The 56,205-nt window shown below is 68.1% G+C and carries 55 protein-coding genes, 3 pseudogenes and 1 riboswitch (2 of these 59 running past the window's edge); of the genes and pseudogenes, 31 read left to right on the top strand and 27 right to left on the bottom strand.

Annotated elements, in window-relative coordinates; all coding sequences use genetic code 11:
• Together AB0E63_RS21475 and AB0E63_RS21470 are read right to left on the bottom strand one after the other, a co-directional pair.
• Positions 1-638: the 5' portion of an ABC transporter substrate-binding protein gene (locus AB0E63_RS21475; RefSeq protein ID WP_360368760.1), read on the bottom strand. It extends 418 nt beyond the left edge of the window; only the first 638 of its 1,056 coding nucleotides appear in the window; its start codon is at positions 636-638; its stop codon lies beyond the left edge, outside the window.
• The gene (locus tag AB0E63_RS21470) at positions 631-1,200 is read right to left on the bottom strand and encodes a flavin reductase family protein (RefSeq protein ID WP_360368758.1); all 570 of its coding nucleotides are present in this window, start codon (positions 1,198-1,200) and stop codon (positions 631-633) included. Before AB0E63_RS21470 ends, AB0E63_RS21475 begins: the two co-directional genes overlap by 8 nt.
• 315 nt (positions 1,201-1,515) lie before the next feature.
• Here AB0E63_RS21470 and AB0E63_RS21465 point away from each other — a divergent pair, with 315 nt between their 5' ends.
• Together AB0E63_RS21465 and AB0E63_RS21460 are read left to right on the top strand one after the other, a co-directional pair.
• Positions 1,516-2,007 (top strand): sigma-70 family RNA polymerase sigma factor, encoded by a 492-nt coding sequence (locus tag AB0E63_RS21465; RefSeq protein ID WP_360368756.1) that lies wholly within the window; start codon positions 1,516-1,518, stop codon positions 2,005-2,007.
• Entirely contained in the window at positions 2,004-2,570 is a 567-nt protein-coding gene (locus tag AB0E63_RS21460) for a methylated-DNA--[protein]-cysteine S-methyltransferase (protein WP_360368753.1), read from the top strand. Before AB0E63_RS21465 ends, AB0E63_RS21460 begins: the two co-directional genes overlap by 4 nt.
• Before the next feature lie 157 nt (positions 2,571-2,727).
• On the opposite strand, the gene AB0E63_RS21455 is transcribed toward AB0E63_RS21460, so the two are convergent.
• The 5 genes from AB0E63_RS21455 to AB0E63_RS21435 form a co-directional block, all read right to left on the bottom strand.
• The gene (locus AB0E63_RS21455) at positions 2,728-3,408 is read right to left on the bottom strand and encodes a class I SAM-dependent methyltransferase (RefSeq protein ID WP_360368751.1); all 681 of its coding nucleotides are present in this window, start codon (positions 3,406-3,408) and stop codon (positions 2,728-2,730) included.
• Positions 3,409-3,435: 27 nt separating this feature from the next.
• A complete protein-coding gene (locus AB0E63_RS21450) occupies positions 3,436-4,764 on the bottom strand; it encodes a cytosine permease (RefSeq protein ID WP_360368748.1) in 1,329 nt (442 codons plus the stop codon).
• Positions 4,758-4,873, bottom strand: a riboswitch (TPP riboswitch). It overlaps the preceding gene by 7 nt.
• Positions 4,874-4,893: 20 nt before the next feature.
• A complete protein-coding gene (locus tag AB0E63_RS21445; protein ID WP_360368745.1) occupies positions 4,894-5,556 on the bottom strand; it encodes an alpha/beta hydrolase in 663 nt (220 codons plus the stop codon).
• Positions 5,553-6,416 (bottom strand): hypothetical protein, encoded by an 864-nt coding sequence (locus AB0E63_RS21440; RefSeq protein ID WP_360368742.1) that lies wholly within the window; start codon positions 6,414-6,416, stop codon positions 5,553-5,555. Before AB0E63_RS21440 ends, AB0E63_RS21445 begins: the two co-directional genes overlap by 4 nt.
• 45 nt (positions 6,417-6,461) lie before the next feature.
• Positions 6,462-7,217 carry a DUF3152 domain-containing protein gene (locus tag AB0E63_RS21435; RefSeq protein WP_360368739.1) on the bottom strand — a complete coding sequence of 252 codons (756 nt, stop codon included), beginning with the start codon at positions 7,215-7,217 and terminating at the stop codon, positions 6,462-6,464.
• 269 nt (positions 7,218-7,486) lie between these two features.
• Here AB0E63_RS21435 and AB0E63_RS21430 point away from each other — a divergent pair, with 269 nt between their 5' ends.
• From AB0E63_RS21430 to AB0E63_RS21420, 3 genes and pseudogenes are all read left to right on the top strand, one after another.
• On the top strand, positions 7,487-8,125 hold the full coding sequence (locus AB0E63_RS21430; protein WP_360368736.1) for a DUF4433 domain-containing protein: 639 nt from the start codon (positions 7,487-7,489) through the stop codon (positions 8,123-8,125).
• A 49-nt stretch (positions 8,126-8,174) separates the two neighbouring features.
• Positions 8,175-9,221: a macro domain-containing protein gene (locus AB0E63_RS21425; RefSeq protein WP_360368733.1), complete on the top strand. Its 1,047-nt coding sequence runs from the start codon at positions 8,175-8,177 to the stop codon at positions 9,219-9,221.
• A gap of 75 nt (positions 9,222-9,296) precedes the next feature.
• Positions 9,297-9,812, top strand: a pseudogene (locus tag AB0E63_RS21420) (1-aminocyclopropane-1-carboxylate deaminase/D-cysteine desulfhydrase); the annotation flags it as partial.
• On the opposite strand, the gene AB0E63_RS21415 reads toward AB0E63_RS21420, so the two are convergent.
• The 3 genes from AB0E63_RS21415 to AB0E63_RS21405 all read right to left on the bottom strand — a co-directional run bounded on the left by AB0E63_RS21415 (position 9,729) and on the right by AB0E63_RS21405 (position 11,736).
• A complete protein-coding gene (locus tag AB0E63_RS21415) occupies positions 9,729-10,058 on the bottom strand; it encodes a hypothetical protein (protein WP_360368730.1) in 330 nt (109 codons plus the stop codon). The pseudogene AB0E63_RS21420 and the gene AB0E63_RS21415 sit on opposite strands and share 84 nt — an antisense overlap.
• A gap of 132 nt (positions 10,059-10,190) precedes the next feature.
• Positions 10,191-11,384 carry an ATP-binding protein gene (locus AB0E63_RS21410; protein WP_360368727.1) on the bottom strand — a complete coding sequence of 398 codons (1,194 nt, stop codon included), beginning with the start codon at positions 11,382-11,384 and terminating at the stop codon, positions 10,191-10,193.
• Between the two features lie 100 nt (positions 11,385-11,484).
• A complete protein-coding gene (locus tag AB0E63_RS21405) occupies positions 11,485-11,736 on the bottom strand; it encodes a hypothetical protein (protein ID WP_360368724.1) in 252 nt (83 codons plus the stop codon).
• 84 nt (positions 11,737-11,820) lie between these two features.
• On the opposite strand from AB0E63_RS21405, the gene AB0E63_RS21400 reads away from it, so the two are divergent.
• Entirely contained in the window at positions 11,821-12,837 is a 1,017-nt protein-coding gene (locus AB0E63_RS21400) for a (p)ppGpp synthetase (RefSeq protein ID WP_360368721.1), read from the top strand.
• Here the strand turns inward: AB0E63_RS21400 and AB0E63_RS21395 are convergent.
• Entirely contained in the window at positions 12,824-14,245 is a 1,422-nt protein-coding gene (locus tag AB0E63_RS21395) for an MFS transporter (RefSeq protein ID WP_360368718.1), read from the bottom strand. The genes AB0E63_RS21400 and AB0E63_RS21395 overlap by 14 nt on opposite strands.
• A 177-nt stretch (positions 14,246-14,422) precedes the next feature.
• Between AB0E63_RS21395 and AB0E63_RS21390 the strand changes: the two genes are divergently transcribed.
• The 3 genes from AB0E63_RS21390 to AB0E63_RS21380 all read left to right on the top strand — a co-directional run bounded on the left by AB0E63_RS21390 (position 14,423) and on the right by AB0E63_RS21380 (position 19,822).
• The gene (locus AB0E63_RS21390) at positions 14,423-16,186 is read left to right on the top strand and encodes an ABC transporter ATP-binding protein (RefSeq protein WP_360368716.1); all 1,764 of its coding nucleotides are present in this window, start codon (positions 14,423-14,425) and stop codon (positions 16,184-16,186) included.
• The gene (locus AB0E63_RS21385) at positions 16,183-17,961 is read left to right on the top strand and encodes an ABC transporter ATP-binding protein (protein ID WP_360368714.1); all 1,779 of its coding nucleotides are present in this window, start codon (positions 16,183-16,185) and stop codon (positions 17,959-17,961) included. Before AB0E63_RS21390 ends, AB0E63_RS21385 begins: the two co-directional genes overlap by 4 nt.
• A 64-nt stretch (positions 17,962-18,025) precedes the next feature.
• Complete coding sequence (locus AB0E63_RS21380; RefSeq protein WP_360368711.1) at positions 18,026-19,822, top strand: S9 family peptidase; 1,797 nt, start codon at positions 18,026-18,028, stop codon at positions 19,820-19,822.
• Here AB0E63_RS21380 and AB0E63_RS21375 read toward each other — a convergent pair.
• The 4 genes and pseudogenes from AB0E63_RS21375 to AB0E63_RS21360 form a co-directional block, all read right to left on the bottom strand.
• Complete coding sequence (locus AB0E63_RS21375) at positions 19,785-20,705, bottom strand: LD-carboxypeptidase (protein ID WP_360368708.1); 921 nt, start codon at positions 20,703-20,705, stop codon at positions 19,785-19,787. The two genes, AB0E63_RS21380 and AB0E63_RS21375, sit on opposite strands and share 38 nt — an antisense overlap.
• 10 nt (positions 20,706-20,715) lie before the next feature.
• A complete protein-coding gene (locus tag AB0E63_RS21370) occupies positions 20,716-24,135 on the bottom strand; it encodes a phosphodiester glycosidase family protein (protein ID WP_360368705.1) in 3,420 nt (1,139 codons plus the stop codon).
• Between the two features lie 135 nt (positions 24,136-24,270).
• Positions 24,271-24,414 (bottom strand): annotated as a pseudogene (locus AB0E63_RS21365) (LuxR C-terminal-related transcriptional regulator); the annotation flags it as partial.
• A gap of 123 nt (positions 24,415-24,537) precedes the next feature.
• Positions 24,538-24,861, bottom strand: a complete 324-nt coding sequence (locus AB0E63_RS21360; protein WP_360368702.1) for a rhodanese-like domain-containing protein — start codon at positions 24,859-24,861, stop codon at positions 24,538-24,540.
• 141 nt (positions 24,862-25,002) lie between these two features.
• Here AB0E63_RS21360 and AB0E63_RS21355 point away from each other — a divergent pair, with 141 nt between their 5' ends.
• A complete protein-coding gene (locus tag AB0E63_RS21355) occupies positions 25,003-25,842 on the top strand; it encodes a hypothetical protein (protein ID WP_360368699.1) in 840 nt (279 codons plus the stop codon).
• Positions 25,843-25,849: 7 nt separating this feature from the next.
• On the opposite strand, the gene AB0E63_RS21350 is transcribed toward AB0E63_RS21355, so the two are convergent.
• Positions 25,850-26,707: a DNA-formamidopyrimidine glycosylase family protein gene (locus tag AB0E63_RS21350; RefSeq protein ID WP_360368696.1), complete on the bottom strand. Its 858-nt coding sequence runs from the start codon at positions 26,705-26,707 to the stop codon at positions 25,850-25,852.
• A 76-nt stretch (positions 26,708-26,783) separates the two neighbouring features.
• On the opposite strand from AB0E63_RS21350, the gene AB0E63_RS21345 reads away from it, so the two are divergent.
• On the top strand, positions 26,784-27,320 hold the full coding sequence (locus AB0E63_RS21345) for a CbrC family protein (RefSeq protein WP_360368693.1): 537 nt from the start codon (positions 26,784-26,786) through the stop codon (positions 27,318-27,320).
• A gap of 97 nt (positions 27,321-27,417) precedes the next feature.
• A complete protein-coding gene (locus AB0E63_RS21340) occupies positions 27,418-27,558 on the top strand; it encodes a hypothetical protein (protein ID WP_360368690.1) in 141 nt (46 codons plus the stop codon).
• Between the two features lie 19 nt (positions 27,559-27,577).
• On the opposite strand, the gene AB0E63_RS21335 is transcribed toward AB0E63_RS21340, so the two are convergent.
• Together AB0E63_RS21335 and AB0E63_RS21330 are read right to left on the bottom strand one after the other, a co-directional pair.
• Positions 27,578-28,402 (bottom strand): class I SAM-dependent methyltransferase, encoded by an 825-nt coding sequence (locus AB0E63_RS21335; protein WP_360368688.1) that lies wholly within the window; start codon positions 28,400-28,402, stop codon positions 27,578-27,580.
• Positions 28,403-28,495: 93 nt separating this feature from the next.
• Complete coding sequence (locus tag AB0E63_RS21330) at positions 28,496-29,452, bottom strand: DUF6528 family protein (RefSeq protein ID WP_360368685.1); 957 nt, start codon at positions 29,450-29,452, stop codon at positions 28,496-28,498.
• A 148-nt stretch (positions 29,453-29,600) separates the two neighbouring features.
• Here AB0E63_RS21330 and AB0E63_RS21325 point away from each other — a divergent pair, with 148 nt between their 5' ends.
• Positions 29,601-30,776, top strand: coding sequence for a DUF418 domain-containing protein (locus tag AB0E63_RS21325; protein ID WP_360368682.1), 1,176 nt, complete (start codon positions 29,601-29,603; stop codon positions 30,774-30,776).
• On the opposite strand, the gene AB0E63_RS21320 is transcribed toward AB0E63_RS21325, so the two are convergent.
• Entirely contained in the window at positions 30,764-31,033 is a 270-nt protein-coding gene (locus AB0E63_RS21320) for a hypothetical protein (protein ID WP_360368680.1), read from the bottom strand. The two genes, AB0E63_RS21325 and AB0E63_RS21320, sit on opposite strands and share 13 nt — an antisense overlap.
• Positions 31,034-31,115: 82 nt before the next feature.
• On the opposite strand from AB0E63_RS21320, the gene AB0E63_RS21315 reads away from it, so the two are divergent.
• From AB0E63_RS21315 to AB0E63_RS21295, 5 genes are all read left to right on the top strand, one after another.
• Positions 31,116-32,069: a helix-turn-helix domain-containing protein gene (locus tag AB0E63_RS21315; RefSeq protein WP_360368677.1), complete on the top strand. Its 954-nt coding sequence runs from the start codon at positions 31,116-31,118 to the stop codon at positions 32,067-32,069.
• 145 nt (positions 32,070-32,214) lie between these two features.
• Positions 32,215-33,294, top strand: coding sequence for an acyltransferase (locus AB0E63_RS21310; RefSeq protein WP_360368674.1), 1,080 nt, complete (start codon positions 32,215-32,217; stop codon positions 33,292-33,294).
• Between the two features lie 57 nt (positions 33,295-33,351).
• On the top strand, positions 33,352-34,041 hold the full coding sequence (locus AB0E63_RS21305) for a PadR family transcriptional regulator (protein WP_360368671.1): 690 nt from the start codon (positions 33,352-33,354) through the stop codon (positions 34,039-34,041).
• 146 nt (positions 34,042-34,187) lie between these two features.
• A complete protein-coding gene (locus AB0E63_RS21300; protein ID WP_360368668.1) occupies positions 34,188-35,168 on the top strand; it encodes an ATP-binding cassette domain-containing protein in 981 nt (326 codons plus the stop codon).
• Entirely contained in the window at positions 35,168-35,986 is an 819-nt protein-coding gene (locus AB0E63_RS21295) for an ABC transporter permease (RefSeq protein WP_360368665.1), read from the top strand. Before AB0E63_RS21300 ends, AB0E63_RS21295 begins: the two co-directional genes overlap by 1 nt.
• 85 nt (positions 35,987-36,071) lie before the next feature.
• Here AB0E63_RS21295 and AB0E63_RS21290 read toward each other — a convergent pair whose 3' ends face one another.
• Positions 36,072-37,145: an adenosine deaminase gene (locus AB0E63_RS21290; RefSeq protein ID WP_360368663.1), complete on the bottom strand. Its 1,074-nt coding sequence runs from the start codon at positions 37,143-37,145 to the stop codon at positions 36,072-36,074.
• Here AB0E63_RS21290 and AB0E63_RS21285 point away from each other — a divergent pair.
• The 3 genes and pseudogenes from AB0E63_RS21285 to AB0E63_RS21275 all read left to right on the top strand — a co-directional run bounded on the left by AB0E63_RS21285 (position 37,098) and on the right by AB0E63_RS21275 (position 39,405).
• Positions 37,098-37,781, top strand: a complete 684-nt coding sequence (locus tag AB0E63_RS21285; RefSeq protein WP_360368660.1) for a DUF1016 N-terminal domain-containing protein — start codon at positions 37,098-37,100, stop codon at positions 37,779-37,781. The two genes, AB0E63_RS21290 and AB0E63_RS21285, sit on opposite strands and share 48 nt — an antisense overlap.
• 27 nt (positions 37,782-37,808) lie before the next feature.
• Positions 37,809-38,318, top strand: a pseudogene (locus AB0E63_RS21280) (PDDEXK nuclease domain-containing protein); the annotation flags it as partial.
• Between the two features lie 82 nt (positions 38,319-38,400).
• Complete coding sequence (locus tag AB0E63_RS21275) at positions 38,401-39,405, top strand: NAD(P)-dependent alcohol dehydrogenase (RefSeq protein WP_360368768.1); 1,005 nt, start codon at positions 38,401-38,403, stop codon at positions 39,403-39,405.
• A gap of 111 nt (positions 39,406-39,516) precedes the next feature.
• On the opposite strand, the gene AB0E63_RS21270 is transcribed toward AB0E63_RS21275, so the two are convergent.
• Positions 39,517-39,990 carry a nitroreductase family deazaflavin-dependent oxidoreductase gene (locus tag AB0E63_RS21270; protein ID WP_360368657.1) on the bottom strand — a complete coding sequence of 158 codons (474 nt, stop codon included), beginning with the start codon at positions 39,988-39,990 and terminating at the stop codon, positions 39,517-39,519.
• A 112-nt stretch (positions 39,991-40,102) separates the two neighbouring features.
• On the opposite strand from AB0E63_RS21270, the gene AB0E63_RS21265 reads away from it, so the two are divergent.
• Positions 40,103-41,044, top strand: a complete 942-nt coding sequence (locus tag AB0E63_RS21265; RefSeq protein ID WP_360368654.1) for a TetR/AcrR family transcriptional regulator — start codon at positions 40,103-40,105, stop codon at positions 41,042-41,044.
• Here the strand turns inward: AB0E63_RS21265 and aat are convergent.
• On the bottom strand, positions 41,037-41,702 hold the full coding sequence (gene aat, locus AB0E63_RS21260) for a leucyl/phenylalanyl-tRNA--protein transferase (RefSeq protein WP_360368651.1): 666 nt from the start codon (positions 41,700-41,702) through the stop codon (positions 41,037-41,039). The genes AB0E63_RS21265 and aat overlap by 8 nt on opposite strands.
• A gap of 170 nt (positions 41,703-41,872) precedes the next feature.
• On the opposite strand from aat, the gene AB0E63_RS21255 reads away from it, so the two are divergent.
• A complete protein-coding gene (locus tag AB0E63_RS21255) occupies positions 41,873-42,568 on the top strand; it encodes an EcsC family protein (RefSeq protein ID WP_360368649.1) in 696 nt (231 codons plus the stop codon).
• 30 nt (positions 42,569-42,598) lie between these two features.
• Complete coding sequence (locus AB0E63_RS21250; protein ID WP_360368646.1) at positions 42,599-42,985, top strand: VOC family protein; 387 nt, start codon at positions 42,599-42,601, stop codon at positions 42,983-42,985.
• Positions 42,986-42,988: 3 nt separating this feature from the next.
• On the opposite strand, the gene AB0E63_RS21245 is transcribed toward AB0E63_RS21250, so the two are convergent.
• Entirely contained in the window at positions 42,989-43,828 is an 840-nt protein-coding gene (locus AB0E63_RS21245) for a helix-turn-helix transcriptional regulator (RefSeq protein ID WP_360368643.1), read from the bottom strand.
• Between the two features lie 31 nt (positions 43,829-43,859).
• A complete protein-coding gene (locus AB0E63_RS21240) occupies positions 43,860-44,786 on the bottom strand; it encodes a hydroxymethylglutaryl-CoA lyase (protein ID WP_360368640.1) in 927 nt (308 codons plus the stop codon).
• 53 nt (positions 44,787-44,839) lie between these two features.
• Between AB0E63_RS21240 and AB0E63_RS21235 the strand changes: the two genes are divergently transcribed.
• Positions 44,840-45,487, top strand: a complete 648-nt coding sequence (locus AB0E63_RS21235) for a GNAT family N-acetyltransferase (RefSeq protein WP_360368638.1) — start codon at positions 44,840-44,842, stop codon at positions 45,485-45,487.
• Between the two features lie 78 nt (positions 45,488-45,565).
• Here AB0E63_RS21235 and AB0E63_RS21230 read toward each other — a convergent pair whose 3' ends face one another.
• Positions 45,566-46,357 (bottom strand): metallophosphoesterase family protein, encoded by a 792-nt coding sequence (locus AB0E63_RS21230; RefSeq protein WP_360368635.1) that lies wholly within the window; start codon positions 46,355-46,357, stop codon positions 45,566-45,568.
• Positions 46,358-46,491: 134 nt separating this feature from the next.
• Between AB0E63_RS21230 and AB0E63_RS21225 the strand changes: the two genes are divergently transcribed.
• From AB0E63_RS21225 to AB0E63_RS21210, 4 genes are all read left to right on the top strand, one after another.
• On the top strand, positions 46,492-47,346 hold the full coding sequence (locus AB0E63_RS21225) for a hypothetical protein (RefSeq protein WP_360368633.1): 855 nt from the start codon (positions 46,492-46,494) through the stop codon (positions 47,344-47,346).
• A gap of 17 nt (positions 47,347-47,363) precedes the next feature.
• Positions 47,364-48,719 carry a hypothetical protein gene (locus AB0E63_RS21220; RefSeq protein ID WP_360368630.1) on the top strand — a complete coding sequence of 452 codons (1,356 nt, stop codon included), beginning with the start codon at positions 47,364-47,366 and terminating at the stop codon, positions 48,717-48,719.
• A 216-nt stretch (positions 48,720-48,935) separates the two neighbouring features.
• Positions 48,936-49,487 carry a MarR family transcriptional regulator gene (locus AB0E63_RS21215; RefSeq protein ID WP_360368627.1) on the top strand — a complete coding sequence of 184 codons (552 nt, stop codon included), beginning with the start codon at positions 48,936-48,938 and terminating at the stop codon, positions 49,485-49,487.
• Between the two features lie 92 nt (positions 49,488-49,579).
• A complete protein-coding gene (locus tag AB0E63_RS21210) occupies positions 49,580-51,175 on the top strand; it encodes a molybdopterin-dependent oxidoreductase (protein WP_360368624.1) in 1,596 nt (531 codons plus the stop codon).
• On the opposite strand, the gene AB0E63_RS21205 is transcribed toward AB0E63_RS21210, so the two are convergent.
• The gene (locus AB0E63_RS21205) at positions 51,156-51,767 is read right to left on the bottom strand and encodes a TetR/AcrR family transcriptional regulator (protein ID WP_360368622.1); all 612 of its coding nucleotides are present in this window, start codon (positions 51,765-51,767) and stop codon (positions 51,156-51,158) included. The two genes, AB0E63_RS21210 and AB0E63_RS21205, sit on opposite strands and share 20 nt — an antisense overlap.
• 56 nt (positions 51,768-51,823) lie before the next feature.
• Between AB0E63_RS21205 and AB0E63_RS21200 the strand changes: the two genes are divergently transcribed.
• On the top strand, positions 51,824-52,537 hold the full coding sequence (locus AB0E63_RS21200) for a hypothetical protein (protein WP_360368619.1): 714 nt from the start codon (positions 51,824-51,826) through the stop codon (positions 52,535-52,537).
• Positions 52,534-54,597, top strand: coding sequence for a YhgE/Pip domain-containing protein (locus AB0E63_RS21195; RefSeq protein ID WP_360368617.1), 2,064 nt, complete (start codon positions 52,534-52,536; stop codon positions 54,595-54,597). The genes AB0E63_RS21200 and AB0E63_RS21195 overlap by 4 nt, the downstream gene beginning before the upstream one ends.
• A 477-nt stretch (positions 54,598-55,074) precedes the next feature.
• On the opposite strand, the gene AB0E63_RS21190 is transcribed toward AB0E63_RS21195, so the two are convergent.
• A protein-coding gene (locus tag AB0E63_RS21190) for a hypothetical protein (protein ID WP_360368614.1) crosses the window boundary here: on the bottom strand, positions 55,075-56,205 show its 3' portion. It continues 111 nt past the right edge of the window; only the last 1,131 of its 1,242 coding nucleotides appear in the window; its start codon lies beyond the right edge, outside the window; its stop codon occupies positions 55,075-55,077.

The raw sequence follows: 56,205 nt of genomic DNA, 5'->3' as shown, positions 1-56,205 counted from the left end.
TAGCGCTTGATCTGTACGCCGCCGATCGGAGCGACGTCGACCTGCTTGGCGGCCAGCGCGTTGGAGTACACGTCGCCGGTGCTCGGCAGCTCGACCAGCTTCACGTCCTCCTTGGTCAGGCCGGCCTTCTGCAGCACCTTGAGGACGAGGGCGCCCTGCGCCTGACCGGGGCTGTAGGCGATCTTCTTGCCGCGCAGGTCACCCAGCGTCTTCACGCTCACGCCGGGCGCGATACCGAGCTTGTAGATCGGGTGCTCGAGCGGGTCCTTGCGGAACTTCGACGCGACGATCTTCACGTGCAGACCGGTCCAGGTCGCGTGGATCGGCGGGATCTCCGCGACCGAGCCGAGGTCGAGTGCGTGGGCCCGGAACGCCTCGGTGGTCTGCGGACCGCCGCTCAGGTTGGCGAACTGGACGAACTTCGACACCTTGTCGATCTGGCCGGACAGCTTCAGCGCCACCTCGGTGGCCGGGTCGCCGACGACGATCTTGGTGCCGTCCGGGACGGTGGCCGGCAGGGCGGCGTCGAGCGAGAGCTTGGCGGAGCCGCTGCCGGCGTCCGCGGCACCTCCGCAGCCCGCCACCAGGGCGACTGTCGCGAGGGCTGCGGCGATAACGGCGTACTTGGTCCTAGACATGGTGTGCTTTCGGGTCAGAGGTGGCGGTGACGTAGCGGCCGTCGTGGTACAGCAACGGGTCGTGCTCACGTCGTTCGGTATGGGTGGCGAGGCGGGCGACGACCAGGTAGTGGTCGCCCACGGCGAAGCGGTGCTCGACCTGCGCGCGCAGGTAGCTCGGCGCCTCGTCGAGGGCCGGCTCACCGGTGTTCAGGCGGGACCAGCGGGTCGGCTGGGCGAACCGGTCGATGCCACTGGTGGCGAAGCGCCCGGCGATGGCCTGCTGGTCGGCGGACAGGAAGTTGATCACCAGGCTGTTCGCGATGCTGACGGTCGGCCAGCTGGACGCACTGGTGGCGATCGCGAACGAGACCAGCGGTGGCAGCAGGCTGACCGAGACCAGTGAGGTCGCGGTGAACCCGACCGGACCGTGCCCGGCGTCCGCGGTGATCACCACGACACCGGCGGCGTGGCGACGGAACACGGACCGGAACACGTCGGCGTCGACGGTCCGCTCCTCGTGGCGGTCCGGGACGACGGACAACGGCGGACGATCGGACGGGTTGATCGCATGGACTGACATGTCTCTCCCTCGGGTACGGGGGCAGGGACGACCGGCGCAGGGCAGCAGGAAGCACCACAGCCGGGCGGGGTGTGGGAGGCGGTGGTCAGACAGGCCTCGTACGGCGGAATTCCGCCGGGGCAACGCGATACGGCGCAGGTGTCACCGACAGGTGGCGCTCGCCGTCCGCAGCAGATCGATGACGCGACGGCGGGTGAGCAAGGTCGTCGTCATGTCAGCAATCTTCTCATCAATGTCCACTGAGTAACTAGACAATCTCGGAATCCGGACCGGGCACCCTCACATCGGCCGAACCTGATGCGTTCTACTGTCGTGATGGCTCGGGAGAAGGTCGAACTGCCACCGTTCCAGGCGCTCGTCGACGCGCACTGGCGGGACGTGGCGCGGCTGGCGCGCGCCCTGGCCGGGCCGGTGGACGGGGATGACGTGGCCCAGCGCGCCTGGGAGAAGGCGTTCGCGGCCTACCCCGGCCTGACTTCGGCGAAGAACCTGCGCAGCTGGCTGCTGACCATCACGTCCCGGTGCGCGACCGACCTGCACCGCGCCCGCAAACCACAACGCCCGCTCGACGAAGCCCCGCCGATCGCGGTCGACGGCCCGGACGTCGCCGACTGGCCGGACCCCGACCTCTGGCAGGCGGTCAACGCACTGCCCGAACGCCAGCGCTTCGCGATCACGCTGAAATACATCGGCGACCTGGACCACCACGGCGTGGCCGCCGCATTGGATACCACGCCTGCCGCGTCGCGCCGGCTCGTCAGCGACGCCCTCGCGACCTTGCGCACCAAACTCGGAGTAGACGCATGAATGACCTCGAGAGCCGGCTCACCCGGTTCACCACCACAGACCTGAAACCACCGATCCTGCCGGATGCCGACGTCGCCTACACCCTGCACGACACCCCGATCGGCACCATGCTGCTCGCGGTCGCGAACGGCCGGGTCGTCGCCAGCTCCTTCGGCGACGAGGAGTCCATCACCAACCGGCTCGCCCGGGCCGTGTCACCGCGCGTACTGCGGCAACCCGGCGCGCTGGACGACGTACGACGGCAACTGGACGAGTACCTCGCCGGTCGACGGCACGCGTTCGACCTGGAGGTGGATCTCGCCCTGGCGACGCCGTTCCAGCGACTCGTGCTCAACGATCTGCCGCTGCACACCAGCTACGGCCGGACCACGACGTACGGCGCGCTCGCCGGGGAGATCCACAAGCCGAAGGCCGCCCGGGCCGTCGGTACGGCGCTCGGCGCGAACCCGGTCTGCGTCGTCCTGCCGTGCCACCGGGTGATCGGCTCGACCGGCGCGCTCACCGGGTACGCCGGCGGCCTGGAGGCGAAGCGATTCCTGCTGAATCTTGAAGCAAAAAGCTGAGTTTTCCCGGCACCTGGGGAATTGATTTACACTCGCAGAACAAAGGAGCAGATCCCCAATGTGGAGTGGGGATCTGCTTCTTGTTTTCCCTTGCCTGCAAGGGATACGGGGAAGTGAAATGGTTCCGGAAAAGAATTCAGGTCGAGAAACTGACACGTCAGTCAGTGGCCGGCTGGTGGATCTCCAGGATGAGCCGGCGACGCCCGCCCCACTCCCGCTTGTAGACCTTGTAGTCCTCGATCCCCGCGGCCGCGCAGAGCCGGCCGTAGCTGATCTCGTCGTGGATGAAGTGCACGCTGCTGGTGCCGAAGTGCTCGGTGGTGACGATCCGGTGCTCCGGGCCCTGCCGCATCCCGTTGGCGATCTCGGCCGCCGTTGCCGGACCCCAGGCCGGGCCCTCGATGATCGCCACGCCACCCGGCTTCAGCACCCGGGAGATCTCGCAGATCGTGGAGATCTGCTCGTCCTCGGCGAACAGTTCGTGGAACGCGGTCCACAGGCAGATGACCGCGTCGAAGGAGTCCCACTTGTACGGCAGGTCGGTCATCGAGCCGATCGCCCAGTCGATCGACAACTCCTCCTTGGCCGCCATCGCCTGACCGGCCTCGACCAGGTTCGGCGAGATGTCCAGGGCGCGGACGACCTTGCCGGCCTTCCGCAGCGGCAGCGCGATCCGGCCGTAGCCGCAGCACAGGTCGAGCACCGACTCACGCCCGGCCAGCAACTCCTCGACGGCCTTGACGACCGCCGCGTCCCGCTCGGGCGTCGTACGCGCGGCCAACCCGTCCGGGCCGAGTTCCGCGTACTCGGCCCGGCTGCGCAGTGCGGAATTCAGCATGACCGCAAGTATCCCGGTTACTCCGGGTCATTTGTCCAGCGGTCGGCGCCCGATCCGGCCGAGTACGATCGCGGCCAGCATCGAGACGATGATCGAGGTGTACGTCGCGCCGAGCCAGCCAGGCACCGGTTGGTTGTTGAAGAGCCGCTGCTGCAGGTCCAGCCAGAACGGCGACCAGCCGGAGACCGTGCCCGGGTTGACGAGCTGGTAGGCGACGAAGCCGATCACCCAGGCGACCGTGGGCTGCCAGCGGAAGCGCGCCGTACCGGAGACGTCCCAGTTCATCTTGCTGACCACGAAGAAGTCGGCGATCGCGACCGCGAACAGCGGGATGAAGACCGAGCCGATCAGGTAGAGGAACTGCGTGTAGTTGCCCAGGTCAACCATCAGGGCGAGACCGGTGGCGAGCACGCCGATCGCGACCGAGATCCACCGGCGGTCGACGTGGCCGATCAGGTTGTGCGCGGCCATCGTGGTCGAGTACACGTTCGCGTACGCCTCGTCGACCTCGTCGACCAGCAGCACGAACAGCGCGATCGCACCGGCCGGCAGCGTGACGAGCGCGGTGATCACGTCCTCGCTGTTGGTCTGCAGCGTCGCGACCGCGAACACGCCGAGTGCGTAGTACAGGATCGCCGCGATCCCGTAGCCGAGTGACGATCCGGCGAAGGCGGCCTTGTTGGTGCGCGAGTGCCGCGTGTAGTCGGCGGCCAGCGGCGCGAACGACACCACGCCCGCGGCAGCCAGGTCGACGGCCGGCCAGAAGCCGAACACGCTGTCCTGCGGCATAGCCTGCACCGGCTTGCTGAGCACCTGCACGAACAGGTACACCGACGCGATCAGCACCAGCCAGACCATGAACTTCCGCAGCAGTTTCACACTGCCGAGCGGCCGGACCGCCATCGCCGTCGCGATCACCCCGGCCAGTACGACGAACAGCCAGCGCCACCGCTCACTCGTCACCGCGACCGCGGCCTGCGAGATGACGATGATCTCCATCGTGGCCCAACCGACGTTCTGCGCGATGTTCAGCACGGTCGGCGCCATCGAACCCCGCCGGCCGAACAGTCCGCGCAAGCACGCCATCGCCGGCGCACCGGTCTGCGAACCGAACACAGCGGCGCCGCCGAGCACCAGCGCGCCGATTCCGCAGCCGACGACAACCGCGAGCAGCCCTTGCCACAGCGAGCCGGTGTACGCCGCAACCAGCGCACCCGTGACCGGTCCGAACAGAGAGATGCCGAAGTTCCCCCACAGGGTGAACTGGTCCAGGAATCCGAGGGTCCGCGGGGCATCCGTGGTCAGGACCAGCGGTGCCTCGGTCTGGCTGGCAGGACGAACAACAGTACTGGTCATGATGACCCGCTCCCTACGCCGGCATTACCCGGTCAGGTTCAGGCGGTCGGCGACCCAGCTGTCGCCCTCTCAGCCCGCGCAATCGGTGCGAGCTCCCGCAGAGGTTGTTAGCGCCTCAACGATAGCGCCTCAGGTCGTCGGCGGCACCGCGGCAGCTCGCTCTATGAGAGCGGCCATCTCCGGGCCGTTGGTCAGCACCGGCATGTGTGAGCCGGTATCCAGGGTTCGGGCCTCACCATGGCTCAGCTCCGCGAGCTTCTGCACCCAGTCGGCCGGCGAGAGCAGATCGTGTTTGCAGCGCACGATGACCACGGGTGCCTTCACCCGGGTGATGACGGCGGCCAGGTCGTGGTGCCTGGCGGCCTCTCCGGCCCGGGCGATCGTGGAGAGCGTCGTCCGCGCGTACTGCGGGGTGACGACCCGGATGAGCCGGGGTGACTCCGGTACGGCGGATCCGAGCAGGCGGACCGCCCGGTCCAGCCAGCTCGACATGCGGATGTCTCCGGTGGGAGCCGCGAGTACGAGCGCGTGGACCAGCTCGGGGTTGATGACCGCGGTCTCGACCACGATCTGACAGCTGGCCGAGTGCCCGACCAGGACCGACCGCTCCCGGATCTTGTCCGCGAGTGCCACGCCGAGGGCACGCGGATGCAGGTCCTCCCGCGCGCCGGCCGGTTCGCCGTACCCGGGCAGTGTGACCACGTGGTGCGGCGTGATCAGGTGCTCGACCGTCTTGGCGTACGACTCCGGCCCGAGGCCGAGGCCCGGGACCAGGACGACGGGTGCGTTCACTCCCAGGGCGCTTTGGGTGGCGGACCCTGGACGACCGGGTTGCGCACCTCGGGCTTCAGCTCGCGGTACCCGAGGGCCAGGCCGGCGGCGAGGACCAGCAGACCGATGCCGCCCCAGCCGTACGCCGTGGGCAGCCGGTCGACCGAGTCGTCGATGGCGCCCAGTCCGGTGGACAGGACCATGATCAGCCAGACCAGAATCGGGATCGCGGAGACCGCGACCAGCAGCAGACCACCCAGCTCGACCGGGTCGGGCTGGCGCCCGGCCTTGCGACGGGCGAGCACGTCCCGGATCCACATCACGAGCGCGGCCGCGCCGACCACGATCAGCACCAGCTGGCCGATCGTGTCGATCACGTCGGTTCGGAGGGGGTGGTTGAGCGGTGAGCCCGGGGCCTGGGAGATCTCCCGGAGGGCGACCCGCTGGACGGAGACCACGAGCAGGCCGTAGATCGCCGCGACGATCGTGGCGAGCCCGACCACCCGGGCAGCGCGCGGGTCACGGGGTGCGACGGGTTGATCCCGGCCGTACGTCGGGAGCTCGTGCTGCTGTGGATGCGCCGGCGGGCCGTAAGGGGTCCCGGGGCGGTAGGTGGGCGGCTGGGCGTACATGGGTCCTTGGGGCTGAGCGGCGTACTGCGGCTGTCCTTGGGGCAGGCCTTGTTGGGGCGGTGGGGTGCCGTTGTCCGGCTGGGAGCCGTAGGGCTGGGGCTGGGCGTAGGGGCCCGGCTGCGGGTCGGCGTGCGGGCCCGAGCCGTAGGTGCCGCCGCCGTACGGCGTGGGCGGGGCGTAGTGGTGCTCCTCGCCGCTCCGCTCGGGCTCATCGCCCCGGCCGTACGTCGGGAAATCCTGTGACGACATCGCTACCTCCCCTCGGACTCAGCTTCTCACGAACGCGGGGTTGGATCAGGTCGCTTTGATCGTCGGCCAGGCGTTCGGGAGGCAGCCGGCCAGGCCTTTGGTCTGCTGCATCATCACCGGCGCGGGGGTCTTCGCCTTGGTGCAGGTCGAGTGACCATGGCCGAGTGCGTGCCCGACCTCGTGGTTGACCAGGTAGCTCCGGTACAGCGAGACGTCGCCGTTGTACGCCGGGATCGCGTACATCCACCGCTTGGCGTTCAGCACGACGCGGTCCTCGACCCGGCAGGACACCTCACCGCCGGTGTCGAGCGGCAGGCAGAGCTTGTCGGTCAGAGTCGGCGTGGCCAGGATGATCCGCAGGTCCGCGTCCACCTTGTCGGTCCGCTCGAAGTTGACCGGGTGCACCGCCTGCCAACCCCGCGGGTCGGTCAGCGTCTTGTGGATGATCGCCGCAACCGCGGCACCGTTGACCGAGAGCCCTTGCTCGATCTCGACCCGGTACGTCAGCTTGTCCCGTACGCCGCTGGCCTTGTTGAACCCGGGCACCACGGCGAGCTTGCCGGTGGACACGGTGACGTTCGGCTTCGAGCCCTTCGGCTGCCGCGTCAAACTCGGTGCCGGTCGCAACGGAGTCGTGAACCGCTGCGTCGGCGTGACAACCGGAGTCGGTGTACTCACCGGAATCTCGGTCACCGGAGCACTCACCGGCGTATCAGCCACCACGTCAGCCGCCAGACTCCGCCGATGGGTCACATCCGGATGCATCACCACCACGGTGCCCAGCACAGCCAACGCAGTCACCGAGAACCACTGCGCCTTATAAGACTTCCGCCGACTGTGCCGACCACCCCGCCGCTTCCGCCCAGGCACGTCCGCCTGCTGGCCGCTCCGCCGGGTGGTCATGACGATTCACCCTACAGAGCCACACCTACTGGACGAAAGGGCAGTTTCAGCCCCAACCCGACCAACGGACCGAAGGTCGGGCCGACCGGTAGAGTCTGCCAGGATGAAGTCGAGTCGTACAGGCGCTGGGATCGTGGTCCATCACCTGCCGATGGGCAGGGCCTGACGTGCCCCGGCCAGTTCCCACGAAGATCTTCCACTTCACCCGGATCGAGCATCTCCCGACGATCGTGACCAGTGGTCTGCTCTCGGACACACGATCGCAGGAAGCCGGCCTGATGCAGATCGAGATAGGCCAGCAATCGATCAAACGCAGAAGAGCAGAGACCCCGGTGACCGAGCCTCCCGGCGGAATGGTCGCCGACTACGCGCCCTTCTACTACGCGACACGTAGCCCGATGATGCACAACATCCACAGCGGAAAGGTTCCGTCCTACCAGGACGGCTGCGACCGGCTGATCTACCTCGCGACGCACACCCAGCGGCTCATCGAGTCAGGGCTGAAATGGGTAGCGAGCGACCGGAACGCCGTGCTCAGTCACGCGGAGTTCTCGACCAGCGACCGTCGGCTGACAGAGATGATCGACTGGGATGTCATGGAACTCGAGTCCTGCTACCCGGTTCCCGAGCACCCCGACCGTATCGAGCGACGGATGGCGGAGTTCCTGGTCCACGAACATGTTCCCTTCGACGACTTCATCGCCATCGGAGTGAAGACAGATGCACTGAAGGCCGAAGTTGACGACACACTCTCCGCTCACGGATCCTCGCTACGCGCAATTGTCAGACCTGCCTGGTACTTCTAGTGGTGTGGGATGCTGACGCACAGGAGGTGCGGACACGATGATCAGGAATATGACCGGCGATCTACTTCGCCAAGATGCCGATGCCCTGGTCAACACTGTCAACACAGCGGGGATCATGGGCAAGGGCATCGCACTGCAGTTCAAGCGTGCGTGGCCTGAGATGTTCCGGGAATACGAAGCAGCATGTGCCCGCGGCGAGGTCCGCCTAGGACACATGCATGTCTGGAACACCGGCTCATTGACCCCACCTCGCTTCATCGTCAACTTTCCGACGAAGAAGCATTGGCGTTCGCGCTCACGGCTTGCAGACGTCCAGTCCGGACTGGACGACCTCGTCCGGGTGATCGGCGATCTCGGTCTGACCTCGATCGCGCTTCCCCCACTTGGTTGCGGAAACGGCGGACTGGCCTGGGTCGATGTGGAGCCCTTGATCCATCGGGGCCTCGCATCGGTGGCGGATCACGTGGACATCCGAGTGTTTGCACCCGACGGAGCTCCTGATGCGAAGTCGATGGTGAATCGAGAGAAGCCTCCACCGCTGAATCCCACCCGATCCGCGATGCTCGCCTTGATGCACGCCTACGTGCAGTTCACCTTTGCTCCACCGACTCTCGTAGAGGTGCAGAAACTCGCCTACTTCCTCCAACTGAGTGGCCAGGATCTCAACATGGAGTTCACGCCACACATCTACGGCCCGTACGCCGATGCGCTTCGTAGGGCACTGTCGGCGATGGAGGGTCACTACATCACCGGCTTCGGCGACGGCTCGGCGCGGGTAGCCGATGCGGTCGGCATCGACGTGTTGCCAGAGGCGGTCCAGCAAGTGGAAGACTACGTGGCCGATCACCCAGAGACCGCTGCCCGGATATCGGCAGTGATGGAAGAGATCGCTGGATTCGAGAGCGCCTACGGCCTAGAACTTCTAGCTTCGGTGCACTGGGTCATGGCCCATGACGATGCCGCGCGCAACGACCTCACTGCGGCGCACACCGCGGTCCGGCAATGGAGCAAACGGAAGTCCACCTTGTTTACCCGCCAGCACGTCGAGCGCGCATGGCACACTCTCCGCGACCGCGGCCTGGTAGCGGCATCCTGACCATGTCAGTTCGTGTGATGTGTTGCGGGTGTTCCCTCAGTTCGGCTCAGCAGGTCGTCGTGCGATGGTGGGTTGATGGGTGCTCTAGGGCCGGTCGGTCTTCGGTTGCCGTTGCCGGTGTCGGAGCTTTGCGACGAGCGTCTGACCGCGGCGGGAGTGCGTGTCCTGCTGAAGCGTGACGACCTCATTCATCCGGAGATCCCCGGGAACAAGTGGCGCAAGCTGAAGTACAACGTGTCCGCGGCGCGCGACCTCGGGTTCGACACGCTGCTGACCTTCGGTGGTGCGTACTCCAACCACATCCGAGCGACCGCCGCGGTCGGCTACTACGGCGGCTTCAACACCATCGGCGTGATCCGCGGCGAGGAGCACCTGCCGCTGAACCCCTCGCTCGCGTACGCCGCTGCGCGCGGAATGCGGCTCACCTATCTCGACCGGACCACCTACCGCGCCAAGACTTCCGATGCGGTGATCACTGCGCTACACCGAGAGTTCGGCGACTTCTACCTACTGCCCGAGGGCGGAAGCAACCGCGAGGCCGTGCTGGGATGCGCGGAGCTGGCGGCCGAACTCACGGACCCGTACGACGTACTGTTCTGCGCAGTCGGCACCGGCGGAACCCTGGCCGGCGTCGCCGCAAGCACTCACCAGGCGGTGGTCGGCGTCCCCGTCCTGAAGGGCGGCGCATTCCTCGAGAACCAGATCGTCGATCTCCAGAGGACGACGTACGGCACTCGGGTCGGCACGTGGCACCTCGAATGCAACTACCACTTCGGCGGCTACGCGAAACGAACCCCCGAGTTGGATGCCTTCATCGAAGACTTCGAGGCGAGGCACGGCCTCCTCCTGGACTGGGTCTACGAAGCAAAAGATGATGTACGCCCTCTTCGACCAGATAACCCACGGAACCTTCCCCCAAGGCACAACCCTCATAGCCCTGATCAACGCAACCGGCTGACGGGTGTGGGGTCAGGCGGTGCGGGTTCTGAGGAACTTGCCGAAGTGGGGGACTGTGAAGGCTACGGTGCCGCGTTCGGCGGAGAAGACGAGGCCTTTTTTGATCAGGCCGTCTCGGGCGGGGGAGAGGGACTGGGGTTTGCGGTTGAGGGTGCTGGCTACTTCGGCGGTGGGGACGGAGCCGTCGTCGACGCCGATGCCCAGTTCGGCCATCGCCCGCATGTACTCGCGTTCCGCCGGAGTCGCACGTTCGTACCGGGAGCCGAAGAAGCCGACGGTGAGTTCGGCGGAGGCCTCCGGGGCCGCGACCGCGACGTCCTTGATGGTGATGGGGGATGTCGGGGCGTGGTCCCAGGTGGAGTGGGCGAACGCCTGGACGAAGTACGGGTAGCCGTCGGTCTGGGCGTGCAGCTCGTCCAGCGCCTCCTCGTCGTACTGCACGCCCTCACTCTCGGCCGGGACCATCAGCGCCCGGTCACACGCCTCCCGCGCCAGCCGGTCGACGCGGATGTAGCGGAAGAGCCGCTCGGAGTACGACTTGCTGGCGGACAGTACGGCGGGCAGATGCGGCAACCCGGCTCCCACGACAACCAGCGGAGCACTCTGCTGCGAGATCTCGTGACATGCAGCGCACAAAGCGGAGAGATCGTCCGGACTGATGTCCTGCATCTCGTCGATGAACAGCCCGACCCCAACCGACAGATCGCCGGCCAGATCCGCCGCGTCGGCGAACAGCTCGATCAGATCCATCTCCAGATCACCGGAGTCCGCGCGGCCTTTCGCCGCCGCCACGTCGACCGGCGGATGCCACCGGATCCCCTTCCGGTCGTGCGCATCGGTCCGCAATGCAAAAGCCTTGAGTACGGCGCTGAACTGGTCGACCCGCTCGTCGTCACGGTGCCGATGCCCCAGCTCCCGCATCGCGGTGTGCAGCGCCTGTGCGATCGGCAGCCGGATGCTCTGATCCGGCCGGGCCTCGATCTTCCCGGTACCCCAGGCGCGCTTGATCGCCTGGCTGCGCAAGGTGTTGAGCAGCACCGTCTTACCCACGCCACGGAGCCCACTGAGCACCAGGCTCCGCTCCGGTCGGCCTGCCGCGACCCGCTCGAGCACTACCTCGAACTGCCGCACCTCGGTGTCGCGTCCGGCCAGCTCAGGCGGCCGCTGACCGGCGCCGGGCGCATAGGGATTCCGGATCGGATCCATGCTGTCACTGTATGAGCCCGTCTAGCGTTTTCCTTAGATTTCGCTAGCGACACCGAGACCGTGTCGCGCCCCGGCCCGGGAGCCGGGGCGCGACCAGGCGTCAGCTGACCGTCACGATCCGGTACGGCGACACCGCCTGCGCGTGGTCCGCGTCACCGGCGAACAGCACCCGGTACGCGAAGCTCGCCCGCGCGGCCGGCCTGATGCCGAACGCGTACTTCCCCGAGGCGCTGAGCTTGACCGAGGCGATCGACTTCCAGGTCTTGTTCGAGTACAGCTGCAGCGACACCAGCTGACCTGCGTGGGCCGGAGCGACACCGACGAATCCCTGCGGCTTCAACTGCAACAACATGCAACCACTCTCTACAGCTTTCTAGTGAAAAAACTAGAGAGTGATAGACAGCGCGAGCGACCGGTGGCGCACTATGGTTCGGCCATGCGGGTGGAGTGGGCTGGGCAGGCGGGGGCGTTGTACGAGCGTGTGCATCAGCAGTACGTCGGAGGTGCCCGCAAGCTCGAGGCGCTGATCGACGAGCTGATCGGTGAAGAAGAGGGCATCAACTACCTGAGCGCGACCGCGCGGGCCAAGGATCCGGAGTCGTTCCTGGCGAAGGCGGCCAAACCGAACCCCGACGATCCCAGCCGACCGAAGTACGACGATCCGCTCAACCAGATCACCGACCTGGTCGCGGCCCGGGTGATCACGTTCCTGGTCGAGGCGGTGGACCGGGTGTGCGAGGTGATCGAGGCCGAGTTCGAGATCGTCGAGCACACCGACATGGGCGCGCACACCCGCGCGCAGGGTGTGTTCGGGTACGCGAGCAAGCACTATCTGGTCCGGCTGAACGCCCATCGCCGGGAGCTGCCGGAGTACGCCGTACTGAAGAACCTGACGATGGAGATCCAGGTTCGGACCGCGGTCCAGCACGCGTGGGCCGAGTTCGAGCACGACATCCGGTACAAGCTGGACATCCCGCCGGACCGCAAGCCCGAGTTCGACCGGCGGTTCCTGCTCGCGGCCGCGTTGATGGAGCTGGTGGACAACGAGTTCACCGAGATCGACCGGCTCTACCGTGAGCTCGCGGCGGCCGAGACCGACAAGGCCCCGCGTGACCTGACCACGGCGATCCTGACGACCTACCTGACCCGTCGCTACCCGGACGCGCCGCACGCCAAAACCAACCACTACGCGTGGATGCTCGGCATCCTCGACCGGCTCGGCGTCACCTCCGAGGAGCAGCTCACCGAGCTTCTCACCGGCATCGACAGCTCCGCGGTACAGGCCGCGATGACGCATCGCTTCCCGGCCGGCACGGTACGACGCCTCGACGACGACCTCCTCGCCGCGAAGGGGACGGCGTACGTCGACCTGTTCCCCGACGAGGAGCGCCGCCAGAAGATCCTCCGCGGACGACTCAAAGCCCTCGCCCGCGCCGGCATCACCGAGCCCTGACCAGGTCCTCCGCGACCGAGGCCGCCGTCCGACGGGCCCAGGCGCTCGTGGTGATCAGTCCGAGCACGAGGACGAGTACGCCGCAGCCGGCGATGATGTACCAGCACAGCTGCGCGGCGTCGACGAACCCGGTCTCGAGCGGACCGACCAGGCGCGCTGTCAACACCGTGCCGGCGATCGCGACGCCGAGGGAGACGCCGACCTGGCGGCTGGTCGAGGCGATCGCGGCAGCGACGCCGGCCTGGGACAGCGGCATCCCGGACACCGCGGCATTCGTGATCGGCGCGTTCAGCATGCCGAAACCGAGTCCGAAGATCAGATAGCCGACGAGCAGCGCCTCGGTCGAGGTCGTCAGGCTCAACTGCGACAGCACCAGCCCCGAGGCGGCGAGCGTGCTCCCGGCAACTACCAGCGGCAGCCGCGGACCGCGATGCCCGACCAGCCACCCGGACAGCGGCGCGAACACCACCGTCATCGCCGCCATCGGCAACGTCAGCAACCCGGCCTGCAACGCCGAGAACCCACGCACCGACTGCAGATACAAGGAGTTCAGGAACAGAAAGCCGGAGAGGGCGGAGAACCCGGCGACCGCGATCAGCGTCGCTCCCGAGAACGGCGCGCTACGGAAGAACCGCGGGTCCAGCAACGGCTGGTCCCGCCGCCGCTCGTACAGCACCAGACAGACGAGCGCCGAGGCGGCCAGCACGAAACACCCGATGATCAGCGGCGATCCCCACCCGGCCGACTGACCCTCGATGATCCCGTAGATCAGGCCGCCGAGCAGCAGCACCACCAGCACCTGCCCGACCGGATCGATCCGCCGCGGCACCGCCGCGCGCGACTCGGGCACGAAGAAGGCAGTCATCGCCAGAGCCGCCAGCGCGACCGGCACGTTGATCCAGAAGATGAACCGCCAGCCCGCGCCGTCGACCAGCGCGCCACCGACCACTGGCCCGACGGCCAGGCTGAGTCCGACCACACCGCCCCAGACGCCGATCGCCTGAGCCCGCTCGCGGGGATCGGTGAACGTGTTGGTGATGATCGACATGGCGACCGGGTTGAGCATTGACCCACCGACAGCCTGCAGCATCCGGAAGACGATCAGCAGGTCCACGGTCGGCGCCAACCCGCACAGCAGCGACCCGATCCCGAACACCACCAGCCCGGCCTGGAACGTTCGCCGGCGACCGATCCGGTCTGCGGTGGACCCAGAAACCATCAGCAGGCTGGCCAGCACCAGCGTGTAGGCGTCGATGGTCCACTGCAGCTTGGCCACCGAGGCGCCCAGCTCGGAGCGGATGGCCGGCAGCGCCAGGTTCACGATCGTGGAGTCCAGCCCGACGATGAACAGGCTGGAGCAGCAGATGCCGAGGACCAGCAGCCGCCGCCTGCGCGTCAGCTCCTCCACCCGGCTCCCTCCGCTCGTCCGTTGAAGACTGTACTACCGTCGTCGGAAACGATTCCCGACGGTCCGGCGGCTGGGACGAAAAGGGTTTGACGGACTGTCGGCGGCGACGCCTAGGCTTGATCCATTCGCCTGGTCAGGTGCCCTTCTTCCATCCTTCTACGCCTCTTGCGAGACGTCATGTCCCTGCGCCTCATTCCTTTTGCCGACCCGGGTGTGCCGGACACCCGGTCCGGTCTCCGACTCATTGTCTGGCTGGAGCACCAGCAACTGCGCGGGCAAGCCCTCGCGGTGTTCTTCGGCCTGCTCTACTTCGGCGGTATCGCCGCCGCTCCGGTCGCCGTCGGTCTCGCCGTCCAGGCGGTGATCGACCGTTCCTGGCCCAAGCTGATCCTGGCTGGGGCCTTGCTGCTCGCGTTCGGTGCGGCCAAGTCGGCGGCCGACTCGTTCTTCCACCGCGCCGTGGTGACCAACTGGATCAGTACGGCGTCGCGCCTGCAGCAACTGCTGTTCCGCAAGGCCGCGGAGCTGGGCTCACTGCTCACCCGCCGGATCGCCGCCGGCGAGGTGGTCGCCGTGAGCAGCGGCGACGTGGAGAAGATCGGCTGGTTCGTCGAGGTGCTCGGCCGGTTCGCCGCCGCACTGCTGACCTGTTTCGCCGTCGTCATCGGGTTGCTGTTCTACGAGCCGCAGCTCGGTCTGGTGGTCGCCATCGCCGTTCCGGTGCTGGCGTTCTCGATCGTGCCGCTGATGGGTCCGGCCGAGCGTCGCGCCGACGCTCAGCGGGCCAAGGGCGGGCGGGCCACCGAGCTGGCCGCCGACACCGTCGCCGGTCTGCGCGTGCTGCGGGGCATCGGTGGTGAGCAGCTGTTCCTGGACCGCTACCGCGCCGCCTCGCAGGAGTACCGGGCCAGTGCGGTCCGCAGTGCCCGGATGTGGTCGCTGATCGCGGCTCTCCAGGTGCTGTTGTTCGGAGTGTTCCTGGTGGTGGTCGTGTGGCTGGGCGTCCGGCTGGTGATCTCCGGACAGATCTCGGTCGGCGAGCTCGTCACGACGTACGGGTTCGTCACCTTCATGCTGGTGCCGCTGCACACGTTCGAGGAGACCGCGAGCGCGTTCATCTTCTCGAAGGTGTCGGCCCGCCGGGCCGCGCGAGTGCTGTCACTGCAGCGGACCGATGAGACCAAGGGCACCGCCGAGGCCCAGCTGCCGGACGGTGACCTGCTCGACCCGATCTCGGGGCTGCACGTCCCGACCGGCAGCTTCACCGCGGTCGTCTGTGGTGACCCGGATGCGGGCGGCCGGCTGGCCGACCGGCTGGGTGGTCACAGCCCGTCGACCGAGGCCGACGAGGCCTCGGTGCTGCTCGACGGCGTCGCGTTGGACGACATCCCTCTGGACTCGGCGCGGACCGTCGTACTGGTGCAGGACAAGGACCCGGTGCTGTTGTCGGGGACGGTGCGCGACCTGTTCGACGTGCCGGCCAGTGGAGCGGTCTCTCCGGAGACTGCGCTCGACGCAGCGCAGTGCGCGGACATTCTCGACGTACTGCGGCAGACGCTGCCGGCCGGTGAGACCGACGCGATGAAAGCCGTGCTGACCGAGCGCGGACGGTCCCTGTCCGGTGGTCAGCGGCAGCGAGTGGCCTTGGCCCGTTCGCTGTACGTCGACCCGCCGGTGCTGGTGCTGGACGAGCCGACCAGTGCGGTGGACGCGCACACCGAGGCCCGGATCGCCGACGGCCTGCGGCTGCTGCGGGCCGGCAGGACCACTGTGGTGTTCACCTCCAGCCCGCTGATGCTGGACCGCGCGGAGCGGGTGGTGTTCGTGCCGGACGGCCGCGTCGATGCCGTCGGCACCCACCACGACCTGGTGCACACCAACGCGCGCTACCGCGCGGTCGTGACCCGTGAAGACGAACCAACGCTAGAGGAGTCGCTGTGAAGCGCCCCGAGTACGACCCGGCAGCCCCGCAGGAAGTGGCTCGGCTACCGGTGGCGGGCAGCACGACCGTGCGCGCCTACCTGAAGACACTGTTCCGCCGGCACCGCCGCGCGTTCGGCTGGCTGACGCTGGTGAACGCGGTGGCGGCGCTGAGCGGCATGGTCGGGCCCTGGCTGCTCGGCAACGTGGTGGAGAAGTTGTCGCAGGGCAACACCGATGTGAAGCTGCCGTATGTCGTGACCGGGTTCGTCATCGCCCTGCTGGTGCAGACGGTCTTCATCCGGCTCACCCGGCTGCGCGGTGCGGTGCTCGGCGAGGAGATGCTCGCCGACCTGCGCGAGGACTTCCTGGTCCGCGCGGTCGGACTGCCGCCGGGTGTGCTGGAGCGGGCCGGGACCGGTGACCTGCTGTCTCGGATCACCACCGACATCGACCGGCTCTCGCACGCGATGCGGGACGCCGTGCCGCAGTTGACCATCGCGGTGATCTGGGCCGGGCTGCTGATCGGCGCGCTGGTCGTGACCGCACCCGAGCTCGCGGTGGCCGTGGTGATCGCGACGCCGATCCTGATCATCGGCGGCCGGTGGTACTTCCGCCGCGCGCCCTCGGCGTACCGGTCCGAAGCCGCCGGGTACGCCGCGGTGGCTTCGGGGCTGGCCGAGACCGTGGACGCCGGCCGGACCGTCGAGTCGCACCGGCTCGGCGACCGCCGGATCAAGCTGGGCGACACCCGGATCGGGCAATGGGTCGCCTGGGAGCGGTACACGCTGTACCTGCGGATGATCCTGTTCCCGGTGATCAACATGACCCACACGGTCGCGCTGGCCGCCGTGCTGGTCTTCGGTGGCGGTCTCGCCATCCAGGGCTGGCTCACTGTCGGCGCGCTCACCACTGGCGCGCTGTACATCCAGATGCTCGTCGAGCCGGTCAACATGATGATCCGCTGGTACGACGAGCTCCAGGTGGCGCAGGTGTCACTGGCGCGGCTGGTCGGGGTCCGTGAGGTCGAGGCAGCCGCCACCGACGGAGACGCCGAGCCGGAGGGCCGGACTGTGCTGGCCGACGACGTTCGGTTCGGCTATCTGGAAGGCAGGGACGTGCTGCACGGTGTCACGCTGACTGTGCAGCCGGGTGCCCGCGTGGCGCTCGTAGGCCCTTCTGGAGCAGGGAAATCGACGCTGGGCCGATTGCTGGCGGGCATCTACTCGCCTCGGGTCGGTGACATCACCTTGGGTGGTGCCGCCCTCGACCAGATGTCGGCAGAGCAGGTCCGCAGTCACGTGGCTCTGGTGAACCAGGAGCACCACGTGTTCGTCGGCAGTGTCCGGGACAACCTGCGGCTGGCCCGGTCGGAAGCCACCGACGCCGACCTGTGGGCAGCACTGCGCTCGGTCGACGCGGACGGCTGGGTCGCCGGGTTCGACAACGGGCTGGACACCGAGGTGGGATCCGGTGGGATCTCACTGACGCCGGCCCAGGCACAGCAGGTCGCCCTGGCCCGGCTGGTGCTGGCCGACCCGCACACGCTGGTTCTGGACGAGGCGACCTCGTTGATGGACCCGCGGGCGGCCCGGCACCTGGAGCGGTCGCTGGCCGGCGTGCTGGAAGGCCGGACCGTGGTGGCGATCGCACACCGGTTGCACACCGCCCACGACGCGGACGTGATCGCGGTCGTGGAGGACGGCCGGATCGTCGAGCTGGGCGGGCACGACGAACTGGTCGATGCCCAGGGCCCGTATGCGGCGCTCTGGCACTCCTGGCACGGCGAGCGCTGACAGGTCATCCGGGGGCAGGCCGCGTGCCTGCCCCCGGTGACCTCAGCCGTGTGAGGATAGGGCAGTGCTGACAACGCTGTTCTCGCTGACGTCCACCCTGGCACTCGACGTGAACGACGAGGGTCGCCTGCTCGTCCTCTACGACGGCACCGGCGTCCGCCAGGTCAACGAGATCGCTCCCGACGGGACCTGGCGAGCACTCACCGAGCTGGACGACACCTGTCGCGGTGCACGGTTCATCCCCGGCACCCGGCACGTCGTCGTCGAGCACGACAGCGGCGGCAACGAACGCGGCCAGCTGTCGGTGCTAGACCTCGACGAGCCCGGCGTACCCGTGCTCACTCCGCTCGTCCACGACCTCGAGTACAACCACCACCTGGTCGACGCCAAGGCGACCCGGATCCTCTTCACCACGAACCGGCGCAACGGCGTCGACTTCGAGCTGGTCACCCGCGACCTGTCGACCGGCACCGAGACCGCCATGTACGACGGCGGCGGCTGGGTGATGCAAGTCGACCCGTCGCCGGACGACCGGTGGGTCGTGCTGTCCCTGGCCAGCGCGCCGGCGAACTCAGTCCAGCTGCTCCTGGTCGACACCACCACACAGGCCGTCACGGAACTGACCGCGGCCGACGCCCACAACGACCAGCAGGCGGTGTCCTGGCTGCCGGACTCCACCGCGTTCCTGGTGTCGAGCAACGCCGACCGTGACCGGATGGCGCTGCGCCGGTACGACATCGCCGACGCGGCGTGGAGCGACGTACTGGTAGACGACGCCCGTGACCTTGCCGGTTGGGTCTCGCCCGGCGGCGAGCAACTGCTCGTCGGTGCGGTGCAGGACGGCGAGGTGTCACTGGCGCTGCACCGGCTGAAGGACGGCGCGGCGATCACACCGCTGAACCTGCCCGCGGGCGGCTGTGCCGCGTTGACGATGATGACGCCGGACCCGCTCTGGTCCAGCGACGGCTCGTTCGCGGCGATCACCTACAACTCGCCGGTCACGCCGCCGACGGTGTACCGGTACGTCCCGTCGACCGGCGAGATCGTGGAGTTGCGGTCGCCGGGGAAGGCGGAGCCGCCGGCACAGCTCACGCATCCGGAGAGCCTGCTCGTGCCGTCGTTCGATGGTGAGCAGGTGCCGGTGTTCGTGTTCCGGCCGACCGGTCCGGACCTGGGTTCCACCGTGGTCCACGTGCACGGCGGTCCGGAAGGCGCGGCCATGCGCATCTGGAACCCGATGGTCGCGTCACTCGCCGCCGATGGCCACACCGTCGTCGTACCGAACGTCCGCGGCTCGGCGGGGTACGGCAAGCGCTGGTACTCACTCGACGACCGGGAGCTGCGGCTCGACTCGGTCAAGGACCTGGCCGCGATCCATGCCTGGCTGCCGTCCATCGGTGCTGACCCGGAGCACGCCGCGTTGTGGGGTGGTTCGTACGGCGGCTACATGGTGCTGGCCGGGGTCGCGTTCCAGCCGGAGCTATGGGCGGCCGGTGTGGACATCGTGGGGATCGCTTCGCTGGTCACGTTCCTGGAGAACACCTCGGACTACCGCAGGGCGATGCGGGAGCGTGAGTACGGCTATCTGGCGACCGACCGGGAGTTCCTGGCGTCCGCGAGCCCGCTCAGCCGGGTCGACGACATCCGAGCACCCCTGTTCGTCATCCACGGCGCCAACGACCCACGGGTGCCGCTGTCAGAGGCCGAGCAGGTCACCGACGCCCTGACCAAACGCAACGTGCCATGCGAGCTCCTGGTCTACCCGGACGAAGGCCACGGACTGGCCAAACTGAAGAACCGCCTGGACGCCTACCCCCAGGCCCTCACGTTCCTGCGGGAACACCTCGCCACAGCGGAGTAAGAGTCCCCGCGGTCGCGTCGAGCCGTACCGGCAGTCCCAACGGCACGGCGAGGTTCAAGGCCTCATGCCCGACCGCGGCACCCGCCACGACCGGTACGCCGAGAGGCTCGAGCCGCTCGTGGACCACATCGTCGATCAGCTCGTCCGACCCGCTGAAGTCCCCGACCACGACACCGGTGACCTCGTCGAACCACCCGGACCGCAGCAACTGCGTGAGCATTCGGTCCACCCGGTACCCGTCCTCGTTGACGTCCTCCAGTACGACGACTCCGGCCGGCTGCGCGTAGGTCGGCGTGCCGAGGCTCGTCGCCAGCAGTGCGAGGTTCCCGCCCAGCAGGCGTCCTTCGGCCACACCACCGAACACCTCGCGACCGCCATTGGGTGCGAGCAGTTCGGTGATGCTCTCCGGCTCGAACAACAGCGTGCGGAGGCGATCCCGTCCGACGACGACATCCAGCTGCTCGACTGCGGCGGCCATCGGTCCGTGGATGGTGACCAGCCCCCGTGCATTCAGCGGCTCGTGCAGTGCGGTGATGTCGCTGAAGCCGATGAACCACTTCGGCACCGCGACCAGCTCGTCGAAGTCGACGTACTCGAGCATCCGCTGGACGCCGTACCCACCTCGGGCACAGAACACCGCGGCGAAGCTCGAGTCGAGCCATGCCGTCCGCAGATCCTCGGCGCGGGCCTTGTCGTCGGCGGCCAGGTAGGTCAGCCGCTCATGACCGGCCAGCACGGACGGCATGACCTCGACCTCGAGCCCCCACGCCTTCAGGTGTTCCAAGCCGATCGCCAGCCGCTCGGCATCCACCTGTCCCGACGGCGCCACCACGGCGACCCGATCTCCACTTCGCAGCCGCAGCGGCACCACCAGGTCAGTCACGCCGCAGACGCTACCAATCGACCTTGATGGTGGTGCTCTTGGAGACTCCGTTGACGGTGACGCCGAGCTGAGCGGTGCCGGGACGCAGTGCGGTGATCTGGCCGGTGGACGGGTCGTACGACGCGACCGCCCAGAACGGCGCGGTCCGGGCCGGGCCGATGTGGAGTTGCTGCGAGCCCCACCAGTCCGACGAGACCGGGAACGCCACCGGCACCCGGCGGCTGTCCTGGACGACGGTGGCTGCCGCCGTAGCGGTCTCGCCGCGCTGCAGCGATGCCGGTGCGGTGAGCTCGAGCGAGTCCACGTGCGGACGCAGCTCGACCTGGAACCAGGACCGCTCAGGCGCGGACCACTTTCGCTCGCCGGCCGGAGCCGCCGATGCCTTGGGGTCGATCCCGACCAGCGCCCAGCCGGTGAAGCCACCGGCATCCGGCGCCGCGGCCGGGCTCTTGCCCGAGTTGCCGGTCAGCGGCAGCAGCACGCCGTCGGTCCGCGTCGCCGCGAACGTCCCGGCGTGCGCCGCCATGTACGCCGCACCCTTCCCGGTCGAGGCCCGGAAGTCCGCCAGCCACTGCACGATCATCGCGGCTTCCTTGCGGTCACCAAGCTGCGAGTTCTGGGTCGGTGACGGGTCGTCGATCGGGTGGTGCGCCATCACCACGACGTTCCGGATCGCCTTGTTCTGCGCCGCGTCGTCGAGCTGCGCGCGCAGGTCGAGGATCTGGTCGAACCCACCGGCCCGCAGCGATCCGAGCGACGAGTCGCGCAGGATGAACCGCGTGCCCTTGTGGTCGAACGTGCTGGTCGGCGAGCCGAACACCTTGCTCCACTCGGACAGATCCCCCGGTCCGTAGCTCTCGTGGTTGCCCGGCACATAGTGCACCGGCACCTTGCCCGCGACCTCCTCGTCGATGATCTGCTTGGCCAGCGCGATGTCCGGCCCGAACGCGCGGTCGACGAAGTCGCCGTTGATCACCAGGAAGTCCGGGTTCTGCGCGAGCGCCTCGCGGATCGTCCGCCGGGCCTGCTTGACGTAGTCCGAGTTCGGGTCGTCGGAGGTGAACTGCGCGTCCGACATGACCGCGAACCGCCAGCGGCCACCGCCGGTCACCGTCCCGTCGGTCACCACCATCGGGTCGATCACCTTCGCCGGCGGCGCCACCGTCACCGGCGGAGCGCTGCGCACGGTCAGGTCGTCGACGATGATCCGGCCGGAGTACTGCCGGGTCGGAACGGTCTCCACCACGTAGATCCGCCAGAACCGCAGCGGCATCGTCAGGCCGGGCGGGATGTCCGCCTCGACGTACTTCCACCCGGTCCAGTCCACCGATGCGGCCAGGTTCAGGGTCTGCGCCGTACCGCCGGCCGCGTCGTACGCGTTCGCCCGCAGCCACGCGCCCTTACCATCGCCGTACACCCACGCGCCGAGCTTCTGCGGCTGGCCGGGCAATGTCTGCTGCGGAGTCTGGGACAGGTACGCCGCTCGCGTCGCCGTACTGCTCGTGAGCGAGTAGTCGAGCGCGATCGCCTGACCGCCGTCATGCCCTTCGGCCGCCGACCGCGACGCCGTCGCCGCTCCGACCGGTACGGCGTTCGCCGCCCACTTGGTCACGTCGTCGAGCTCGTCGACGACCGTGCTGGCCAACCCGGCGGTGACACTGAGCTGAGTGCTCAAGGAACCGACCTTGGCGGTGATCACTGTCGAGACCGCCTGGTCACTCAGCACTTTCACCTGGAATCCATTGCCCTTAGCAACCACACTCACGACCGCCGGGTCGTAGTCCAGCGTGACGTCGCGGGGCTCGATCCAGGTGGAGAAGCCGTCGGCGTCGTACCCGTCGACCTCGAAGAAGCCCTTGGCCGTTGCGTCCGGCAACGACACCTGCCGGGTCGACGGTGCCAGGCGGGTCGGCGTACCGAGGACTGTCATCGGGAACCTTCCGTTCGCCGTACCGCGGGCCGCCGTGATCACCGCGTCGCCGGCCTTCCGACCGGTCACCACACCCTGCTGGTCGACGCGGACATTGCTTCCGCCGAACCAGGACGGCGTACCCGTCGCCGGAGCGTAGGTCTCGTCATGACCGGTGGCCGTGAGGACGCGGCTGAGACCGGTGAGGACACGGGAGCTGCGGGAGATGTCGGTGTCCGGCTCCTCGGCCGCGGTGCCCAGCGCCTCGACGCGGAAGCCCCTGAGCTTGCCGGAGCCCTTGACCGGCAGCAGTCCGAGGCCGTTCGGTATCAGGCGCTCGCCGCCGTCGGACGGATCGTTCACCACCGACGGCGCCGCCTTGCCTGGTGTGCGGGCCAGCATCGTCGATGACCCGCCGCCGTCCAGGTTGAGCGCGTCGTCGGCCCCGAGGCCGATCATCAGCTGGCCCATCTCCTTCAGCGACAGGCCGCGGGAGCCGGTCGCCCGGCCGTCGACCGTGAGCAGGATCATCCGGCTGCCGTCGGCGTCGAACCCGACCGCGGTCCGCGGCGCGAGGTCGGCGTCCGGCACGTCGTCGGGAACCTTGCCGTCCTTCGCGAGCTGGTAGTTGCCGCTGATGCCGACCGCGATGTCCGCCGCGTCGGGCCGCAGGCCGTACTGCACGTCGACCTTGTCGCCGACCTCGAAAGCGATGAGCGCGTTGGCGCCGGCCTCACGGCCGATCAGCGCCTGCTCGTTCGCGGCCAGCGGCGTGGTGGCCGGAGTGGCGGCCGACGAGACGACCACACCGTCGCGAAGGATCACCTCGCGAACGGTCGGCAGGCCGTCGACGGTCCTGGTCCGGGCCGCGTCGCCCCACTCCGGGGTGTAGAGGCCGATCCCGCCGGAGTTGACGGCCGGCGAGTTCAGGTTGGTCAGCTCGAGCTTGGTCGCGTCGTCGTCGGTCGCCGTACCTTGCAGGAAGAGCTGGGCGATCGACCCGAGGCCGTCCTTGCCGATCACCGCGGTGTCGTTGTGGCCGGCTGCCGGGGCGTTGATCAGCCGGCCGGACCGCTCGACCCCGACGCCGAGCGGCGCAGTGGTGTCGTTGATGTCGAAGAAGTCGCCGTTGACCCCGGCGATCGCGCCTTTCCGCGCCAACTGCCGGCTGAGCGGCGTACCGCCGGAGACCTTGCCGGTGTTGACGTAGTCGACGGTCACGCCGTGCTTGTCCAGGTCGGTGGCGAGGATGTCGCCGCGCAACCAGCCGCGGGCGTCGAGCCGCTCGAAGGCGGTGTAGTTGACGCCGGGCGCGACCGGGCTGTCCTGCCGGCTCGTCACCAGCCCTTCGCCGGCCGGAGCGATCGCGACGTCGGCGATGTCCGCGCTCGACGACGAGGCCCGCTGCGCCTCGACCGGCTGCGGAGCGGGGATCGGCTGCGCGAAGGCCGGAGTCAGCGCGGCACCGGCGAGCAGGCCGCCCACCCCGAGCGCGGTACTGAGAGATCGGTAGAGCGACACAACAGCCTCCCCAGCGTGGACGGACGCGGCCATCCGACGCCGTGCGCCCTACCGCCGTGTGAGGCACAGGTGTACGCCGGTCAACCGACCGGTGACAAAGTAACGTCTCCAGAGCCCGACCGGAAGGTTTTCTTCTCAGTTCCCGGGATTGCGCGTGACGAACCCGCTCTCGTAGGCGACTACCACCGCCTGGACCCGGTCACGGACGCCGAGCTTGGTCAGGACCCGGGCGACGTGGGTCTTCACCGTCGTCTCGGCCACCACCAGCTCCGCGTGCAGGAGCTGGGTGGTCAGCTGGCCGCCGGACCGATCGCCGGCGGCGGGTGGCGGGTGGAGGCGAGCCTGCCGGGCGGTGGCCGGGCTCTGGATCGCCGAAGCTGACCCGGCTCACCATGCTCGTGGTCAGTTGGTGCTTACGGGACGCCCGGAGGTCTGCCAGGCGTGCATGCCGCCGTCGAGGTTGATCGCCTCCCGGCCGAGCTGGTTCAGGTACTGGGTCGCCATCCCGGAGCGTCCGCCGACGGCGCAGACGCAGAGCACCTTCTGGTCCAGCGGCACCTCGCCGACCCGCTCCTGCAGCTCGCCGAGCGGGATGTGCTTGGCACCTTCGATATGTCCGCGGTCCCACTCGTCCGGCTCACGGACGTCGAGCACGAACGCCTCGGTCAGCAACGCGTCGTCGAGATCGGCCACGACGACCGAGGGAATCTGCTGGTTCTGGAACATGCCGCCAAGCATGGCAGACCGGCCCACACACCGTCGCCCTCGGCAGTCGCGTGGGAGGCTGGGAATGCGATTGCCCGAGGTGTGGGATAACGGATTGACAACGCTCCCCGGATTGCGGACCGTGGCTCGAAGGAGGCTGCGGTGGCACTGATTCAGGGGATCCCGGGGGAGTTCGAGCCGCAACCCTGGGGTGAGGCGATCCTGCGAAGCCGTGAGCTCCTCCTGCTCCGGATCGCCCGCCGGCCACCCGACCACGAGGTCCGGCTGCCAGGCCTGGCCACCACCCCACTGCACGTCGTCGAGGACCGGACCGGCAAGGCCCTGACCTGGCGGCAGGACGGCGACGACCTGGTGGTCCGCCTGCCCGAGTCGGCCGAGCCACCTCTCGTCCGCGTCGCACTGCAGGGCAAACTCCGGATCGTCCCGCCGGACACCGTCACCGCCAACGCCGACGGCGTCTGGGACCTCACCCCGGCCGGTCCGACGGCGCACCTGGTCGCACGTCGTTCCGCGGAAGTCGCCGTACGGTTCCTCGGGCCGATCGATCCGGACAGTCAGCACCACATCCGGCTGGCAGGCCGGACGTACGCCGTCTCCGGCTGCCAACTGCAGCGGGCGACGATCGGCCCGTTCGCGCTGCCGGACAGTCGAGTGCTGCGGCTGCTCGTCCCCACCGGCGTACGGCGGATGCTCGTCGCGCCGGTCGGCACCGTGCTGGCCTCCATCCACCCGAGCGCACCCGGCGAACTCACGATCCTGGTCACCAACTTCGGCCGGACGCGGGCCCGTGGTGAGGTCGTGCTGCCACTGCCGCCGGGCTGGTCGGCCAGCGATCACCGTTGGACGTTCGACCGACTCGCGCCGGGCCGATCGATCGGCTGGGTGACACGGCTGACCGGGCCGCCGGGAGCGGAGGAGGTCCAGGCCCGACTCGACGCGGGCCGCCGGTCGGCATCATCGCCGTACGTCATTCACCTCTGACCGGTGACTACTTGAGGAGCTTGGACAAGCGGCGGTCGGCGAGGGGTTTGCCGCCGGTCTGGCAGGTGGCGCAGTACTGCAGTGAGGAGTCGTGGAAGCTGACCTCGCGGACGATGTCACCGCAGACCGGGCATTTCTCGCCCTTGCGTCCGTGCACCCGCAGGCCGGACTTCTTCTCCGACTTCAGGTCCTGGACGGCGAGGCCGGCCGAGCGGTCGACCGCGTCCTGGAGGGTTTCGCGCATCGCGTCGTACAGGATCTTGAGCTCGTCGTCGGTGAGGTTCGAAGCCGGTTTGAACGGGCTCATCTTCGCGACGTGCAGGATCTCGTCGGAGTAGGCGTTGCCGATGCCCGCGATGACGGACTGGTTCCGCAGGACGCCCTTGAGCTGCACGCGGCCTTCGCGCTTGAGGATGGCGGCGAAGTCGTCGAGTGAGAGCGTGAACGGATCCGGCCCCAGCCGCGCGATCCCCGGCACCTCGGCCGGATCGCGGACCACGTACACCGCGAGCTTCTTCTGCGTGCCCGCCTCGGTCAGGTCGAACCCGGAGCCGTCGTCCAGCACGGTTCGCAACGCGATCGGGCCCTTCCCGGGCCGGACCAGCGTCGTCGACTGCTCCTCTTTCCACCGCAGCCAGCCGGCGCGGGCCAGGTGGATCACCAGGTGCACGCCCTGCGCTTCGATGTCCAGGAACTTCCCGTGCCGCTGCACATCGTCGATCAGCAACCCGACCAACGCGGAGATCGGCGGATCGTAAGTCTTCAACGCACTGATGGCCGTGATGTCCGCACGCACGAACGCCCGCCCGACGGCTCGCTCCCGCAGGAACCCCGCCAGCGACTCCACCTCCGGCAACTCAGGCACCACCCCAGTGTGCCCGAACCCAGGGACACTTTCTCGCTTCCTTGCCAAATCGGCCCGCATGCCGCAGGGTCACGCCGTGACCGACCTACCTCACTTCCGTTACCACCCGAACCCGCTCGCGACCGGCGAGATCGAGCCGGGCGACGGCGCCTGCTTGAGCTGTGGGCTCCAGCGCGGCTACGTCTACGTCGGCCCGACCTTCGCCGAGGACGAAATCGAAGAGGAGCTCTGTCCGTGGTGCGTCGCGGACGGCTCGGCGGCTGCTCGGTTCGACGCGCAGTTCACCGACACCATCAACGTGCCGGACGACGTCCCGCAGTCGGTCATCGACGAAGTGACCACCCGGACTCCGGGCTTCAAGGGCTGGCAGCAGGAGCACTGGCTCTTCCATTGCGGTGATGCAGCGGCCTTCCTGGGGAGAGCTGGGTACGACGGTTTGAGGGGGCATCCGGAGGCGGTCGAGATGCTGGTACAGGAGAACGCGCCTTTCGGCTGGTCGCAGGAGCAGCGAGAGAACTATGTCCGGCACCTGGATGCAAACGGGGACGCGACCGGCTATCTCTTCCGGTGCCTGCAGTGTGGAACGCACCTGGCGTACTCGGATATGGCGTGACCCCAGGGACACTTTCCCGGGTTTCTCCGGCGGATCACCTATGGAGGGTGGTTGCGCGGCCCGATACCGTCGGTGGCAACAGAGTAGGGAGGCCCTCATGGGGTTTGTGAAGACGTTGGTGAAGGGTGCCGTCGTCGCCAAGGTGGCTCAGGTCTTGCAGCGCGAGCTGAGCAAGCCGGAGAACCAGCAGAAGCTCAAGGAAGCGTTCCAGAAGGTCCAGCAGCGCCGGGCGCACTGAGCGTCACTGGCGCACTGAGCTACTGAGCGCGGTGGGCCTGGAGGGTGTAGGTGGCGGGGAGCCGGTTCGGGTTCTCCGTCAGCCGCCACTCGCCCGCGGCGTCCTCGGTCATCAGGCCGGGCATGGCGTTCCACGGCGCGCTGTCGTGTTCGGCGAGCGAGTCGAACGTCAGTCCGGCCTTCTGGACCGCGGTGATGATCTCGGCCAGGCCGTGGTTCCACTCGTGGGTCAGGTTCACGGTGAACTCGACGTCGGTCTCGACGTACGTCCCGCCCTCGTCCCACACGATCGGCTCCACGGCCTCGAAGTACGGGTGCCTCAGCACGGGCTCCTCGAGGCCCTCGCCGGCCAGCGCCCACAGCATCGGATGGCCCTCGCGGAGGAAGAGCCGCCCACCGGGCTTGAGCAGTCCGGCGACCGTGTCCGCCCAGCGCTGGATGTCGGGCAGCCAGCACAGCGCGCCGATCCCGGTGTAGACCAGGTCGTACGACGACGCGCCGAGCACCTCGACCGCGTCGTACACATCGGCCACGTGGAAGTCCGCGGTCAGCCCGAGCCGATCGGCCAGCGACTGCGCCTGCTCCACGGCCGGCGCCGAGAAGTCGAGCCCGCTCATCCGGGCCCCGAGCCGCGCGAGTGACACCGTGTCAGTGCCGATGTGGCACTGCAGGTGCACCCCGCGCAGCCCGGAGATGTCGCCCAGCCGAGGTACGTCGAAGCGGACGACCCCGCTGAGGTACGACGGATCCTGCTCGAACGACGCCACCCGGTAGTCCGGCGACGCCACATGCGCCGGAACCCGCTCGTCCCAGCTCGCCCGATTCACATCCCGGTAGTCGCTCACGGCTCGAACTCTGGCACACCGCGAGCCCGGCTCAGAACCGAATTACCGGCAGCGCCGACTTATTGGCAGCGCAGACTTATTGGCAGCGCAGATCTACTGGAAGGCCGGCGTCCAGATCCGCGCCTTGTAGAACTGCGCACCCGACCGGGTCCGGTCCGGCGACGCGGAGAAGCGGACCGTCTTGTTCGCCCAGTCCCGCGGCTGCGTCCCGTCGCCACGGATCGACACGACCTCACCGGAGGAGTGCCTCACGTGGGACTTCACCCGCGTCTCCGACGAGATCTTCCGGGTCCGGAACGTCCCGCCGTCGGTCAGCAGCTCGTACACCCCCTTCGTCGCCGTGATCAGCATCTTCTGGTGGTTGGTGTAGTCGGGCTGCAGGTCGTGCCCGAGGTTCCCACTCCCCAAGCTGAAGTGGGCGGCGTACTTGAGCCGCGTGTTCCGCTTGCTGCCCATCACCGCGTAGTGGCTGAACCGGTTCTTCCCCACCACCCAGAGCAACTCGTACGTCGGGTCCCACAGCACCCCGTGCGCACCCGCGTAGTCCACGGTCTGCACCTTGGCCAGGCTGCCGAGGTTGCCGACGCTGCTCGGTGCGTACAGCGTGAGCTTGCCGTCGGAGCTCGCCACGATCACGGACCCGTTCCCCGGCACCCGCTCGATCGCGTGCGGATTCCCGCCCGGCGTCGCGCTCCAGGCCAGGTCGTTCAGCTCGGTGTTCTTCTCGCTGCCGATGTTCACGATCCCGGCCTTGCCGCCGGACGCGGCCATCAGCGCGATCCAGCCCTGCGCCGCGGTCTCGCGGATCTTCACGTCGGACAGGTTCGACCAGGCTCCGCCGCCGGGGCTGAAGCTCCAGTGCACGTTGGCGTCCGAGAACGCCTTGTTCTTGGGGAAGACGAGGACCTTGTTCTTGGTCTGTTCAGTGGTCGCCACGTAGTAGTTCGCAGCCACCACCGCCGCCTGTGCGTCCTGCTGCCCCAGTAGCGTGACTGCCGGCGCGCCAACGGCCGCCGCGGCCAGCCCTTGCAGGAACGTCCTTCGGTGCATGCACCCTCCTCAGATCGGAAAACCCTTTCAGTCGCTACAGACAGCGCCCGCGGCCGTCGGGTTCCCCTCGGAGGTAGAGCAAAGTCCACCCCTAGGGGGAGAGTCAGGGATACTGTGCTCGCCGCCGTGCATTGGTGTGCTGGACCACATGAGCCAGGTACGCAATCGGCCGCGGATCCAGGACATCGACGCGCTGCGTGGTTTCGCCCTGCTGGGCATCGTGATCGTGAACATCACCTTCGCCGCCTCGGGCTTCCCGATCCACGTCGCGGACGATCCGGCGTACCGGTCGTGGCTCGACGAGTCGGTGCACTGGGTGTCGGCGACGTTCGTGGACATGAAGTTCTACCTGCTGTTCTCGTTCCTCTTCGGGTACAGCTTCCAGTTGCAACTGGTGGCGGCACAGCGAGCCGGTGCAGCGTTCCGGCCGCGGATGCTGCGCCGACTGGGCGGCCTGTTCGTGATCGGCTGCCTGCACGGGGTCTTCCTGATCACCGGCGACATCCTCAGCGTCTATGCGCTGATCGGGCTGGTCCTGCTCGGCATGCGGCGTGTGAAGGACCGGACGGCCCTGACCGTCGCCGGCGCCATCTACGCCTACCTCTTCGTCACCCTGGCTGCCGCGACGATGTTCATCGACAGCTCGGCGATCATCGACCCGACTACGGCGGTCGCATCCGCGCAGGAGACCACTGCCAACCTGGCCGGCTCGTTCAGCGATGTCGTCGGCGAGCACGTCCGCGCCCTGCCGACGTACGGCCTCTCACTGCTCACTGTCCAAGGCCCGACCACCCTGGCCGCGTTCCTGATCGGCATGGTCGCCGGACGCCGCCGACTTCTCGACAACCTCAACGGCACCGAGGCAGTGCTACGACTGATCCAACTCGTTGGCTTCACCATCGGCATCACGGGCGGTGTGGCCTATGCGTCCGGCGGCAACCGCGACACCGGCTCCGTACTGGCCAGCGTGCTGACCGCGCCCTTCCTGACTGCCGCGTACGTCGCAACGCTGCTGCGGATCATGCACTCCGACCGTGGACAGGACGTCCGCCGCCTGCTGGCTCCGGCGGGCCGGATGGCCTTGTCGAACTACCTGGGCCAGTCCGTCGCGACCCTGGTGATCTTCACCGGCGTCGGCCTCGGCTTGGTGGGTCAGCTGTCCCCATTAGGAACGATGGGCGTCGCGATCGGCATCTTCGCCGTACAGGTGCTGCTGAGCCACATCTGGCTGAGCTCCTTCAGCTACGGGCCGGTGGAAGGCGCACTGAGGGCGGTCACCAATGTGACCGCCCCCAACTGGCGCAAATCGGTTCAGGCCGCGTGACGGCCGTGGTGGGTGATGAGGCGTGCGCCGCGGATCGTGTGCACGGTCCCAGCGGTCGAAGCGGGCTTGTGGTTGAAGGGCTCGGCCGCGCCACCGAGGGCGAGCAGGTCGAGCTTGGTCCGGGCCAGGTCACGGTCGTCGGCGATCCGGGTGCCCTCCCGACCGGTGGTCAGACCGGTGGAGTGGCGCCTGTTGCTGATCTCCAGAGCCGCGATGACGGCCAGCACGAGTACTACGAAAACGATGTATCCGGTCATGGCAGTAATCATGCTACCAACTAGATCCAGCCACCATTGGCACTATTGACATACTTCCACAAATTACTGCCATACTGGCTACATGCTCCGAAAGATCGCGGTCGTCCTGATGGAGGACGTCGCCATGTTCGAGTTCGGCGTGGTGTCAGAGGTGTTCGGGATCGACCGGACCGATGACGGTGTGCCCGCGTTCGACTTCAAAGTGTGTTCAACCAAGCCCGGGCAGCCCCTGCGGAGCAGCAGTCACTCCGCGGTGATCGCGCCGTACGGGCTGGAGGAGCTCGAGGACGCCGACCTGGTCGCGCTGCCGGCGACGACCTGGCGGGAGGAGTACGACGAGCGCATCCTCGATGCACTCCGCCGGGCGGAGGCCCGTGGGGCGATCCTGCTGACGGTGTGCTCGGGCGCGTTCGTGCTCGGCAAGGCCGGCCTGCTGGACGGACGGCCGTGTACGACGCACTGGCGCTACGAGAAGCTGTTCCAGGAGCAGTACCCGCTGGCCAAGCTGGACGCGGACGTGCTGTTCGTCGACGACGGCAACATCATCACCAGCGCCGGTACGGCGGCCGGGATCGACGCCTGTCTGCACCTGGTCCGGCGCGAGCTCGGCAGCGCGGTAGCGACCCGGATCGCCCGCCGGATGGTGGTCCCGCCGCAGCGCGACGGCGGCCAGCGGCAGTACGTCGACGTCCCGGTGCCGGAGTCGTCCAGCGAGAGCCTGCAGCCGGTGCTCGACTGGATGGTCGACAACCTGACCATCGAGCACACCGTGCCCGCACTGGCCCGGCGGGCTCAGATGTCGGAGCGGACCTTCGCTCGCCGGTTCGTCGCCGAGACCGGGACGACCCCGCTGAAATGGGTCACCACGCAGCGCGTCCTGCGCGCCCGGATCCTGCTCGAGCAGACCCGGATGGGCATCGAGCAGATCGCGGCCGAGTCAGGATTCGGCACTGCGGCCCTGCTGCGGCACCACTTCCGCCGGGTGGTCGGCGTGCCGCCGCAGGACTACCGCCGTACGTTCCAGACCGCCAGCTGATTCACGGCACGTATTCGGCCGACCACAGCGTGACATCGCCCACAGGATTTGCTGTGACCCCGTGGGCTCCTAGTAGTGTCCTTCGAAGTGTCACAGGGGGGTAACGGCCGAAGAGATCGGCGAGCCGAGAGAAGTTGGAGCGACTGTGGCAACGCCGACCCCGACCGGGGCCAGTACTTCACGCCGTCTGAGCTGGGACGTCGTCCGCGTGCTCGCCGTCCTCGCAGTGATGTTCTGCCACACGACGTACCAGGGCCCGGTGCTGCATCCCGAGCTCGGCGCACCGCTGGGCAGCTATCCGTTCCAGGTCGGCGCCAGCATCCTGCTGGTGATCAGTGCGTACTTCATCTGCGTCACGATCCGGAAGGGATCGACCTCGCGGTGGCTGTGGCGCCGGATCTGCCGGGTGCTCCCGCCGTACCTGACCGCGGTGCTGTTCACCTACACGGTTCTGGTGCTGTTCGGGCCTGACAACTGGGTTCTCCCCACCCCGCACGACCTGTGGGGCAATCTCACGCTGAGCAGCTCGTTCGACCCGACCGTGCATCTAATCGACGGTTCGTACTGGACGCTGCCGCTGCAGCTGATGGCGTTCATCGCCGCGGTTCTGCTCTGGCCGCGCGGCATGGGCTCGGGTCAGCGGATCACAGTGCTGTTGTGGGTCATGACTCTGGCGCCGGTGGTGCTGCAGTGGCACGACCGGATCCTGCACAGCCCGTTCTGGGTTCAGCAGGCCTGGAACGGACTCGGACTCCACCGACTGCAACTGTTCGCCATCGGCATCGCGATCTGGCTGTGGTCGGAGCGCCGGATCGGCGTACTGCACCTCGGTTCTCTCCTCGTCGCGACCGTCTTCGCGCAACACGCGCACACCGCGGACCTGCCGTCGTCGTTGGGCATCGGAGTGCTGCTGGTCGTCGTCGCACTGGCCGCCCGAGGGCCGGACTGGACGCTGCTGGCTCCGATTCGCCGGCCGATCCAGTTCCTGGCGAAGATCTCCTTCGGCATCTACCTCCTCAACCAGGAGGTCGGCTACCTGATCGCCTACCACCTGATGGCGCTCGGCGCGGGGCGAGTTGTACAGATCGCCGGCGTCGTGGTCGGGGTGATCACGCTGGCCTGGCTGCTGACGAAGTACGTCGAACAGCCCCTCTATCGGGTCCTCACCGCCATCCAGCCGCTACGGCGGCTCGGGTTCCGCGCGGTCGCCTGGCTGACTACTTGACATCGGATACCCAGGGCCTAATACTCGATTTCGAGTATTAGAGATCGAGGAGGGTCCATGGCCAGGCGAAAGGTCGGGAATCCCCTGGCGTTCGCGGTGCTCGGGAGCCTCGCCGAGCGGCCGATGCACCCGTACGAGATCTCCACGCTGCTCCGGTCCCGCGGCAAGGACCAGAGCATCAAGCTGAACTACGGCTCGCTCTACTCCGTCGTCGCGGCGCTGGAGAAGCACGGGTTCGTCGAGGCGCTGGAGACGATCCGGGAGGGCAACCGACCGGAGCGGACGATCTACCAGCTCACCACGACCGGTCAGGAGGAGTTCTCCGACTGGCTGACCGAGCTACTCGGTACGCCGTCGCGCGACTTCCACCCGCTCGAGGCCGGCCTCGCCTACCTCCCCGCTCTGCCGCCCGATCGCGTGGTCGAGCTGCTGGAGCAGCGGCTCACGACGGTCGACGCGGAGATCGCGGAGATCACCGCAATGCACGACCAGATGGCGTCGATCGAGTTCCCCCGGATCTTCTGGGTCGAGTCGGAATTCCGGCTGGCCCTGCTCCAGGCGGAGTCGGCGTACGTCCACCATCTGGCCGAGGAGATCCGCTCCGGCACGCTCGGCGGATCCACGTTCTGGCGCCAGGCCTGGAAGGTCTTCGTCGAGGAGGGCATCACCCCGGCGGAGCAACTGAAGGACCCGGTCAAGTACTTCGGGACGGACTTCGCCTGGATGAAGGCCATCCCACCGCAATAGTCAAACGGCCCTCGACCCACGGTGCGGCAAACACCAGGGTCAAGGGCCGCGGTTCCTCGAGTCGGTCCGAAGACCTGGCACCCAAGGCGCATTCATCAGGATAGCCAGCTCGGTCCGACTCCCAGCACACACAAGGGAGTCACGTGATGGCTACGCATGCCCTCGAAGCGGTCGACCTGGTCAAGACGTACCCGGCCGGCCGCAAGAAACCACCCCTCCGCGCGCTCGACGGTCTCACCTTCAGCGTTCCCGACGGCGTCGTTCTCGGCCTGCTCGGTCCGAACGGCGCCGGCAAGTCGACTACCGTCAAGATCCTCACCACGCTGTCCCGGGCCGACTCCGGTACGGCGCGCGTGGTCGGGTACGACGTCGACCGCTCGCCGGACCAAGTACGGCGTTCGATCGGCTACGTACCGCAGAAGTCCAGCTCCGACCCGATGGCGACCGGAGTGGAGAACCTCGTGCTCAGCGGCCGGATCTACGGCCTGTCCCGGCCTTCCGCGGTACGCCGGGCCGCCGAACTGCTGGCGCGGTTCGACCTGACCGAGGCCGGCGACCGTCCGGTGAAGACCTACTCCGGTGGGATGCAGCGCAAGCTCGACGTCGCCCTCGGCCTGGTCCACCGGCCGCGGGTGCTGTTCCTCGACGAACCGACCACCGGCCTCGACCCGGAGGCGCGCGCCGACCTGTGGAACGAGGTCGGCCGGCTGTCCGGCGACGAAGGCCTGACCGTGTTGCTCACCACGCACTACCTGGAGGAGGCGGACCGGCTGGCCGATCAGCTCGCCATCGTCGACCACGGCAGGATCGTTGCCGAGGGCACCCCGGAGGCGCTGAAGGCCGAGCTGCGCGGCGACTCCGTGCAGGTCGAACTGGTCTCGCCGGACCTCGACGGCACCGTCCGTACGATGCTCGGCCAGCTGCCCGGTGTCGGCGCGATCGTTGTCGAGGGCAACGTACTGCGGGCTCGGGTCGACCACGGTGCGACCGCGGTTCCCGCCGTACTGGGAGCCCTTGAGGACAAGGCGGTTCCGGTCACCGCGGTGACTGTGTCACGGCCGTCGCTGGATGACGTCTATCTGCGGTATACGGGCCGTTCGTTCCGGGTTGAGGAGAAGGCGGCGTGATGACCACTCTTACTGCAACCCTTCCGGCCACGGCTCCGCGCCGTACCGGGTTCCTTGCCCACACTCGCCTGATCACGGGCCGTTGGCTGCGGGCGTCGTACCGGCAGCCGGCGTTGATCGCGTTCACGCTCATCCAGCCGGCGATCTGGTTGCTGCTGTTCGGTCAGCTGTTCAAGGGCGTCGTGAACATCCCGGGCTTCAGCGACTCGTCGTACATCGCGTTCCTCACCCCTGGCATCGTGATGATGACCGCGCTGATGACCAGCGGCTGGGCCGGTACGACGTTCATCGCCGACATGGAACGCGGAGTGATGGATCGGATGCTCGCGTCGCCGGTCAGCCGCGGTGGGCTGATGGCCGGGCAGCTGATCAGCAACGCGACCACGACACTGATCCAGACCATCCTGGTGTTCGCGATCGGCATCGCCGCCGGCGCGCGGTACCACGGCGGTGCGGCCGGTTACCTGGTGACGATCGGGGTGTCGATGCTGGTCGGGATCGCGTTCGGCTCGCTGTCGAACGCGGTGGCGCTGCTGACCCGGCAGCAGGAGGCGCTGATCGGGATCTTTCAGTTCGTCTCGCTGCCGCTCACCTTCATGTCGTCAATCATGATCGACCCCGCGGTGGCGCCGCACTGGGTGAACGTGGCGGCTCGCTTCAACCCCGTCGACTGGGCGGCGATCGCTGCCCGCCAAGCCCTGGCCGCCGACCCGGACTGGTCCTCGGTGCTACGCCACAGCGCCTACCTACTCGCCTTCACCCTCCTCGTCGGCTGGCTCTCAACCCGAGCCTTCCGCACCTACCAACGCTCCGTCTGACCCCGATTGCCCTCGCCGACATCAGCCGGCGGGGGCTTCGGCGTACTCTCCCTCCCCTTCCCTTCTTCTTTCCTTCCCTTCCCGCTCAGTGGGCGAGGGCTTCGGCGTACCAAGGCTTGATCACTCCATCGATCAGCGCCAAGCGCTCGTCAAAGGGGATGAAGGCGGACTTCATCGCGTTGATCGCAAACCAGCGGAAGTCGGCCAACCCGTAGTCGAACGCATCCGCGAGAAGGGTCAGCTCGCGACTCATCGACGTACCGCTCATCAGGCGATTGTCGGTATTGACCGTCACCCGGAAGCGCAGCTTGGTGAGCATCCCGATCGGGTGATCCGCGATCGACTCGGCCGCGCCGGTCTGCAGGTTGGAACTCGGGCACATCTCCAGCGGAATCCGCCGATCCCGCACGTACGCCGCCAGCAGCCCGAGCTCGGCCTTCTCACCAGCCGCGTCATAGGTGATGTCGTCGATGATCCGTACGCCGTGGCCGAGCCGGTCGGCGCCACACCACTGGATCGCCTGCCAGATCGACGGCAGGCCGAACGCCTCGCCCGCGTGGATGGTGAAGTGCGCGTTCTCGCGCTGCAGGTACTCGAAAGCGTCCAGGTGCCGGGTGGGCGGGTACCCCGCCTCCGCGCCGGCGATGTCGAACCCGACCACCCCCGCATCCCGGTACGCGACCGCCAACTCCGCGATCTCCCGGGACCGAGCCTTGTGCCGCATCGCCGTCAGCAACTGCCGAGCCACGATCGGCCGCTCCGCGACCGCCATCCCGTGCTCGAACCCTTCCCCGACCGCATCCACGACCTGCTCAAGCGTCAGCCCAGCAGTCAGGTGCTGCTCCGGCGCATACCGCACCTCGGCGTACACCACCCCATCCGCGGCCAGATCCTGCACACACTCACTGGCCACCCGCTTGATCGCCTCAGCGTTCTGCATCACCGCAACCGTGTGATCAAACGTCTCCAGGTACCGCTCGAGCGACCCCGAATCCGCCGACTCGACAAACCACTCCCCGAGCTCCCCCGCATCAGTCCGCGGCAACCGATGCCCAATCTCCCGCGCCAGCTCCACCACAGTCCCCGGCCGCAACCCACCATCCAAATGGTCATGCAGCAAAACCTTCGGCGCCGCCCTCAACAACTCCCCACTAATCATCCAGCCATCTTCGCAGCCCTCCCCCCGATCTGGCTCAGCCTGCCCCGCGATGCCCTGCAAAGGCCGTCGTGTCGTCCGCGTGGAGTCAGAAAACCTGACGGAATGAATGACAAGACCCCGCGCTTCGAGAGCGCGCCAGCCCGAACCTCCTTGCCCGCCTGGTATCCAGACCTGCTCGACAGCGTCTCCGAGGATGTCGCCACTGGTCATCGGCGCGCTGTCACAGCCGCCAACCAGGAGATGCTGATGAGCTACTGGTCGATCGGGCACAAGATCCTCGACCGACAGCATGAGGAGGGCTGGGGCAGCAAGGTCATCGACCGCCTGTCCACCGACCTCAAGGCCCGCTTCCCCGGCGCAACCGGATACTCACCGCGGAACCTGAAGTACATGCGCGCGTTCGCCGCCGCTTGGCCGGATCCCGCATTTGTGCAACGCGGCATTGCACAATTGCCGTGGCGTCATCACGTGGCCCTGCTGGAGAAGCTTCACGATCCCGAGCACCGGCTCTGGTACGCCGCGGCCGCAGTCGAGCGTGGCTGGAGCCGGGACATCCTCGCGCTCCACATCGAAGGCCGCTTCCATGAACGTGCCGGCAAGGCGGTGACCAACTTCGCGACGGCGATGCCGCCTTAGCAGTCCGACCTTGCCCAGCAGGCGACTCGTGATCCCTACCTGTTCGATTTCCTCGGCGCGACCGACGGCTGGCGGGAGCGGGAGGTGGAGAAGAAGCTGGTCGAGCATGTCGGCAAGTTCCTGCTCGAGCTCGGACAGGGGTTCGCTTTCATCGGGCAGCAGGTGCGGCTCGAGCTCGAGGGTGAGGAGTTCTTCTGCGACCTGCTCTTCTACCACCTCGAGCTGCGGTGCTACGTGGTGATCGAGCTCAAGGCCGTGAAGTTCGACGCATCGTTCCTGGGCCAGCTCGGTCTGTACATGGCCGTCGTCGACGACGTACTCGCGAAGGACGGTGACAAACCGACCATCGGTCTGCTGCTCTGCCGCAACAAGAAGCAGGTCGTCGCGGAGTATGCCCTGAAGGGTTTCAAAGCGCCGATCGGAGTCGCGGAGTGGACGAGCGCGATCAACAAGTCGCTGCCCGAGGAGTTCCAGTCGGCACTGCCAAGCGTTGCCGAGTTGGAGGCTGAGCTGACCTCCGCGACCGACGACGACTGACCGGTAGCCAGGGTGCACCCTCAATTCCCGGGCGGGAATTGAGGGTCGCCGGCGCAGAACGCACCGTTGGGGTGTGGAGACGATGAAGAGTTATCACCTGCGGTACGGCGGCGGGCTTGAGAGTCTGCGGTTGCGTGAACATGCTGTGCCGGAGCCTGGTTCGACTGAAGTGCTGGTGCGGATGCGAGCTAACTCGCTTAGCTCGCGTGAGCTGAATATTCTGCGGGGCCGCTATCCGCTGCCGGTGGGCGACGACATCATCGCGGCGTCCGATGGAGCTGGCGAGGTGGTCGCGGTGGGGTCTGCGGTCGACCGGTTCCAGGTCGGGGATCGGGTCATGGGGGTTGTGTTTCAGCGGTGGTTCGACGGGCGGTTCGACTTTGCGCGCGCGGATCAGTTGGGTGGTTCGCTCGATGGGCTGTTGACGGAGTACGCCGTACTCGATCAGGAAGGCGTCGTACCGATTCCCGGGCATCTGACGTACGAAGAGGCGGCGACGCTGCCGTGTGTGGCGGTGACCGCGTGGAACGCGTTGGTCGGCGGGCAGGGGCTGGTGCCTGGCGAACATGTTCTGACCCTGGGGTCGGGTGGGGTGTCGTTGTTCGCGTTGCAGTTGGCCAAGGTGCTCGGGGCTCGGGTGATCGCGACGGCCGGCAGCGACGAGAAGGCGGCGCGGTTGACCGAGCTCGGTGCCGATGCCGTCATCAACCACACCATCACCCCGGACTGGGCGAAGCAGGTACGTGAACTGACCGACGGCCGCGGCGTCGATCATGTCGTGGACGTCGCCGGCTCTCTGAACGAATCGCTGCGTGCCGTCGCTACCGGGGGCGAGATCGCTTTCGTCGGTTCACTGGGCGGCGCCGACCCGATCGACGCCCGGCTCCTCTTCACGTCCGCCGCGACCCTCCGCCCGATCGCCCTCGGCCACCGAGCACACTTCGAGGCGATGAACGAAGCGATCGCCCAAGCTGAGCTGCACCCGGTCATCGACCGGGTCTTCCCCTTCGACGAAACCACCGCCGCCTTCCGCTACTACTTCGACGGCGGCGGGTTCGGCAAGATCGTGATCACGCACTCGACCTGATCAGGCGGGGCAGCGGGCGAGTTGGCCGGGCGGTGGGTGGGTTGGCCGGGCGGTGGGCGGGTTGGCTGGGCGGTGGGCGGGTTACGTGGGCGGGTTAGGCGCGGTGGGCGGTTAGGCGGGGTGGATTCGGAAGACGGGGACTCCGGGGGCGATGTGGTGGAGGACCTCGTCGGGGGAGTCTTTGGTGACGTCGCCGCTGAAGAAGGTGCCGACTTCCCAGGCCCACTTCTTGAGGTAGAGGCGGAGCATCGGGATCTTGTCGGCGTCGGCGATCTCCTCGGCGCGGAACGTCTCGACCTTGCGGCCGAGTTGGAGGCGGGCCTCGTTGGTCGCGCGGAGGTTCTTCACCCACTGGGTGTGGCCGCGAGGCGCGACCAGGTAGCGCTGGCCCTCGAGGACCAGCAGGTTGACCGGGGTGCTGCGCCACTCGCCGGACTTGCGGCCGCGGACCGAGAGGACCCGGCTGCCCATCAGGCTCACGCCGAGCTTGGTGAGGCGGGCGACGATCCGGTTGAAGACCCGCATGCTGCCCTCGGCCGCGGTGATCACGCGCTTGCTGTCGTAGGTCTGCTTGTACTCCGGCATCGTCGTACCTCTCCTGATCCGCGAGAGCGGTGCTCTCTGTTGTGATCAGTGAACACCGGAGCAGTGCTCACTGTCAAGAGCACTGCTCTCGATTTTATGGCACACTGACGTCATGAACGCTGGACGCACCGCACGCGAGCGAGCCCGGGCCGAGCTGTCCGACGAGATCAAGGCGGTCGCCCGGCGGCAACTCGCGACGGTCGGAGCACAGGGGTTGTCGCTGCGCGCCGTCTCCCGGGAGCTCGGGATGGTGTCGTCGGCGATCTACCGGTACTTCCCGAGCCGCGACGACCTCCTGACGGTGCTGATCATCGACGCGTACGACGCCCTGGGCGAAGCAGCCGAGGCAGCCGCCGTGAAGTCCGGCGCAGCGTTCGCAGTCCGCTCACCGGAGACACCGGACACGGGCCTGGCGGACACAGGGTCGGGGAGCGTTGGATCGGCGGACGCGGGGGCGACACTGGCCACGGAGTCGGCGGAGGTGGCGTCGAACCCGCAGGGTGCGGAGGTGGCGTTGGAGGCGCAGGGTGCGGAGGCAGCGCGGGAGGCGCAGGGTGCGGAGGCGGCGCGGGAGGCGGTTGCGGGGGATCGGGAGGCTGCGCCGGGGGCGGGGGCTTGGGATGTGTTGGAGACGTGGGGGGCTGTGTTTGCGGCTGTTCGGGACTGGGCTCGGGCGAATCCGCAGGAGTACGCGCTGATCTACGGGTCGCCGGTGTTGGGGTACCAGGCGCCGCAGGCGACGGTGCAGCCTGCTGTTCGGGTGCCGATCTTGATCCTCGGACTTCTGCAGCAAGCCGACGCGGAGGGCCGGCTGGTGCCGCCTGACGACGCTCCCGAGCCGGACGGCGTCTTGGCGAGCCAGGTCAACGTACTGGTCGGGTTGGCGCCCGGCGTCCCGCCGAGGGTGCTGTTGCGGATGGTGATCGTGTGGACGCAGCTGTTCGGGATGATCAACTTCGAGTTGTTCGGTCAGCTGGTCGGGTCGATGGACCCAGCGGACGAATTCTTCGCGTCCGCGACCAAGCAAATGGCCACCTTCGTCGGTCTCAGCTGAAGGCCTTGGGCAGTGGGATGTCGACCGCGCGCGTGATCCGGCGGACGTAGTCGTCGCGCGGGATCGCGATCGCGCCGAGGGTCGCCAGGTGATCCGTGACCCATTGGATGTCGAGGACGCGATCGGCGGCGTGCTCGTCGTCCAGCAGCTCGATCAACCCCGCGACAGCGGCCTTCGAGCCGTCGGTCTTGTGGTGGAACATCGACTCACCGGCGAACAGCCCGCCGATCGCGACGCCGTACAGACCGCCCGCCAGTTCGTCACCGTCCCAGGCCTCGACCGAGTGCACCCAGCCGAGCCGGTGGAGTTCGGTGTACGACGCGATGATCTCCCGGTCGATCCACGAGCCTGGCCGGCGCGGATCGGCACACGCGCGGATGACCTGGTCGAACGCCGTGTTGACCCGGATCTCGAACTTGCTCCGCGCCCGCCGTACCGTCCGTGACGGCCGATACCCCGCCACCTCGATCACCCCACGATCGACCGGCGACCACCACAGCACCGAGCCGCGATGGTCCGGCATCGGGAACAGACCCCGTCGGTACGCCGCCAGCACGGTCCCCGGCGCCAGGTCCGCACCGCCCGCGACCACGTCACTCGCCCCGGCAACCCCGACCGGCGGAAACTCCCACACAGAAGCAGCAGGCTCGACAGGCACACCACCATCCTGGACCACGCCCGATCGCGCCCGCCGCCGAGGGGACATCAAGAAACCGGCGAGAGCTAGGGGACACCCGGGGATTCTCCCGAGTGGCGGGGTACCGGAAGCCACGTAGAGTTGAAGCACGCCCAGGCTTCCGGACGCGGGGGAGGGCGGGAAGGAGCACCGTGGCCGGAGTAGCCAGGTTCGTCGCCAGCAGTCTTGCGCCCGCCGCGCAGCGGTTCGCCCCGCAGGCCGCGGCGGGTGTGCTGCGCCAGATTCTCGAAGTCGCGATCGACGGATACCAGCGGTTCCCCGGCGCCGAGCAGGTCGCGGAGAGCAAGCTGATCCGGTGCGAGGGCGACGCGCAGCTCGCCGTCGATGCGGTGATCGACCAGCACATCCGGCTGGCCGGCGTCCAGGGATTCGCCACCGGACTCGGCGGCCTTGTCACCCTGCCGGTCTCACTGCCCGCGAACCTGACCGGCATCGCGATCGTCCAGGCTCGGATGGTCGCCGCGATCGCACACCTGCGCGGCTACGACCTGGACGACCCGCGCGTCCGCACCGCGGTCATCACCTGCTTGCTCGGCGAGGAGGGCATTGCCGACCGGATCAAGAAGTCCAGCCTCGTGTCGTCCCCGATGGCGATCGCGACCGCCCCGGTGTTCGACCCCGAGCTGGATCGTCAGGTCTCCGGCGAGGTCGTCGGCGAGCTGATCGCCCGGATCAGCGGCAAGAAGATGGCTCTCACGGTCACCCGTCGCATCCCGCTGCTTGGTGGCGTGGTCGGCGGCGGCGTCGACGGCTGGTCGACGTACCGGGTTGGTCAGTACGCCGACAAGAGCCTGGTACGCCGGATCCGCCGTCCGATCGAGCCGTGATCGCCGCACGCGTTGGAGGGTGAACGCCGCGTGGTAGCGCCGTTCTGGGGACCGACGCTCGACTGTCCGGATCCATTGGAACTGGGCGAGTTCTACCAGCGCGTGGCCGGTGGTGAGTTGGCCGTCGTACACGAGGCGTTTGTCGAGCTGCGGTTCGAGACGTTCAGCATCGGCTTCCAGCGCGACCTCAACTACCGGGCGCCGACCTGGCCGGAGCCGCGGGTGCCGCAACAGTGCCACCTGGACTTCATGGCGGAGGACCTGGACGCCGAGCAGGCTCGCGTGATCGAGGCCGGCGCGACGCCGACCGCCGTACAGCCGGGGCCCTCCGTCTTCCGCGTGTTTCTCGATCCCGCCGGGCACCCGTTCTGCCTGACCACTTGGCGTACGCCGAGCGGTCCACCGGAATCGCGCTGATCGTCAGCCTCCGGCCGGCTCGAGGTTGCGTCTCGTCAGGGGCAGACGCGTCCGGGTCTCCTCATCAGCTGGTGTCTCGATGAACAGCAGCAGATCCGGATGCGCGGGCAGGGCGAACTCGGTGACCGTGAGGTGCAGCTCGCCGGCCACCGGGTGCACGACCTGGCGCGGCCGCGGTGTGCAGGCGGCGACCTCATGACGCGACCACAGCTGAGCGAACTCGGGACTCAACGCTCGCAGTCGCTCCAGGTCCGTCTCCCAATCGGGGTCGCCGACGTGTTCGCCGTACGCCGATCGCAGCCGGCCGACGAGATACGGGACCTCCGTGTCGTAGTTCAGCAACTGATTGCGCGCGGTCGGCTCGGTGACGATGCACCAGAGCAGGTTCTTGTGGATGCAGGGCAGTTCGTGCCAGTCGTGGAAGAGGTCGGCGAACGCCGCGTTCGTCCGGATGATGTCGAAGCGGGTGTTCGTGATCACCGCCGGCAGCGGGTCGAGTGAGTCGAGGATCTCGGCGAAGACCGTCTCGTTCGCACAAACACTCGGCTGCGGCGGTCGCGCCGGAGTCGCCTCGGCCAGGCGGTAGAGGTGCTCGCGCTCGATCTCGCTGAGCCGGAGCGTCGCCGCCACCGCGTCGAGCACCTGCCCGCTGGCGTTGATCGGCCGCCCCTGCTCGAGCCAGGTGTACCAAGTCACGCCGACCCCGGCGAGCTGCGCCAACTCTTCCCGCCGCAGCCCCGGCGTACGACGACGCCCACCAGCAGGCAGGCCGACATCCTCGGGCGCCACCCGAGCCCGCCGCGCCTTCAAAAACTCCCCGAGCTCACCCCGGTGCGTACTCACCCACCCATCCTCACCACGCCCACCGACAGTTTCAGCCGGCTAGGGCTTGGACTACTCGGCTTGCTGATGGCTTGCCGAGTTGTTCGGCCATCCAGGTGCTGGTGGTGACTAGTTTTTGCAGGTCTATGCCGGTTTCGATGCCTAGGCCGTCGAGCTGCCACAGGAGGTCTTCGGTGGCGAGGTTGCCGGTGGCGCTTTCGGCGTACGGGCAACCGCCGAGGCCGCCTGCGGAGCTGTCGACGGTGGTGACGCCGGCTTGTAGCGCGGTGAGGGTGTTGGCCAGAGCCTGGCCGTAGGTGTCGTGGAAGTGCACGGCCAGCTTGTCGACGCCGACCCCGGCGGCCTGGAGGGCGGCGATCAGCGCGGTCACCTGGCCCGGTGTCGCGACCCCGATCGTGTCGCCGAGGGACAGCTCGTGGCACCCGAGGTCGACCAGCCGCGCGCCGACCTTCACCACCTGATCGATCGGTACGTCGCCCTCCCAGGGGTCGCCGTAACACATCGACACGTACCCGCGGACGGTCAGCCCTTCGGCCAACGCACGCTGGATCGTCGGGGTGAACATCGTGAACTGGTCGTCCAGAGTCGAGTTCAGGTTCTTCGCCGCGAAGGTCCCGGTCGCGCTGGCGAAGATCGCGATCTCACGGACACCGGCGGCGAGGGCACGGTCGAGGCCACGTTCGTTCGGCACGAGGACAGGCGCGCGTACGGCGGCCGGCAGGTCGAGCCGCTCGAGCAGTTCGGCGGCGTCGGCGAGCTGCGGGACCCATTTCGGGTGCACGAAGCTGGTGGTCTCGACGGTCGTCAGGCCGGCGTCCACCAGCCTGTTGATGAACTCGGCCTTCACCGCGACGTCGACGATCGCCGACTCGTTCTGCAGACCGTCGCGCGGGCCGACCTCGTAGATCGTCACCCGGTCGGGCAGTCCGTCGGCCTTCACCAGCTGGGGCTTCCGCATGTATCGCCTCCGTGCGTGAGCGTAGCGCGGGGTCTCCGCGAGAATGGCTCGTGATGACAACTCTTGCTGACATTCTGCGTGCCGTCGAACGCGGCGTCTTCCCGCCCCCGGACCTCAGCATCACCGTCGTCCCGGCGCCGTCGGACCGCGAGTCCTGCGTGGTCGCGTTCACCGCCCACATCGTGATCGCTGCCGACGTCACCCCGGCCTGGGTCGCCGAACGCGTCCCACCGGGCGACCTCTCCGCCCCGACGAACCCGCCGTTCCTCGCGGCGCTCGAAGAAGCGACCGGCCGCCGCGTGAACGCCCTCGACGCGATGCTGCTCGCGCCGGCGCTCACCGATCCCGCTGACCGCACCGCGGCAACCACCAGCCTGACCGAACTCACCGACCACGACGACCACCCTCGCGTCGAACGCGCGTGGCGCTACCGCGACGACGTCCACGTGTACGGCGACCAGTACGGCGGACTCGTGCTCACCGGGCGAGGTCTGGCCGGCCGCCTCGAGTGCGCACTCGAGGTCCCCGAACAGTCCCGCGGCAAAGGCCACGGCCGCCGCCTCGCCACCGCCGCCCGCGCCCTCATCCCCGCGGACGCCCACATCTGGGCGCAGGTCACCCCCGGCAACGCGGCCTCGTTCCGCACGTTCCTGGCCGCCGGCTACAAACCCGTAGGCTCCGAGGCGTTGCTGGTCAAGTGACGGGACCGTGAACAACGTGCGGATTGTTGCTGACGGCACCTAATCCACACCTGTGGACAAACCTGGGGAAACCGCGGATCACGACGTACGGCGGTGGTAGGTGTGCGGCTCGTCGGCGTAGAAGTTCCCGCGGTAGAGGCCGCGAATGATCTCGGCTTCGTACCCGTCGAGCTCGGGCATACCGAGGTCACGGGCGATCGCCAGCTCGGCGTGGGCGTCGTACGGGACGCGGACGAACTGGATCGAGAACAGCGCCGGATCGGGTGAATCCGGGACGCCTTCGAGGATCGTGTAGACCGGGGTCGGGTCGTCGAGGCTGTTGCCGACCGAGCCGATGTTGAACAGGGTGCGGCCGAGGTCGACCTCGTAGAACGGATCGTGGGTGTCGGCGTACCCGACGACGCTCGGAATCGGACCGTCACCGGTGGCCTCGGTATTCGCGAACATCTCGACGTACTCCGCTTCGTCGTGGTCGAACCGGACTCGCCGGTGAACGCTCGTCGACGACGCGTGGAACAGCCGGATCTGCCGGCCGCTGAGCAGGAAGTCGTGACAGAAGGGCAGTCCGCGGAGCCAGGCCCACTGGTCCTCACGCAGCTCCTTCTTCCACCAGCGCAGGCCTTCACTGTCGTGCTCGCGATCCGGATCCGGCAGGAAGTCGTCCCAGTTGCCGAGGATGTTCACCTCACACACCTCACGGCACCGATCCACCGCCGCCTGCCCGCGCGGCCCCTTGCCGACGTAGTCGCCGAGGTTGAAGATCCGCTCGATCCCCCGCCGCTCGATATCCGCCAGCACCGCCTCCAGCGCGGTCAGATTGCCGTGCACGTCCGAGATCAACGCGATCCGCTCAAGCCCCATGGTCGTCATGCTTCCACCCTGCCGCACCCCACCGACAACGATTTACGGCGGGGCGGGGGCCTGTGGATAACTTCCGCGGCGGTCGGTGGAATTTTGTCAACCTTGTCGTCGTGAGGTTTTCAGCCGACAGAACGGGGAGCGGGATGAGTGAGAGCGACGAGAAGTCACCTTTCGGGCCGGGGTTCGTGGCGGCGTGCATCGTCATCGGCGCGGTGCTGGTTTGTGGCGTCCTGCTCCTCGTCAGCGGCCGGGGCGCGGATCACGCCGACGCATCCGGACGTACGACGCACTCCTCGACGAACGGCGGTCCCGCGGGTACGTCGGGGTCCGGCTCTAGCTCGGGGTCCGGCTCTAGCTCGGGGTCCGGCTCCAGCACCGGCACCGGCTCCGGCACCGGCTCCGGCGAGAAGGCTGCTGAGCCGGCTGGCCCTCAGCCGGGGACGGGTTCAATCGCCGCCGGGAGCAGTTGTGGTCTACCTGACGGGGATCAGGCGGTGCCGAGCCAGGCACCGGTGACTGGCAACTGGGAGATCAGTCGGCGAACCGCCGTACCTCGATCGGACGCCTTCGGACCGGCCAAGACCGACACCGACGGGTTCCGGCGATGCTTCGCCCACTCGCCGACGGGCGCGCTCTTCACCGCCTACAACGCAGTCGCCGCGCTGGCAGATCAGCGGCAAGCCATCCCGACCGTCCAGAAGCTGATGGTCCCCGGCGCCAACACCGACGCGCTGATCCAGGAGTTGCGCAAGGAGAGTCCGTCGACCGACTCGTCCGTGACCCAAGTGGCCGGCTTCCGGATCCTCGACGCCGATCACGACCGGGCCACCATCATGCTCGCGACCCCGGTCGAGTCGGCGTACATGAGCCTCACCCTCACGCTCGTCTGGCACGCCGGCGACTGGCGGGTGCAACCCCCGCTGCCCGGCAACCCGGTCGGCGCGCCGTTCTCCCAACACAGTGATCTCGACGATTTCGTCGCTTGGAGTGGTGTCTGATGTGTGGACCAACTGAGATGACCTGTCACATCGCCAACGGCTTCGGGACTGTCGCCGCCAACGGCCTCAAGGAGTTGACGAAGGCGATCGGCAACTCCGCACTGGACGCGATGAACGGCGTGGCGACGTTCTGGATCAAGGAGCCCTCGCCGACGCTGGTCGTCGGCGCCGACACCCAGAATCCGGCGAACAGCGCGATCGTGGAGTTCCTGCAGAGCAACGTGCTGTGGGTGGCGGGGGCCATCTTCACCATGGCGGTGCTGGTGGCGGCCATCCGGACTGCCTGGGAGCAGCGCGCGCAACCGCTCCAACAGTTGCTCAGGGCAACACTCTTGTTCGTCGCCGTCAGTGCTGCCGGTGCGGCGACCCTGCAGTTGCTCACCCAGTGGTCGGACGAGCTCGCCGAGGGCATCATCACCTCGGTGCATCCGGACGCCACGACTCTCGGGCCGGCGATGGGCGCCCTGGTGTTGCGCGGCAGCGCGGGGATGTTGACAGGCGATCAGGCGGCCAGCCTGATGACGATGCTGATCGGGGTGTTCGTCGTCATCGCGGGACTGATTCAGGTCGTCCTGATGGTGATCCGGTCGGCGATGCTGATCCTGCTCGCGGGCACGTTCCCCCTGGCGGCCGCCGCGACCAATACCGAGATCGGCCGGTCCTGGTTCAAGAAGTACTGCGGCTGGGCGCTGGCGTTCCTCGCGTACAAGCCGGCCGCGGCACTCATCTACGCCGCCGCGATGCGGATGAACGAGCTCGACGTCGGGCAGTCCAGCAACACCTTCGTGCAGACCGCCACCGGCCTCATGATGCTGTTCCTCGCGATCTTCGCCCTGCCGGCGCTGCTGCGCTTCATGGTTCCGGTGACCGCGGCGGTCGCCGGTGGTAGCGCAGGTATGGGCGCCGCGGCCGCAGACCCCGGCGGCATGGCGACCGGTGCGGTCAACATCGGACGGTCGGCGATGGGTCGGTTCGGTGGATCGGGTGGCTCCGGCGGTGGTGCGTCGGGTGGTGGTGGCGGTGCGTCCGGCGCGATTGCAGCCGGCCCGGCGGGTGCGGGCGTGGCCGCGGCAGGAGCTGCGGTCAACGGCGCTCGCAAGCTGGCAGGCGGTGTTGCGGGGGCAGCCGCTCACTCGGCCGGCGAGGCGGGCGGTGGGTCGGTCACGCCAACCTCGTCATTCGGGCCGATGTCACGAGGTGGGTCCAGGTCCTCCGGAGCGCGGTCGTCCGGATCGGGTTCCGCCGGTGCGTCGTCGGACTCACGCTCGTCCGGTTCGGGACCGGCCGGCTCGTCGGTGAGCGCTAAGTCGGGGAGCGGAGCCGCGGCGCAGCAGCGCATCCCTGAACCGGCGGGGCCGAGCGGTGGGTGGTAGGCGCTCCAGTCGCACCGCACTAGACCGGATCACAGGCTCATCAGTTTGGCGGCTGGGTCCGGCTTGTACGGCGCAGGTCCTGAGGCGTGTTTCCACAGCCTGGTTGGGGTCGCGGTACGTGGGTTACGCTCGGGAGGCTTGCGGTTGGGGATCGATCTGTAGCCGAAAGGTCACCCCGTGTAGCGAAGTGACCTAGTCAGCTAATAGAGTCCGCGCATGACCATCGCGCCTTCGCTTTGCTCGCCCCTAGCGCTCGCCGATGCAGAACCCACTCGCGCCGCCGAACCCTGGGAAAGCGACGTGATCAGCGCGTACGGCCTGCTGCGTGAAGCAGCGGCCGAACTCGATCACCTGATGCGTCATTCCCTGAAGCGCAGTGGTCTGCAAATGGCAATGTTCGAACTGTTGCTGCGGCTTGCCCGTAGCCACGGAGAGAAGCAGCGTCTTACGTCCCTCGCCCGGGAGTTGACCGTCACCACCGGCGGCATCACCCGGCTCGTCGACCGTGCCGAGAACCTCGGCCTGGTTCGCCGGGAGCCGTGTCCCGATGACGCCCGCGGTTCGTTCGCGGTTCTGACCGAGGAGGGAAAGCGGCGGTTGCGCGAAGCACTGCCGGACCACCTCCTCGAGATCGACAGCCTCTGGATGTCCCAGCTGGCCGACGATCGGGACGCCGTACTCGGCAACCTCCGACGGGTTCGGGACAACGCCCGCCGCTGGCCGAACGGCCGGCCGGGCCTGGGGCCGATCACACCTGACCGGATCTGAATCAGCCACTCACAACTGGATAAGCATTACCCGCGACTAACGAATGGGGCGCTCGACTGGTGTCGGGCGCCCCGCCGCGTAATGGTTGAGAGGTGAAACAACCAGCCGACGAGGCGCGGACGAAGTTCCCAGGCGGTCCTGGTCTTGGCGAGGCGGGCGGCGGCGGGACGGCTGGGCGGTCCCGGCAGGTGACGCGGTGGCGCGGAGCCTTGGGTGGCGTGCTTGCGGCGATGGCCGGCCTGGCGGCGGGGAGTGTCGCGGCGGGACTTCTCGGTACGTCGCAGACGCCCGTGGTGGCGATCGGGTCGGCGTTCATCGATCGGGTGCCGCCGTGGTTGAAGGATCTGGCGATCTCGTGGTTCGGGACGCATGACAAGACGGCTCTGCGGACCGGGATCCTGGTCGTCCTGCTCCTGCTCGCGGCACTCGGCGGGGTTCTCGCCGTACGGCGCTATTGGGCCGGCGCTCTGATCGTCGTCGTACTGGCCGGGTCGGCTGTGGTGGCCGCGATGACCCGGGCGGACGCGGGGCAGACCGGGTTCCTGCCGTCGGCGGTCGCCGGGATCACGGCCTTGCTGGTTCTGCGGCTGTTCAGCAAACGACTCGAGCCACTCATCGACTTCCCCGAGGACGGCACCAGCCGCCGGGGGTTCCTGCAGTTGTCGGCCGGGGTCGCGCTCGGGTCGGCGGCAGTGGGCTTGCTCGGACGAGTGGTCAGCGGCAACCGTGCCGCGGTCGCGGACGCGCGGAAGGACCTGCAGCTCCCCCAGCCGCCCACCCTCGACCCGCCGGCCGGCGTGCAAGCCGAGGGTGCGACGCCGTGGGCTACGCCGAACGACGACTTCTACCGCATCGACACCGCGCTGTCCGTGCCGCAGATCCTGCCGTCGGACTGGAAGCTGCGCATCCACGGCATGGTCGATCGCGAGCTCCAGTTCAGCTTCGACGACCTGCTCAAGCGCCAGGTGGTGCACAAGTGGGTCACGCTCACGTGCGTGAGCAACGAGGTCGGCGGCGACCTGATCGGGAACGCTCTCTGGTCCGGCGTACTCCTGAAGGACCTGCTCGAGGAGGCCGGCCCGTCCAGGGACGCCGATGCGATCCAGTCGATGTCGAAGGACGGATTCACCGCCGGTACGCCGCTGAGCACGCTGCTCGATGACCGCCAGGCGATGCTCGCGTTCGCGATGAACGGTCAGCCGTTGCCGGTCGAGCACGGTTTCCCGGTGCGGATCGTCGTACCCGGGCTGTACGGCTACGTGTCGGCGACGAAGTGGCTGGTGGACATCGAGGTGACGCGGTTCGACCAGTTCGAGGCGTACTGGACGCCGCGCGGGTGGTCTGAGCTCGGGCCGATCAAGTTGTCGTCGCGGATCGACGTACCGTTCGGGAAGAAGGTGACGGCGGGTCCGGTGACCGTGGCCGGGGTCGCGTGGGACCAGCACGTCGGCGTGTCCAAGGTCGAGGTCCGCGTCGATGGGGGCCCTTGGCAACAAGCGACACTGGCGACCGACGCCTCGATCGACACTTGGCGGCAGTGGCACTGGACCTGGGACGCGTCGCGAGGCACGCATCTCCTGCAGGTACGGGCGTTCGACGACAAGGGCAACGCGCAGATCGAGGCCTCGGCACCGCCCGCGCCGAACGGCTCGACCGGCCTGCACACCGTCAGCGTGAAGGTCGACTGACCGCCGCGAGGACCATCGGCAGGAAGGTGTGCTCGAGCGACCCCGCCGGGACTTTCCGAGGCTCAAGCAGACTCTGTGAGCGCGCGCCCTCGTGCAAGGCGATCACCAGCCGGACGAACTGCTCCGGCGGCACGCTGAAGGTCACCCCGCTCGTCTCGGAGATCTCCTCGACCAACCGCGTCAGGCTGGCCCGGAACATCGCCCGCTGCTCGTTGAGCGCCCGCGCCGCCTCCGGATGCCGGAGCGCGTGCAGCGTGAACTCGGTCGAGATCAGGTGCCACTGCTTCTGGTCCGGCGCCGCCTCGTCGAGCAGTCCCAGCACGGCGTCCAGCAGCGTGCCCGGCTGATTCGCGAGCTCCGGCAGCAGCGCGGCGATCTGCTCCAGCAGGCGGTCGGTGGTTGCCTGGAAGAGCGCGAGTACCAACTCGTCCTTGGACGCGAAGTTCGAGTAGAACGCGCCGCGCGTGAAGCCGGCCCGGTCGCAGATGTCCTCCACCGAGGCCCCGTGGAATCCACGCTCGGCGAAGACCTCGAGGGCGCCTTCGAGCAGGCGGGCCCGGGTGTTGGAGCGGCGGCGCTTGGGCGTTTCCATACGAGTAGGATACAGTTCTGTATTGAATACACAACCGTATTGAACGGGGAACTGGGATGCAGCTCGAGGCCACCGGGATCAGCGTGCGTGGTCCACACGCACCGATGCTGGACACCACGTCGGTGCGGGTCGCCGACCATCAGGTGGTGCTGCTGGCGGGCTACCCGGGTCCGGGGCACGTCGCGGCCGCACTCGGGCTGTCCGGGCGTCTCAAGCCCGACACTGGCTCAGTCCGGCTCGACGGGAAGGCGGACGCGGCACTGCTGCGTCAGAAGATCGCTGTGGTCGACGCACCTGGGATCACTGAGCCGGACGACGCGCTGCCGGTTCAGACCATCGTGGGTGAGGAGCTGGCGATCGCGGGTCGCAAGGCCGGCCGGAAGGCCGTGGTCGAGTGGCTCACCGAGCATGACGCGGCGGAGCACGCCGGCAAGCGGTTCGAGCATCTCCCGGTCGCCGCACGGACCAGACTGCTTGCCGAGCTGACGGCGGCACGGCAGGACGTGAAGCTGGTCATTCTGACGATGCCGGACCGGCATGGTGGGGATCCGCATGAGTGGTACGCACTCGGCCGCGACCTGGCGTCCCGTGGGTACGGCGTGATCATCACCTGCGCTGATGCCTCCGCACGGCTGCTCGGTGTGCCGGCTGCACAGCTGGGCTCCCAAGATCAGCCAGAGCCTGTGCAGGTAGCGCCCATCGCGCCAGTCGAACCCATTACCCCGATCGAGACATCCGACGTACCGGTTGTTGAGGAGAAGACGGCGTGACCGCGATCAGGATGGCTTTGAGTGAGCTGCGGAGGCTGACTGCTGGGCGGTTGCCCAAGCTGGCCGTGGTCGCTCTGCTGCTCGTGCCGGTGCTGTACGGCGGTCTCTACCTCTACGCCAACCACGACCCGTACGGACGCCTCGACAAGATCCCGACCGCGGTCGTCGTGGAGGACGCCGGTACGACGCTCTCCACCGGCGAGAAGCTCAACGTCGGACCGCAGGTGGCGGACGAGCTGGTGAAGTCGAACAGCTTCGACTGGCACCGCGTCGACCTCGCGGATGCGACCGCTGGAGTGTCGGACGGGAAGTACGAGTTCGCGCTGGTGCTGCCGAAGTCGTTCTCCGCCGACCTCGCGTCGAGCGCCGACTTCACACCACGGCAGGCGCAGCTCGAGCTGCTCACCAACGACGCCAACAACTACATCGCCCACACCATCGCGAACCAGGTCGTCGCTCAGGTGACCAAGACTGTCGCGTCGCAGGTGAGCGAGACCGCGGCGAGCAAGCTGCTGGCCGGGTACAGCACGATCCACACGCAGATCGGCCAGGCATCCGCGGGCGCCGCTCAGCTCCAGAGCGGTCTGACCAGCGCAGCGACCGGTGTCACCAAGCTCCAGACCGGCGCGAGCCAGCTCAACGCTGCGCAGAAGCAGCTGTCCGCCGGCGCCTCCAAGCTGGCCAGCGGTGCCACGCAGGCGCAACAGGGTGCGGCCAAGCTGCAGACCGGCGCCGGCCAACTGGACGACGGACTGGGCACGCTCAAGCGGAAGACTGCGACTCTGCCGAAGCAGACCAAGACGCTTGCCACCGGCGCCGATCAGGTGGCCGACGGGAACGAACAGATCGCCGGAGTCGGCCGTCAGGTCGCGACCGCTTCCAGCACGCTGGTGAAGGATCTGAGCACTCTTGACTCCGGTCTCGCGGCGCGACTGAAGGCCGACGGCTTCAGCCAGCATCAGATCAACCAGGTGCTGGCCGAGACCGCCAAGCTGCGCGCACCGGTCGTCCGTGCAAACACGCAGGTCCAGTCGACGTCCAAGCAGCTCAACCAGCTGGCCACGGGCGCTCGGAAGGTGTCCAATGGCGCGGCGGCGCTGGCCAAGGCAACACCGGCACTCACAAACGGGATCAGTACGGCAGCCAACGGCGCGCACCAACTGAACACGGGAGCGGGACAGCTGAAGACCGGCCTCACCAGCCTGCAGACCGGCGCTCAGCAGCTCGCGACCGGTGAGAAGCAGGCAGTGGCCGGACAGGGGCAGCTGCTGACCGGTGTGAACAGCCTCGCCACCGGAGTCACCCAGCTGAAGACCGGTGCGACCCAGCTGAACACTGGACTGGCCAACGGCGTAAAGCAGATCCCCAATCCGTCCGCCGACCAGCGCAAGGCGGTGGCTGAGACGCTCGGCGCACCCGTGACGCTGCAGAACGTCTCACAGGCGACGGCGGACAGCTATGGTGCCGGGCTGGCTCCGTTCTTCCTCAGCCTGGCCTGCTGGATCGGTGCGTACGTACTGTTCCTGCTGGTCCGGCCGCTGTCCCCGCGGGCGCTGGCCGCGCTGCAGTCGCCGTTCCGGGTCGCGCTGGGCGGTTGGTTGCCTCCGGCCCTCTTCGGGGCGATCCAGGCGACGCTCGTCTTCGCCGCGGTGAGCATCGGCCTCGGCATCGACGCGGCGCACCCTTGGTTGACGGTCGGGTTCCTGATCCTGACGTCATTCACCTTCGTCGCGATCCTGCACGCGTTGTCCGCGTGGTTCGGCGCGGTCGGGAAGTTCCTCGGCTTGGTCCTGATGGTGATCCAGCTGGTCAGCGCCGGCGGCACGTTCCCGTGGCAGACCATCCCCGAACCGCTCTACTTCTTCCACCACGCCCTCCCCATGAGCTACGCCATCGACGGCGTCCGCCACCTCATGTACGGCGGCCCCAGCACCTCCCTCGGCCGCGACCTCCTCGCCCTGGCCGCCTGGTTCGCCGTAGCCCTCGCCGCGTCGACGTTAGCCGCCCGCAAACACCGAGTGTGGGCCGCCAAGAAGCTCCAACCAGAACTCGCGCTCTAGCTGCCCACCGGCAGCCGGGCCGGGGTGATCTGAGCAGCGCCGGCCCCCAGCGGACGGCTCGTCCAGGGTGCTGGGACAGGACCCGGTGCGCTCAGACGGCACCTGTGGGCTCGGCCAGGAACCGGTGGGCTCGCACAGCACGTGGTGGGCTCGCACAGCACGTGGTGGGCTCGCACAGCACGTGGTGGGCTCGCACAGCACGTGGTGGGCTCGCACAGCACGTGGTGGGCTGACACAGCACATGGTGGGCTGCCACAGCATGTGGTGGGCTGGGCGTGGAACTCGTGGGCTAGGACGGGAACCGGTGGCCGGGGACAGGTTATTGCCTGTCTCAGCCCACCAGTTGGTGTTCGAACCCCCGTGAGCTGTCGGTCGGCGCGCATGGCCCTGCGCTTTCCGGAGGATTCTGGTCACCTGGCGCAGATTTGTTTCCGAAGATCCGAGCCGCCGTAGGACGCGTGGGCAGATCCAGTACCTCTAGCTGTTCATGAAGGTGGTTGTGCGGGTGAGCAGCTGGGTGGTGGTGGGTTGGTCGAAGTAGGTGATTAGGGCTTCGTAGGCGCCGGATTCGGCGGCTGGGGGGTCTACTGCGTAGCCGTAGTAGCCGTCGGTGTAGCCGATGACTCGGGTGATGGGGTGGGTGCTGTCGGCTTGGAGGCGGGCGCCGTGGGCGGCGAAGAGTTCGACGGGGAGGTTGACCCAGCAGACGTCGCCCATGGTGACGACGCTGACGGGCAGTTCGAGAGACTCCGGCAAGGAAGCGGACGCCATCAGGGCTTGGCCGCGGGCGCCTTCGAGGCGGGATTGGGAGATGCGGCCGGATGGGTCGTCGCCGCCGTTCAGCCGGCCCTCCGCGACGGCTACGAGCTCCGCGGCCTCGTCGGCCGATGGGATGGCGCGGACCGGCAGGTCGAGCGTCGTACGGCGAATGGCCGGTGCCGACTGCGGTAGCTCCAGGCCCGGCCGGGCCAGCGCCTCGCGGACGCGTCCGGCCATCAGACCCCCCAGCCGGGCGACCTCGGCGGCACCGCGGCCCTGGCGGGTGAACCGTGGACTCACGTCACCGGCGGCGCCCTGCAGGAACCCGACCACAGCCGGAGCGAGCGCGGCACGGGCGGCACCCGGCCAGTCGGCGGAGTACTGCAGGTTCTCCGGGCCGTAGGTGGTCGGGTGGCAGGCGAAGTCCAGCAGGACCGCCTTGAGCGAACCGTCCGTTCCATGCAGCGCGAGGATGCCGGCCGTGTTGTCGTGCGGACCGGTGCGACTATGCCGGTTGGTGCCGACCCCGATCACCTCGATCGACCGCCACGACGCCCTCACCGGCCGGCGCTCGAGCCTGGCGCCGCGGACCGAGGACTGCAGCGCGTGGACGATGTCACACTCCCGCTCCGCCGGAATGACCGGGTGAATCTGCCCGGTCCAGCCGGACGGGCCGGAGTGCGTGTGTGAGGCGGACACCACCACGTGTGACGGTGGGATGCCGGCCGCGGCGCCCGCTGCCGCGGACAGTTCGGCGGTGAGCTCCTTGCCGACGGCAATCGCGTCCAGAGTCAGCCACAGCACCCCAGGGTCGTCCGCCGTACTCAGCCAGATGATGGTGGCCCGGAG

Origin of the sequence: Kribbella sp. NPDC026596, assembly GCF_040638415.1 — a bacterium.
Taxonomy (GTDB): Bacteria; Actinomycetota; Actinomycetes; order Propionibacteriales; family Kribbellaceae; genus Kribbella.
This window is presented reverse-complemented; position numbering and strand designations above follow the sequence as displayed.

Coding starts and splice junctions, on each gene's coding strand:
- AB0E63_RS21470 (WP_360368758.1), bottom strand. CDS start 1,200: ATGTCAGTCCATGCGATCAACCCGTCCGATCGTCCGCCGTTGTCCGTC.
- AB0E63_RS21465 (WP_360368756.1), top strand. CDS start 1,516: ATGGCTCGGGAGAAGGTCGAACTGCCACCGTTCCAGGCGCTCGTCGAC.
- AB0E63_RS21460 (WP_360368753.1), top strand. CDS start 2,004: ATGAATGACCTCGAGAGCCGGCTCACCCGGTTCACCACCACAGACCTG.
- AB0E63_RS21455 (WP_360368751.1), bottom strand. CDS start 3,408: ATGCTGAATTCCGCACTGCGCAGCCGGGCCGAGTACGCGGAACTCGGC.
- AB0E63_RS21450 (WP_360368748.1), bottom strand. CDS start 4,764: ATGACCAGTACTGTTGTTCGTCCTGCCAGCCAGACCGAGGCACCGCTG.
- AB0E63_RS21440 (WP_360368742.1), bottom strand. CDS start 6,416: ATGTCGTCACAGGATTTCCCGACGTACGGCCGGGGCGATGAGCCCGAG.
- AB0E63_RS21425 (WP_360368733.1), top strand. CDS start 8,175: ATGACCGGCGATCTACTTCGCCAAGATGCCGATGCCCTGGTCAACACT.
- AB0E63_RS21410 (WP_360368727.1), bottom strand. CDS start 11,384: ATGGATCCGATCCGGAATCCCTATGCGCCCGGCGCCGGTCAGCGGCCG.
- AB0E63_RS21405 (WP_360368724.1), bottom strand. CDS start 11,736: ATGTTGTTGCAGTTGAAGCCGCAGGGATTCGTCGGTGTCGCTCCGGCC.
- AB0E63_RS21400 (WP_360368721.1), top strand. CDS start 11,821: ATGCGGGTGGAGTGGGCTGGGCAGGCGGGGGCGTTGTACGAGCGTGTG.
- AB0E63_RS21390 (WP_360368716.1), top strand. CDS start 14,423: ATGTCCCTGCGCCTCATTCCTTTTGCCGACCCGGGTGTGCCGGACACC.
- AB0E63_RS21360 (WP_360368702.1), bottom strand. CDS start 24,861: ATGTTCCAGAACCAGCAGATTCCCTCGGTCGTCGTGGCCGATCTCGAC.
- AB0E63_RS21340 (WP_360368690.1), top strand. CDS start 27,418: ATGGGGTTTGTGAAGACGTTGGTGAAGGGTGCCGTCGTCGCCAAGGTG.
- AB0E63_RS21330 (WP_360368685.1), bottom strand. CDS start 29,452: ATGCACCGAAGGACGTTCCTGCAAGGGCTGGCCGCGGCGGCCGTTGGC.
- AB0E63_RS21325 (WP_360368682.1), top strand. CDS start 29,601: ATGAGCCAGGTACGCAATCGGCCGCGGATCCAGGACATCGACGCGCTG.
- AB0E63_RS21320 (WP_360368680.1), bottom strand. CDS start 31,033: ATGACCGGATACATCGTTTTCGTAGTACTCGTGCTGGCCGTCATCGCG.
- AB0E63_RS21315 (WP_360368677.1), top strand. CDS start 31,116: ATGCTCCGAAAGATCGCGGTCGTCCTGATGGAGGACGTCGCCATGTTC.
- AB0E63_RS21305 (WP_360368671.1), top strand. CDS start 33,352: ATGGCCAGGCGAAAGGTCGGGAATCCCCTGGCGTTCGCGGTGCTCGGG.
- AB0E63_RS21300 (WP_360368668.1), top strand. CDS start 34,188: ATGGCTACGCATGCCCTCGAAGCGGTCGACCTGGTCAAGACGTACCCG.
- AB0E63_RS21295 (WP_360368665.1), top strand. CDS start 35,168: ATGACCACTCTTACTGCAACCCTTCCGGCCACGGCTCCGCGCCGTACC.
- AB0E63_RS21285 (WP_360368660.1), top strand. CDS start 37,098: ATGCAGCAAAACCTTCGGCGCCGCCCTCAACAACTCCCCACTAATCAT.
- AB0E63_RS21290 (WP_360368663.1), bottom strand. CDS start 37,145: ATGATTAGTGGGGAGTTGTTGAGGGCGGCGCCGAAGGTTTTGCTGCAT.
- AB0E63_RS21275 (WP_360368768.1), top strand. CDS start 38,401: ATGAAGAGTTATCACCTGCGGTACGGCGGCGGGCTTGAGAGTCTGCGG.
- AB0E63_RS21270 (WP_360368657.1), bottom strand. CDS start 39,990: ATGCCGGAGTACAAGCAGACCTACGACAGCAAGCGCGTGATCACCGCG.
- AB0E63_RS21265 (WP_360368654.1), top strand. CDS start 40,103: ATGAACGCTGGACGCACCGCACGCGAGCGAGCCCGGGCCGAGCTGTCC.
- AB0E63_RS21240 (WP_360368640.1), bottom strand. CDS start 44,786: ATGCGGAAGCCCCAGCTGGTGAAGGCCGACGGACTGCCCGACCGGGTG.
- AB0E63_RS21235 (WP_360368638.1), top strand. CDS start 44,840: ATGACAACTCTTGCTGACATTCTGCGTGCCGTCGAACGCGGCGTCTTC.
- AB0E63_RS21230 (WP_360368635.1), bottom strand. CDS start 46,357: ATGACGACCATGGGGCTTGAGCGGATCGCGTTGATCTCGGACGTGCAC.
- AB0E63_RS21225 (WP_360368633.1), top strand. CDS start 46,492: ATGAGTGAGAGCGACGAGAAGTCACCTTTCGGGCCGGGGTTCGTGGCG.
- AB0E63_RS21220 (WP_360368630.1), top strand. CDS start 47,364: ATGACCTGTCACATCGCCAACGGCTTCGGGACTGTCGCCGCCAACGGC.
- AB0E63_RS21215 (WP_360368627.1), top strand. CDS start 48,936: ATGACCATCGCGCCTTCGCTTTGCTCGCCCCTAGCGCTCGCCGATGCA.
- AB0E63_RS21205 (WP_360368622.1), bottom strand. CDS start 51,767: ATGGAAACGCCCAAGCGCCGCCGCTCCAACACCCGGGCCCGCCTGCTC.
- AB0E63_RS21200 (WP_360368619.1), top strand. CDS start 51,824: ATGCAGCTCGAGGCCACCGGGATCAGCGTGCGTGGTCCACACGCACCG.